This window comes from Pontibacter saemangeumensis (genome assembly GCF_039541895.1).
Lineage (GTDB): Bacteria > Bacteroidota > Bacteroidia > Cytophagales > Hymenobacteraceae > Pontibacter > Pontibacter saemangeumensis.
Map to the genome: position 1 here is coordinate 288,091 of NZ_BAABHC010000005.1, position 40,963 is coordinate 329,053.

At 50.9% G+C, this 40,963-nt stretch carries 39 protein-coding genes and 1 pseudogene (1 of these 40 cut by a window edge); 34 read left to right on the top strand and 6 right to left on the bottom strand.

Features of this window, described 5'->3' with window-relative positions; genetic code table 11:
* The 17 genes from ABD920_RS07480 to ABD920_RS07560 all read left to right on the top strand — a co-directional run.
* A protein-coding gene (locus tag ABD920_RS07480) for a four-helix bundle copper-binding protein (protein WP_345157970.1) crosses the window boundary here: on the top strand, positions 1-338 show its 3' portion. It extends 22 nt beyond the left edge of the window; only the last 338 of its 360 coding nucleotides appear in the window; its start codon lies off the left edge, out of view; it ends in the stop codon at positions 336-338.
* Between the two features lie 377 nt (positions 339-715).
* On the top strand, positions 716-1,672 hold the full coding sequence (locus ABD920_RS07485) for an IS110 family RNA-guided transposase (RefSeq protein ID WP_345157971.1): 957 nt from the start codon (positions 716-718) through the stop codon (positions 1,670-1,672).
* A 160-nt stretch (positions 1,673-1,832) separates the two neighbouring features.
* The gene (locus tag ABD920_RS07490; RefSeq protein WP_345157973.1) at positions 1,833-2,513 is read left to right on the top strand and encodes a DUF3347 domain-containing protein; all 681 of its coding nucleotides are present in this window, start codon (positions 1,833-1,835) and stop codon (positions 2,511-2,513) included.
* A gap of 249 nt (positions 2,514-2,762) precedes the next feature.
* The gene (locus ABD920_RS07495; protein ID WP_345157975.1) at positions 2,763-5,000 is read left to right on the top strand and encodes a heavy metal translocating P-type ATPase; all 2,238 of its coding nucleotides are present in this window, start codon (positions 2,763-2,765) and stop codon (positions 4,998-5,000) included.
* 122 nt (positions 5,001-5,122) lie between these two features.
* Positions 5,123-5,338, top strand: a complete 216-nt coding sequence (locus ABD920_RS07500; protein WP_345157976.1) for an SHOCT domain-containing protein — start codon at positions 5,123-5,125, stop codon at positions 5,336-5,338.
* Between the two features lie 35 nt (positions 5,339-5,373).
* On the top strand, positions 5,374-6,732 hold the full coding sequence (locus ABD920_RS07505; protein WP_345157977.1) for an MBL fold metallo-hydrolase: 1,359 nt from the start codon (positions 5,374-5,376) through the stop codon (positions 6,730-6,732).
* A 30-nt stretch (positions 6,733-6,762) separates the two neighbouring features.
* Entirely contained in the window at positions 6,763-7,065 is a 303-nt protein-coding gene (locus ABD920_RS07510) for a heavy-metal-associated domain-containing protein (RefSeq protein WP_345157979.1), read from the top strand.
* 180 nt (positions 7,066-7,245) lie between these two features.
* A complete protein-coding gene (locus ABD920_RS07515; protein ID WP_345157981.1) occupies positions 7,246-7,752 on the top strand; it encodes a hypothetical protein in 507 nt (168 codons plus the stop codon).
* 2 nt (positions 7,753-7,754) lie between these two features.
* Positions 7,755-7,943 carry a hypothetical protein gene (locus ABD920_RS07520; RefSeq protein WP_345157982.1) on the top strand — a complete coding sequence of 63 codons (189 nt, stop codon included), beginning with the start codon at positions 7,755-7,757 and terminating at the stop codon, positions 7,941-7,943.
* Between the two features lie 583 nt (positions 7,944-8,526).
* Positions 8,527-9,264, top strand: coding sequence for an SDR family NAD(P)-dependent oxidoreductase (locus ABD920_RS07525; RefSeq protein WP_345157983.1), 738 nt, complete (start codon positions 8,527-8,529; stop codon positions 9,262-9,264).
* Positions 9,265-9,364: 100 nt separating this feature from the next.
* The gene (locus ABD920_RS07530; RefSeq protein WP_345157984.1) at positions 9,365-10,567 is read left to right on the top strand and encodes a family 1 glycosylhydrolase; all 1,203 of its coding nucleotides are present in this window, start codon (positions 9,365-9,367) and stop codon (positions 10,565-10,567) included.
* Positions 10,568-10,758: 191 nt separating this feature from the next.
* Positions 10,759-11,865, top strand: coding sequence for an NAD-dependent epimerase/dehydratase family protein (locus tag ABD920_RS07535; RefSeq protein WP_345157986.1), 1,107 nt, complete (start codon positions 10,759-10,761; stop codon positions 11,863-11,865).
* Between the two features lie 27 nt (positions 11,866-11,892).
* Entirely contained in the window at positions 11,893-13,488 is a 1,596-nt protein-coding gene (locus tag ABD920_RS07540) for a vitamin K epoxide reductase family protein (protein WP_345157987.1), read from the top strand.
* A gap of 118 nt (positions 13,489-13,606) precedes the next feature.
* A complete protein-coding gene (locus ABD920_RS07545; protein WP_345157988.1) occupies positions 13,607-13,900 on the top strand; it encodes a hypothetical protein in 294 nt (97 codons plus the stop codon).
* 195 nt (positions 13,901-14,095) lie between these two features.
* The gene (locus ABD920_RS07550) at positions 14,096-14,221 is read left to right on the top strand and encodes a hypothetical protein (protein ID WP_345157989.1); all 126 of its coding nucleotides are present in this window, start codon (positions 14,096-14,098) and stop codon (positions 14,219-14,221) included.
* A 208-nt stretch (positions 14,222-14,429) separates the two neighbouring features.
* Positions 14,430-15,746, top strand: coding sequence for an amylo-alpha-1,6-glucosidase (locus ABD920_RS07555; RefSeq protein ID WP_345157991.1), 1,317 nt, complete (start codon positions 14,430-14,432; stop codon positions 15,744-15,746).
* 366 nt (positions 15,747-16,112) lie between these two features.
* Positions 16,113-17,477 carry an IS110 family RNA-guided transposase gene (locus ABD920_RS07560; RefSeq protein ID WP_345157993.1) on the top strand — a complete coding sequence of 455 codons (1,365 nt, stop codon included), beginning with the start codon at positions 16,113-16,115 and terminating at the stop codon, positions 17,475-17,477.
* 250 nt (positions 17,478-17,727) lie between these two features.
* Here ABD920_RS07560 and ABD920_RS07565 read toward each other — a convergent pair whose 3' ends face one another.
* Together ABD920_RS07565 and ABD920_RS25030 are read right to left on the bottom strand one after the other, a co-directional pair.
* Positions 17,728-18,636 (bottom strand): IS3 family transposase, encoded by a 909-nt coding sequence (locus tag ABD920_RS07565; protein WP_345158160.1) that lies wholly within the window; start codon positions 18,634-18,636, stop codon positions 17,728-17,730.
* Positions 18,633-18,806 (bottom strand): hypothetical protein, encoded by a 174-nt coding sequence (locus ABD920_RS25030; RefSeq protein WP_486357930.1) that lies wholly within the window; start codon positions 18,804-18,806, stop codon positions 18,633-18,635. The genes ABD920_RS07565 and ABD920_RS25030 overlap by 4 nt, the downstream gene beginning before the upstream one ends.
* Before the next feature lie 54 nt (positions 18,807-18,860).
* Here ABD920_RS25030 and ABD920_RS25035 point away from each other — a divergent pair, with 54 nt between their 5' ends.
* Together ABD920_RS25035 and ABD920_RS24935 are read left to right on the top strand one after the other, a co-directional pair.
* A complete protein-coding gene (locus ABD920_RS25035) occupies positions 18,861-18,989 on the top strand; it encodes a hypothetical protein (protein ID WP_486357931.1) in 129 nt (42 codons plus the stop codon).
* A gap of 187 nt (positions 18,990-19,176) precedes the next feature.
* Positions 19,177-19,338, top strand: a complete 162-nt coding sequence (locus ABD920_RS24935; protein WP_425568581.1) for a Na+/H+ antiporter NhaA — start codon at positions 19,177-19,179, stop codon at positions 19,336-19,338.
* A gap of 176 nt (positions 19,339-19,514) precedes the next feature.
* Here ABD920_RS24935 and ABD920_RS07575 read toward each other — a convergent pair whose 3' ends face one another.
* Positions 19,515-19,895, bottom strand: a complete 381-nt coding sequence (locus tag ABD920_RS07575) for a TerB family tellurite resistance protein (protein ID WP_345157998.1) — start codon at positions 19,893-19,895, stop codon at positions 19,515-19,517.
* 649 nt (positions 19,896-20,544) lie between these two features.
* Between ABD920_RS07575 and ABD920_RS07580 the strand changes: the two genes are divergently transcribed.
* Positions 20,545-21,666, top strand: coding sequence for a Fic family protein (locus ABD920_RS07580; protein WP_345158000.1), 1,122 nt, complete (start codon positions 20,545-20,547; stop codon positions 21,664-21,666).
* 430 nt (positions 21,667-22,096) lie between these two features.
* Here ABD920_RS07580 and ABD920_RS07585 read toward each other — a convergent pair whose 3' ends face one another.
* From ABD920_RS07585 to ABD920_RS07595, 3 genes are all read right to left on the bottom strand, one after another.
* Entirely contained in the window at positions 22,097-23,176 is a 1,080-nt protein-coding gene (locus tag ABD920_RS07585) for a hypothetical protein (protein ID WP_345158002.1), read from the bottom strand.
* Between the two features lie 508 nt (positions 23,177-23,684).
* Complete coding sequence (locus ABD920_RS07590) at positions 23,685-23,960, bottom strand: thioredoxin family protein (RefSeq protein WP_345158004.1); 276 nt, start codon at positions 23,958-23,960, stop codon at positions 23,685-23,687.
* Between the two features lie 70 nt (positions 23,961-24,030).
* Entirely contained in the window at positions 24,031-24,396 is a 366-nt protein-coding gene (locus tag ABD920_RS07595; RefSeq protein ID WP_345158007.1) for a metal-sensing transcriptional repressor, read from the bottom strand.
* 856 nt (positions 24,397-25,252) lie between these two features.
* Here ABD920_RS07595 and ABD920_RS07600 point away from each other — a divergent pair.
* The 14 genes and pseudogenes from ABD920_RS07600 to ABD920_RS07665 all read left to right on the top strand — a co-directional run.
* Entirely contained in the window at positions 25,253-26,872 is a 1,620-nt protein-coding gene (locus ABD920_RS07600; protein WP_345158009.1) for a vitamin K epoxide reductase family protein, read from the top strand.
* On the top strand, positions 26,862-28,184 hold the full coding sequence (locus tag ABD920_RS07605; protein ID WP_345158012.1) for an amylo-alpha-1,6-glucosidase: 1,323 nt from the start codon (positions 26,862-26,864) through the stop codon (positions 28,182-28,184). Before ABD920_RS07600 ends, ABD920_RS07605 begins: the two co-directional genes overlap by 11 nt.
* A 108-nt stretch (positions 28,185-28,292) precedes the next feature.
* Entirely contained in the window at positions 28,293-29,237 is a 945-nt protein-coding gene (locus ABD920_RS07610) for a manganese catalase family protein (protein WP_345158014.1), read from the top strand.
* 16 nt (positions 29,238-29,253) lie between these two features.
* The gene (locus ABD920_RS07615) at positions 29,254-30,072 is read left to right on the top strand and encodes a DsbA family protein (protein ID WP_345158017.1); all 819 of its coding nucleotides are present in this window, start codon (positions 29,254-29,256) and stop codon (positions 30,070-30,072) included.
* Between the two features lie 194 nt (positions 30,073-30,266).
* Positions 30,267-31,325 carry a class I fructose-bisphosphate aldolase gene (locus ABD920_RS07620; RefSeq protein WP_345158021.1) on the top strand — a complete coding sequence of 353 codons (1,059 nt, stop codon included), beginning with the start codon at positions 30,267-30,269 and terminating at the stop codon, positions 31,323-31,325.
* Between the two features lie 1,286 nt (positions 31,326-32,611).
* Positions 32,612-33,124, top strand: a complete 513-nt coding sequence (locus tag ABD920_RS07625) for a heavy metal-binding domain-containing protein (RefSeq protein WP_345158024.1) — start codon at positions 32,612-32,614, stop codon at positions 33,122-33,124.
* A 366-nt stretch (positions 33,125-33,490) separates the two neighbouring features.
* Positions 33,491-33,757 carry a DUF5676 family membrane protein gene (locus ABD920_RS07630; RefSeq protein WP_345158025.1) on the top strand — a complete coding sequence of 89 codons (267 nt, stop codon included), beginning with the start codon at positions 33,491-33,493 and terminating at the stop codon, positions 33,755-33,757.
* 11 nt (positions 33,758-33,768) lie between these two features.
* On the top strand, positions 33,769-35,034 hold the full coding sequence (locus tag ABD920_RS07635) for an MFS transporter (RefSeq protein ID WP_345158027.1): 1,266 nt from the start codon (positions 33,769-33,771) through the stop codon (positions 35,032-35,034).
* 14 nt (positions 35,035-35,048) lie between these two features.
* Complete coding sequence (locus ABD920_RS07640) at positions 35,049-36,086, top strand: type II glyceraldehyde-3-phosphate dehydrogenase (protein ID WP_345158028.1); 1,038 nt, start codon at positions 35,049-35,051, stop codon at positions 36,084-36,086.
* Positions 36,087-36,213: 127 nt separating this feature from the next.
* Positions 36,214-37,317: a site-2 protease family protein gene (locus ABD920_RS07645; protein WP_345158029.1), complete on the top strand. Its 1,104-nt coding sequence runs from the start codon at positions 36,214-36,216 to the stop codon at positions 37,315-37,317.
* Complete coding sequence (locus ABD920_RS07650; protein WP_345158031.1) at positions 37,314-37,664, top strand: DUF1622 domain-containing protein; 351 nt, start codon at positions 37,314-37,316, stop codon at positions 37,662-37,664. Before ABD920_RS07645 ends, ABD920_RS07650 begins: the two co-directional genes overlap by 4 nt.
* A 292-nt stretch (positions 37,665-37,956) precedes the next feature.
* The gene (glgP, locus tag ABD920_RS07655) at positions 37,957-39,612 is read left to right on the top strand and encodes an alpha-glucan family phosphorylase (RefSeq protein ID WP_345158033.1); all 1,656 of its coding nucleotides are present in this window, start codon (positions 37,957-37,959) and stop codon (positions 39,610-39,612) included.
* A gap of 217 nt (positions 39,613-39,829) precedes the next feature.
* On the top strand, positions 39,830-40,396 hold the full coding sequence (locus ABD920_RS07660) for a hypothetical protein (RefSeq protein ID WP_345158034.1): 567 nt from the start codon (positions 39,830-39,832) through the stop codon (positions 40,394-40,396).
* Between the two features lie 116 nt (positions 40,397-40,512).
* Positions 40,513-40,963: pseudogene (locus ABD920_RS07665) on the top strand (heavy metal translocating P-type ATPase); the annotation flags it as partial.

The window sequence follows — 40,963 nt, forward strand, 5'->3', positions numbered from 1 at the left end:
ACAGCAATCACAAAGACTTACTCCGAATTCTGGCCGCGTGCGGTGCAGAGTGCGACGTCACTTTTAACGCCAGTTTGGACAATGATAGAACCGATGAGCTGACACGTGTCATCAGGCTATGCCGGGACTGCGCCAACATATGTTACGCCACGGCAAGATTTGTGGGTTCAGACTCGGAGCACGCCAGGCACCTGGCCAGGGAGTGCGCCGAGATCTGCAGGAGTTGCGCGGAGGCATGCGAAAATAATGTGGATAAAGAACACGAGTGCAAGCCTTGCGCCAAAATCTGCCGCGCGTGCGAGGAAGCGTGCAGAAGCTTTGCAGGTGTGGAAGCTTAAACATACCCTTATAATTTAATCGGAGATAAAGGCCTGTCTGAACAGGCGGGCCTTTATCTTTCGGGTAAAGTTATATAGATCCTTTTCCTGATTACATCCTATGTTTGTAACTAATCCTGTAGGTATCTTTTTCCCTTTTGTTGATTGGGTTGAAAGTTTATCAGAAACAGAGAAAATGAGTATCTAAGCTGTAGACAAAAAGACTGGGTAGGGAATAAGATTCCTGCTTAACATGGGTTCTAAAAGCCCGCGCTTTATGACAATCCCCCTACCCGGCTTCTTCACCTTGAACAGTTCATTAGGCCCAGAGCCTGCATCAGGATGTTGAGTGCAAGAGAAGCTATCTTTCTGTCACCTGAATAACCTAAAAACATGACATGATGGAGCAAACTTACATGGGTATCGATGTGGCCAAAGACAGTTTTGTGGTCGCTACAAAACTGGATGGCAGTGTCACCACTTCCTTGCACAGCAACGACAAAAAAGGCATCAGCAGCTTCCTTAAGAGCCTATCGAACCAGACTTGGTGCATCATGGAAGCAACAGGAGTGTACAGCCTGCACTTAGCTGTAGCGCTGTATGAAAAAGGAATCAGAGTATCTGTGGTGAATCCTCTGCAGATCAAGCGCTTTGCCCAGGCCAAGCTCAGAAGCACGAAGACAGACCGGGTGGATGCTGCGCTGATTGCCGAGTACGGGGAGCGCATGCAGCCAAAGCTCTACGAGCCGCCAGCCCCCTTCATGCGGAAGCTGCAGCAACAGCGCATGCCCCTGAAGCTGCTGGTCAAGAGCAAGCGCTCTTTCTCCAACCAGTTGCATGCCCTGTCCCAACTGGAAGAAGCGGATAAAGCCGCTGTGAAGGCCTGCAAAGCAGTCTTGGCAAGCATAGAAAAGCAAATCGAGGTACTGGAGCGCCAGATGCAGCAACATGCGGAGGAGCATTGCAGAGATTTGTTTGCCCTGCTGCAGACCATTCCCGGCATCAGCACTAAGTCTGCCATTGAGCTCATTGTGGTCTCCGCCGGGTTCAAAAACTTTACCTCTGCCAGGCAGTTCAGCGCCTTTATCGGGATCTGCCCCTGTATCAATGAGTCCGGTACATCGATAAGAGGATACAGGGGGATCAGCAGGATCGGGGACAAAAACATAAGAGCCACACTGTACATGTGTTCCATGACGGCAAAGGTCTACAACAAAGCTTGCCGGGAGCTCTATGAGCGGATGGTGGCGGCAGGAAAAGCAAAGAAGGTAGCCTTGGTGGCCGTGATGAACAAGCTGATAAAGCAGGTGTTCGGAATGGTAAGATCAGGAGAGGTTTACTCAGCACAATGCTGAACGCAGCTGCTGGAATAAAAGCACAGATACACTTGCTTTTTAGCACAGTTCATAAAGCCTTATCTGAAGCCGATGGGTTTAAATTCAAAGAGAACAACTCAGAATTAATTGTGATGACAGACAGCTACTTAACAGCTACTCGATGAAAAGATAAAGCAAAATGAACAAGGTACTTGCCAAGCCAACGTCTATCGCGGTTACTGCCCTGGTACTCGTTTTTCTTTCAGCGTGTGAGGGTAAAAAGAAGGAAGTGGCAGAGAATGAAGCTGACCCGATGGAGGCTCACGGGAACATGGATATGAACTATGGGACAATTGATGACTCTATCAGGAAGAACCAGATTCCGATCACCGAATTTGTAGAAGGAGGTACTTTGGACTTTAGCCAGGAAGCCCCGGCAGCGTTTAAGCAGCAGCTCAACAGGGTTGTAGATACTTACCTTGCACTAAAAGAAAGCCTGGTGGCAGCAGATGAAAAGGAGGTGGAGCGTGCCAGTACACGCATGATGGCGGCGCTGCTTGAGGTAAACGACGGACTGTTGGCCGGGAGTGCCCATGATTTCTGGAAAGAGAAGAAGTTCTTCCTGATGGACCATGTGGAGCTTTGTAAGGAGGCCAAAACGATGGAGGGGAAAAGGGAGAACTTCGCCTTTGTCTCCGAGACAAAGATAAAGGCGGTGGATGTTTTCGGAGCAGGCCGGCAAACGCTGTACGTCCAGTACTGCCCCATGGCTAACGGCAACAAAGGGGCCTATTGGTTAAGTGAGGCAAAGGAAATCCGGAACCCTTACATGGGGCAGCAAATGCCGGCGTGCGGTGAAACAAGAGATACCTTGAACTGACCTGCTGCCATGTACATGAATCATGTGAACAGGGGCTTTTTAGCTGGTTCTCACACTAACAGTTAAACGCGAACTGTAGCGGCTGCATAAAGCCACCGCCCCGGTTTTTTAATAAGGAGGCTTCTGCGGGAGGCCGGAAGTGTACATAGAAGACCCGAATAAGTTTCTTGTGCGAGTAGAGCACATTAAGCCATCACAACACAGTACAGGCAGTTGAAAAGCAGGGTTCAAAATCGAAAGGATGAGGCAATGGAAGATGTAATCGCAAAACCAACAGTTAAAGACAGGTATGAAATAGAAGGAATGACCTGTGCCTCCTGCGCCAACAGCGTCGAGAGTATGCTGTCTCATGTGGAGGGAGTGAAGTCGGCCAGCGTGAACTTCGCCGACGCCAGCGTGCTGGTGGAGCACGAGCCGGAGGTGGCCACTCCCGAGAAGATGCAGGCGGCCGTCGCAGAGATTGGCTACAGCCTGGTAGTGCCCGATAAGGCAGATCAGGAGAGCCGTGAGGAGAGGGAGGAGAAGAAACTGCGCGATACCAGGTTTAAGTTGATTGTGGCCACGGTGCTTTCCGTGCCTGTGCTGCTGATCGCCATGGTCTTCCCGGCAATCCCTTATGCCGACTGGATCATGCTGGCGCTTACCGCCCCGGTGGTGGCTTGGAGCGGGAAGGACTTTTTCATCATTGCCTATAAAAGGGCCCGGCACCTCTCCGCCAACATGGACACGCTGATTGCCCTGGGAACGGGGGCTGCCTTCCTGTTCAGTGCCTTCAACACCTTTTTCCCGGGGTACCTCAGGAGCAGGGGCCTGGAGCCGCACGTGTACTATGAGGTGGCCGCTGTCATCGTGGCCCTGATCCTGCTGGGCAGGTACTTTGAGGAGAGGGCCAAGTCGCGCACCTCCGCCGCCATCAGGAAACTGATAAACCTCGGGGTAAAGACCGCAAGGGTCATCCGCGGGGGCACAGAGCTGGAGGTTCCGATAGGGGAGGTAGCGAAGGGGGACATTATCCTGATCAGGCCCGGAGAGAAGGTGCCGGTAGACGGAAAGATCACAGAGGGAAAGTCTGTGATAGACGAAAGCATGATCACGGGCGAGTCCATCCCCGTGGAGAAAGAGGCTGGTGATGCGGTGATCGGAGCCACGATCAACAAGACGGGCAGCTTCAGGATGGTGGCCGAGCGGGTGGGCAGCGAGACCATGCTGGCGCAGATCATAAAGCTGGTGCAGGAGGCGCAGGGGAGCAAGGCGCCTATCCAGAAGCTGGTTGACCGTATATCGTCCGTGTTCGTTCCGATCGTGATCGTGATTGCCATCCTGAGCTTTATCGCCTGGAGTGTGTGGGGGCCGGAGCCCCAGATCACCTACGCCATCATCGCGGCGGTCACCGTGCTTATCATCGCGTGCCCCTGCGCCCTTGGCCTGGCAACCCCCACCGCCATCATGGTGGGCATCGGCAAGGGGGCGGAGAACGGCATCCTGATCAAGAATGCCGAGAGCCTGGAGCTGGCGCACAAGCTCAATGCCATCGTCGTAGACAAAACAGGCACCATCACGCAGGGCAAACCGGAGGTGACCGACGTGCTCTGGGACCTTTCCCCGGAGGGAAGGCAGGAAGCCTCCTGTGTTGTGTATGCGATGGAGGCCCAGTCGGAGCACCCGCTGGCGCTGGCCGTCGTCAACCACCTGAAGCCGGAAAGCCCTGAGGCCGTTTCCCTGGACAGCTTTGACAGCGTCACAGGGAAAGGCGTGAAGGCAAGCTACAACGGCAAGCGGTACCTGGTCGGTAACAGAACGCTGCTGGATGAAAACCAGGTAGCGGTCCCTCCCTACCTGCAGATGGAGGTGGAGAAGTTAAGCCGGGAGGCCAAGACCATCATCTATGTGGGGCAGGACGAGGAAGCCGTCGCCGTCATCGCCATAGCGGACACCATCAAGGAAACCTCCAAGGCGGCCATCGCCGCCCTGCGGCAGATGGGGCTGGCCGTGCACATGCTGACAGGCGACAACCGGCAGACGGCAGAGGCCATCGGCCGGCAGGCGGGGGTGGACCATATCCAGGCGGAGGTGCTGCCCGCCGACAAAGCGGCTTATGTCAAAGCGCTTCAGGCCAGCGGCCTGAAGGTGGCCATGGTGGGTGACGGCATCAACGACTCCCCGGCCCTGGCGCAGGCAGACGTGGGCATTGCCATGGGAACGGGAACGGACGTGGCCATAGAGAGCGCCGAGATCACGCTTATCAAAGGCGATTTGGAGGATATCGTGACCGCGATCAGGCTCTCCAAAGAAACAGTGAAGACGATCCGGCAGAACCTGTTCTGGGCCTTTATCTACAACCTGGTCGGTATCCCGATCGCGGCGGGGGTGCTGTACCCTTATACGGGCTTTCTGCTGAACCCGATCTTCGCCGCCGCCGCCATGGCCTTCAGCTCCGTGTCTGTGGTAACCAACAGCCTGCGGCTGAAGGCAAAGTCCTTCAAGTAGCAATAAAGTGGCTGCACGTAAAACTGCCTTGCTTGTGCGAATGGTGTTTCCAGGAAAAACAGGCGCAGGGGAGGCAAAGGCAATAGAGTAACCATGGTATTAAACTTTTAAAGCAAGTAGATATGGACAATGAATATCACGTGATGGGCATGAACATGGTCTGGTGGATCATATGGATGGTTTTGATCTTTGCCATCTTTTTCTTCCCTACGCCACGGACAAGAGTGTACAGAGAAACCCCTTTGGACATTCTTCAAAAGAAGTATGCCAGTGGGAAGATGGCAACAGAGGAATATGAGGAGCGGAAAGCCATACTGCAAAGAGACAAAGGCAAGTAGCGGTAGAGAATGAAGTGCTTTAACCTAAGTTAGAAATGATGCGTGTTCAAAGATTTTATGACGAGGGCCTGGCGCATGCCTCCTATGCGGTGCTGAGCGACAAGCAGGTGGCGCTCGTGGACCCTGCCCGGGACCCGCAGCCTTACGTTGACTTTGCAGAGCGGCACGGGGCAAGGGTCGTGGCGGTGGTGGAGACGCACCTGCACGCGGACTTTGTGAGCGGCCACCTGGAGATTCACGGTACAACAAGCACACCCGTCTATATCAGCAAGCTGGCAGCGGCCTCCTACCCTCACATTGCCTTCGATCAGGGTGATGAAATTAAGGTGGGGAAGGTAAAGCTTCAGGCCCTCAGCACGCCCGGCCACTCCCCGGACGGCATCAGCGTTCTTGTGACGGATGAGCAGGGAGAGGCGCATGCCGTATTCACAGGGGATACCCTGTTTGTGGGGGACGTAGGCAGGCCTGACCTGCGGGAGGACTCGGCTGACTCCCGCACGAGGCGCGAGGAGTTGGCAAGGCAGCTCTACCGCTCCACGCGCGAGGTGCTGCTGCAGCTGGATAGGGACGTGAGGGTGTATCCGGCGCACGGCCCAGGCTCCCTCTGCGGGAAAAGCATCAGCAGCGACCTTTCCAGCACAATAGGGCAGGAAGCCGCACACAACTACGCCCTTCAGCCCATGTCAGAAGACGCCTTTGTCCGAGTGCTCCTGGAAGAGCAGCCCTATATCCCCAGGTACTTCAGCTACAACGTGGCTCTGAACAGAAAGGGTGCCGCAGCTTATGGTAAGAGCGTGGAGGTCGTGCCCCGGCTAAACAAGTACGCCTCGCTCCAAAACAGTGTCTTACTGGTGGATGCGCGCCCGCAGCGGCAGTTCAAGGCAGGCCACCTTCCCGGCGCTATCAACATCATGGACGGCAAGAAGTTCGAGACATGGCTGGGCTCCCTTGTGGGACCTGAAGAGGAGTTCTACCTGTTGGCCGAAAGCGAGGAGGCCCTGGAAGGCCTCATCCGGAAGGCGGCAAAGATCGGCTATGAGCAGAATATCAAAGGGGCCCTGCAGGCGCCAACCTATGGGCAGCAGCGCAGCCCTAAGATAGACCTTGATGCGTTCCGGAAGCACCCGCGTGACTTTACGATTGTGGACCTCCGCAATGCCCAGGAGGTAAAGGGTGATGAAATTTTTAAGGAGGCTGTTCACATCCCCCTGCCGGAGCTGCGTGACAGGGCAGACGAGATCGGCTCAGACAAGCCCGTGGTGGTCCACTGCGCGAGCGGCTACCGGTCAGCCATCGGGGCCAGTATCCTGGAGAAGTCTATCGGCGCCCCCGTCTATGACCTGGGGGAGGCGGTGAGGGATTTTAAAAGCCCGGCTGCTAAGGCAGCTAAATAACTAATTATGTTAAACCTAAATATGACAATCATGGAAAACGAAAAGCAAAATTATAACGGGAGCCAAACCGGCAGTATAGTAGAAGAGACCTTCCCCGTGGAGGGCATGACCTGCAGCGGGTGCGCCAATGGCGTGCAGCGGTCCCTGACAAAGCTGGAGGGTGTGAAGTCGGCGGAGGTCAGTCTTTCCGACGCGTCTGCCACTGTGGCCTATGACCCAAGTGCGGTGACACCCGAGCAGATGCAAAAGGCCGTGGAGAGTGCCGGCTTTAGGTTCGGCAAGAGCGAAGGCCCGGAGCCTGGCAAACAAAACCGTTCCGGCGGCTGCTGCTAACTAAAAGAGAGGGGCTGTGATTCCACCACCGCCCCTCTACCTGTTTAAGCAAGCGTTATAATGATTTAGACCATGCTCCTGAAAAGAAGCTGAAAACAGAACAAAGGGGAAAAGGATACCCCTGAAACAGCACTTTGAACACTAATCACACATTTTAAAACTATGATACGATTTAAAACTATGAAACGATTAGTCCAAACGACAGCCCTTTTATTTGTGATGGCCTTTGCCGCCACCGGTTGTGCGGGCCAGAGAACGGCAGGCGCCTCCACCATGCTTCAGGATGAGGAGAAGAAAGAGCAGATTTTCTCTGCCATCCTGAATGACCGGGAAATGCGGGCGGAGCTTATGAAGCGGATGATGGCCGAGGGCGATGGCTCAGGCATGATGATGCAGCACATGATGCAGGCGGCGGAGGGTGACACGGCCACCTGCCGGATAATGGGCTCCATGATGATGGAAAACCCGCACATGATGGACATGATGATGGGCTCTATGATGGACAAAGCGGAGAGCGATGATGCCGTGTGCCGCAAGATGTGCCTGATGATGATGGACAGCGACAAGATGAAAGGCATGATGCAGCAGATGCAGGGGCAGCCGTCAGGAGGGAGCAAGGCAAACGGAGGCAGTAACATGAAAACTCACCTTGACGGGAAGCACACTGAAAACAGTAAAGACAGATAGGCATGGGAAATATGATGAAATGGATATTGATAGGGTGCCTGGTGGCGGTGGCGGTGGCGCTGGTCTTTGGGCTGCCGCTGCTGGGCATAGAGGGGTACGGGGACTGGGGAACCTGGCTGCTGCTCCTGCTGGTACTGGCCTGCGTGCTGCCCATGCTGCTGATGAACCGCAAAAAAGGTGATAATGAGTAATTCAGTTATGAGAGAAGTAAAAAAGGAACCTAAAAAACTAGAAGAGAAAAATTATGAAAGGAATGGACGGTATGATGCAGGGCTGTAACGGCTGGATATGCATGATGCTCGGTGGCGTATTATTCCTTATTGCTTTGGTCTTACTGATTATATGGCTGTTCAAAAAAACACGCCGATAATTTTCAAAGAGCTTATGCACCTAAAAAATATACAAGCCTATTTTTCATCGCAATAGAGAGGAACAGCATGCCATTAATTTGAAATTGTTAAAAAAATAAGGAGAGCACACGCGGTTGATTATTAGCAAAGAGATGAAATCCTTGGAGATACTTTCAACTGGTAGATTCAAGGAAGCCTACTCTGTGTTGGTTGCCCCTTCCCATTTGCCGGCAAAAGTACAGGAACCCGCCGCTCCCGTATCAGCAGCCGAAAATAGCAGTATGGTTAAAAAGCCAGTAGGTAAGGAAAATAGTTCTTCTGTAATCCCATTTCCCCGACCAGTTTCCCTGGCAGCTGTTAAGATTACCTTGTACCGGGGATTATGTCCAATGGTATTACGCCCTAATCAGAAAAAATTAAATATATGAAAAAGATGCGCTTTGAAGATAAAATATGCCTTGTATCGGGAGGGAGCTCCGGCATAGGCAAAGCTACCAGCTTACAGCTTGCCCGGGAAGGGGGGAAAGTTGTTGTCATGAACCGGAATGAGGAAGAAGGAAAAGAAGTAGTGGCGGAAATAAAGGCTGCGGAGGGAGAAGCCATTTATATAAAAACGGATGTTGGGGTTTCCGCTGATGTCCGGGCTGCGGTACAACAGACCCTGGATACCTGGGGCAAGGTTGATGTACTCATCAATAATGCCGCCATGATGACCTTCAAGCCGGTTACCGAAATCTTAGAAGAAGAGTGGGAAAAGCTGATGGCGGTCAATCTAAGAGGTATGTTCCTATTCTGTAAGCTCTGTATCCCGCATATGCAGGGAGGTGCCATCGTAAACGTAAGTTCCGTGCATGCCCACCAAACCACGGGCCGGGTAGCTCCTTATGCCGCCAGTAAAGGAGCCATAGAAGCCTTTACCCGGGCCCTTAGCCAGGAAGTCCCTATTAAAAAATTACGAATAAACAGTGTAGCTCCCGGGGCGGTCAACACACCCATGCTTTGGTCAAACCCCAATGTACAAAATGGCACGGAAGAAACAGAAGGTGCCGTTGGAGAGCCGGAAGACTTGGCGGAGGCCATTTGTTTCCTGGCTTCCGATGAAGCGAAATTCATCAACGGGACCACCTTAGTAGTGGATGGCGGCAGGTTAGCAGCGTTATAATTTAGAGGTGCCATTCAGATTCCTCTTATACAGGCAAGCGTTCTCACCTTTTGTTTTCAAAGCTTTTAACAGGAAGAAACCTTTAGGCAATAGACACAGGATGGAAAATAGATTCATGTTCAGCACCGGTATTGAAAATAGCTATCCTACTATCCGCTTACCGGATGGAACGATGAAGCGCATCGATAGCATGGAAAAATCCGGTCATTATCAGCGGTGGAAAGAAGACTTTAACCTGGTGAAAGACATGGGCCTGGAGTTTCTGCGGTATGGTCCCCCGTATTATAAAGTCCATCTGGGTCCAAACAGATATGATTGGGCCTTTACCGATGAGACCTTTAACTATTTAAAGGAAGTGGATATTACACCCATTGTTGATCTGTGTCATTTTGGCGTACCCGACTGGATCGGAGATTTCCAGAACCCGGATTGGCCTGTTCATTTCGCTGAATATGCCCGGGCATTTGCCAGGCGGTTCCCTTACCTGCAGTTCTATACTCCGGTCAACGAGATCTTTATCGCGGCTACTTTTTCGGCGCAGTATGGCTGGTGGAACGAGCGCCTGGCCAGCGATAAAGCCTTTGTTACGGCGCTGAAAAATTTATGTAAGGCCAATGTGCTGGCCATGCAGGCCATTTTGGAGGTTCACCCCCAGGCCATTTTCATTCAAAGTGAATCATCAGAATATTTTCATGCTTGCCATCCGGCCTGTATCCCACAGGCAGAGTTCCTTAATGAAAAACGATTCCTCTCTCTGGATCTTACTTATGGTTATCCGGTAAGTGTAATTATGTATGAGTATTTACTCAAGAATGGCATGACCGAAGAAGAATACAACTGGTTTAGGGACAATAACATAAAAGCCAAATGCATCATGGGCAACGATTACTACTGGACCAATGAACACCTGGTTCATAAAGACGGAACGACCAGTGCATCCGGTGAGGTATTCGGCTATTATGTAATTACCCATCAATATTTTAGCCGCTACCGGCTTCCCATCATGCATACAGAGACTAATATGAAGGAACCTGACGCTGTAAACTGGCTGCAAAAGCAATGGGCCAATGTTTACCGCCTAAGACAGGATGGCGTGCCTATCATGGGCTTTACCTGGTACAGTTTAACTGACCAGGTGGATTGGGATACGGCTTTACGGGAAGATGCCGGCCGGGTAAATCAATTGGGATTGTATGACTTAGACAGGAAAATACGACCGGTAGGAATAGCTTATAATGAAATAGTTGAAGAATGGAAAGAGGTGTTAGCGAAAGAAAGCTATGGCGTCCACATGAATTATTAGCAGCCTGTTAAACCTGGCCACAAAATGCTAAAGCATCTTCAAAGGTCAGGGCGGTGGGATATAAAGGGCTGTGGAGTAGTCGGCCTAAGGACGTAGCCATAGCAGATTCCCAGAGTACCGGAGAGCTTACCAGCCTGTCTGTGATCGTCGCTTTACAAGAACATGCAGATGAAATTTAATACGTAGAAACTATGGAACATACCAACAGTGCAGGGGCACGAAACTCCGACAAGGAGGTCATCATCGTCACGGGAAGCAGCGGACTTATAGGCACGAGTATCATCAAGCGGATGTCAGAGAAATACCGCATCGTAGGTTTGGACAATACCGGCTACCCCTTTCCCCCCAGGGAGGCTGAGTGCGTATGCTACGACATTACCTCAGAAGGCAGCATCAGGGCGGCCATGGAGCGTGTCCGTTACGGCTATGGGGACAAGATAGCCTCCGTCATTCACCTGGCGGCCTACTACGATTTCTCGGGAAAGCCGAGCCCGCTGTACGAGAAGATAACCGTCAAAGGCACGGAGAACCTTTTGCGCGTACTGCAGGGCTTCGAGGTGGAGCAATTCGTATTCTCCAGCACCAACCTGATTTACAGGCCCACCTCACCCGGGCAAAAAATCAACGAAGACTGCCCTTTGGAGCCGAAGTGGGACTACCCCGAGTCAAAGGTGGACACCGAAAAGGTGATCCTGGAGAACAGGGGCCGCATGAAAGCGGTGCTGTTGCGCATTGCCGGGGTTTATGACGATAAAGGGCACTCCATTCCCGTCTCCCATCAGATACAGCGCATCTACGAGAAACAGTTCACCAGCCACTTTTACTCGGGCGACACCTCCCACGGCAATGTTTTTCTACACCTGGAGGACCTGGTGGACGCCCTTGAGAAGACAGTGGAGCGAAGGAGCGTCCTTCCGGATGAAGTAGCCATCAACATCGGGGAGTCGGAGACGCCAAGCTACCAGGACCTGCAGGAAAGGATCGGTTCCCTGCTGCACGGGGAGGAATGGAAGACCTATGAAGTCCCGGCACCATTGGCAAAAATCGGTGCTTACGGCATGAACCTGCTCGGGGACGCCTTTATCAAGCCCTGGATGATCGACCGGGCTGACGACCATTACGAACTGGATATTTCGCGGGCCCGCGACCTGCTTGGCTGGGAGCCCCGGCACCGGCTGCTCGACACCTTGCCCATCATTATAGGGAAACTGAACGAAGACCCCGTAGCCTGGTACCAGGAGAACGACCTAGACCTTCCTGCTACTCTGGAAAAAGAGCAGGAGCAGAAGAAAGGCTGAAAGAGCATCACATTCAAACATAAAACTATGGAAGAAAAGCACAACGGTCACGGTGGCATGGGCAAAAGGGGCGTCACGCGCCCCATGTCCGAAATGAAAATGCAGCAGCACAATGGGATGGAGGATGATGGTGAACATCAGCAGGACGAGCACAAGAGAGGGGATTACAAGCATGAGGACCAGCAGCATGAGGCGAGCTCTGGCCATGGCATGATGATGTCGGATGACATGCGGGGCAAGATGCTCCACATGCACCACATGCAGACGCTTTGGGTGTACTGGGCCCTCGTTATCTTCGGCATCTGGATGGTGATGTCCCCGCTGACCTTCGACTATGGGAGGGCGGTAGCTGAGCCGAGCGGTGGCCGTGAGGTGTGGCTGAGCCTTGAGCAGCGGATCAGCTTCATGAAGTGGAGCGACATCATCAGCGGCCTTGGTTTGATCTTTTTCGGTTGGCGCTCCCTGACCCCCAACCGCCCCTACAGCCTCTGGATCTGCTGCTTTATCGGCATCTGGTTGAGCATGGCGCCCCTGCTCTTCTGGTCTCCCTCGGAGCTGGCCTACCTGAACGGAACGCTGGTAGGTGCCCTGGTGATTGCCCTGACCGTTCTCATACCCGGCATGCCCAACATGATCAAGTTTATGAAGATGGGTTCTGAGGTGCCGCCGGGCTGGAGCTACAACCCCTCCAGCTGGCCGCAGCGCTGGATCATGATCGTGCTGGCCTTCGTCGGCTGGATGGCCTCCCGCTACATGGGCGCCTTTCAGCTGGGCTACATTGACCACGCCTGGGACCCCTTCTTCGGCAACAGCACACGTGAGGTGCTCAACTCCGACATGTCGCACGCATGGCCTGTGTCTGATGCGGCCTTGGGTTCCCTAGCCTACACCCTTGAGTTCCTGATGGGCTACATGGGTGGACCATCCCGCTGGCGCACCATGCCCTGGATGGTGCTGTTCTTCAGCATCCTGGTTATTCCCCTGGGGTTCGTGAGCATTTTCCTGGTCATCTCGCAGCCTCTGGCCGTGGGCGCCTGGTGTACCCTGTGTTTGGTAACCGCCGCTGTCATGCTGCCCATGATACCGCTGCAGCTGGATGAGGTAACCGCTATGGGCCAGCACATGGTGCAGGCGAAACGGAGGGGAGATAACCTGTGGGAGGTTTTCTGGAAGGGAGGCAAGCCTTTCGAGCAAAACAAGGATGAGCGCTCGCCGGAGATGATGGAGCTCCCGCAGAAGCCGGGAAAAGTGTTTATGGCCTCCATCTGGGGGATGAGCTTTCCCTGGGCTTTGGTGCTCTCCACTGCTATTGGCCTGTGGCTGATGTTTGCCCCAGCCGTCTTTGGCGTGAGCATCGAGTCCAGAGCGGCCGACATTAGCCACCTGGGAGGGGCCCTGATAGTAGTAGTGGCCGTCACCTGCATGGGAGAGGTCCTAAGGGCAGGGCGCTACCTGAATGTGCCGCTCGGCCTGGCAGTGGCCGTCTGGCCATGGTTTCTGCCCGACAGTACCCTTGCCCTCAACGTCAGCAGCGCAGTGGCAGGGCTTGCCGTAGCGGCGCTCTCCATACCGCGCGGGACTGTAAAGGAGAAGTACGGCTTATGGGACAAGTATGTGAAATAGAAAAAGCTGAACCACGAAGAGAAAAACCGCAACCACCCAACCCTTAAGAACAGGCGGCCTGGTGCTTACCCTATTCCTTAGCCTAACAACGCTCCTTGGCTGCGGTAAGGGAGAGGATATGATGCATGGCGGGATGCTGGGCAGGGAGGACATGATGGACCCGGAGGCGCAACAGGACATGATGGACATCCGCCAGCTGCTGATGCAGCACGAGAAGATATCGCGGAGGGTGGAGAACCTGGAGAACGGGGTCAAAACCAGAACTGTATCTGATGGCCCTCAGATTGCAGCGGCCATTCGTACGCACGTGCGCCAGATGAATGACAGGATGAAGGAAAACAAGCCTATCCGCCAGATGGAGCCTGTTTTCCGGGAGCTTTTGAGAATGCCGATAAAGTTAAGCTTCAAATAGAGGATATTAATAATGGTGTAGTCGTTACAGAAACGTCCAACGACCCCCAGGTCGTCCTGCTGATACAGCAGCATGCCAACAGGGCGGTAAGCGAGTTTGTGAAGTACGGGAGGGAAAGAGCCATGCAACCAACACCGCTACCGGATGGGTACAAAGAATAACTTACAGGATCTTACACTTATAAACCTTTTACCTATGATGCATGGAATGATGGATGACTGCTGCGGTGGCATGGCCATTTTAATGTGGATGGGCATGTTTTTGCTTTCTATCCTGCTGGGCTTGCTCTTTGTCTGGCTGGTGAAGCAAATCAGAAAGTAAGGGCAAAGGTAAGTACGGCAGGCGCTGGTCCACACACCTGATAGACCTAAACAAGAGGCACTTGTCCAGTGATTCTGCCAGGACTCCAGAACCTCTCTGGGAGACGGAGGACGTTAACAGAGCCTTAAGGTTATTTACGCCATGCTGTAGCTCAATTTTTAAACAGCGCCTTTCAAGTAATAAAGAATCGATATAACCTGAATCTTCAATGACTGACCAGGAGATCCGGCAAAAAGCAAAAGAGCTGCTGGATAAGAATACGATAAGTGGCTATTCAGAGGCATATGATGTAGAGTTCCACTACATGAAGCCCGGCAGGGCCAGGTATCCCTTCCAGTACTTCTGGGACACCTGCTTCCATGTGTACACCATGACTGCCCTGGGTAACCAGCAGATGGCGAAACGGTGCATGCAGAGCCTGTTTGCCATGCAGCGGGAAGACGGGTTTGTGGGGCACATGCTGTTTTGGAGCCGGTTCACCCCAACAAGGCTGACCGACATCTTTCAGAGCAGGCCCTCTGTCAAAGATTTCTTCCGCCCGCACATGAGCGCCCTCCTGCAGCCTCCGATAGCAGCCCAGGCTGTGCTTAGGATCTACACATATGACAAAGACATCAGCTTCCTGCAGCAGATGCTCCCCAAGCTGAAGCTGTATTATGACTGGCTGGCAACAAACCGGGACTTTGACGGGGACGGCCTGCTTTCCATTGTCAGTTATTTTGAAGCGGGCATGGACTGGAAACCCTCCTACGACCAAGTGCTCGGGTTCTCTCCTGGGAGAGCAAGTGCCCAACACTTCGTGAAGGTAGTTTATGTTGACCTGAAAAATTACTTGCACAACTACGACTTAAAGAAGATTTACCAGGCGAATAACTTTCTGGTAAAGGATGCCGGGTTTAACACCATCTACGTGCAGAACCTGCAGGCCATGGCGGAGATATGCAGGCTTGTGGGTGATCCTGACGCTGTCCGATATGAGAAGAGGGCCTCCAGAGCCATACAGAGCATTCTGGATATCATGTATGATGAGGAGGATGAAGCATTTTATGATGTACAGGGTAAGAGCAATAAGAAGCTGAAAGTACTGACCCCCACTGTTTTCTTTCCCGCCATCATCAAGGGAGTTCCGGATGAAATTGGCAGGAGGGTAGTTGAGCGCCACTTTTTTAACAAAGAGGAGTTTGCGTCCCCGTTTCCGATTCCCTCTGTCGCCATGAACCATCCTTCCTTTAACCCGAAGGAGTCTATTTACATCTGGCGCGGCCCGACCTGGGTGGTATATAACTGGTTCCTGCATCACTTCCTGATGGAGAAAGGCTTTAAGGACGCTGCCACTAACCTTGTCCAAAGTACAAAGGAGCTTATCCGAAAAGGCGGGTTCCGGGAGTACTACAACCCTTTCACGGGCGAGGGCTACGGGGCTCATGATTTTACCTGGTCCGGGCTTGTGGTGGACATGATGAACATGGAAGAGGGGCTTTCCCCGGAGGCGGTGATTGCCTCCTCCAAAGAAAGCTTTACTTAAGCAGTCAGTTGTCTTTTTTGCTTCTCGCATGAACATATTTTAACTATTGTAAATATGGACAGTGACTCGTCCTGATAAAGTTGACAGTTGGTCTCGTCCTAGAATCAACGGATAGCGCGGGCACTATTGAATAAGCATGACAACTGAAGCTCCTGAAGCACGGTATATCTGTATCGGCTTCAGAAAAAGCCCCTTACTTTAATGGTACTGGAAAAGTCCTTCCTGAAATCTGGGCTGGAATGCATAGGCCTTTGCACAGGCATTTGGTGAATGAACTGGTGATCTCCTCGGAGAATCCCGTACAGAAAAAATCTTATACTAGTGAATGCATTCCCTGGAGCTATTTATCACCAATAGAGAAACGTCATGGGAAAAGCACTGCCACTTCAAATCGTTAACCCTCACGCCGCCGGCATAGACGTGGGATCCCGCAGCCATTTCGTTGCCACAGACCAAGTCAGGGAGAATGTCCGTTCGTTTGGGATTTGCACCAAAGACCATGAGGAGCTTATTCTGCACTTGCGCAGTTCAGGTATCACATCAGTTGCCATGGAAAGCACCGGGACCTATTGGCAGACCCTTTTCAACGCGCTCCAGAAAGCCGGATTTGAAGTGCTGCTTGTCGGGGGAAGCCAGACAAAGCACGTGCAGGGGCGCAAGACCGATGTGCTTGACTGCATGTGGATCCAGAAGCTGCATTCCCTGGGTCTGTTGTCGGGCAGCTTTCTGCTGAGCGACACGCTCCAGGAGCTGCGCACCTATTATTACCACAGGCAGCATCTGGTGGAGCAGATCCCCAGGTACACGCACAAAATGCAAAAGGCACTGCGCCTGATGAACATCAGGCTGGACGTGGCCATCCGCGACATCACCGGTAAATCAGGACTGGCGATAATAGAGGCTATTCTGGCGGGGAGCCGGGACCCGCAGCACCTTGCCTCGCTGGTGGACGTGAGGATGAAAAAGACCAAGCAGCAGATCGCCGAGGCGCTCCACGGCTCCTGGCGGGAAGAGCTGCTGTTTGAGTTGAAGTCTTGCCTGCACTTCTACAGGCTCTATGAAGAAGCCCTCAGGGAGTGTGACCAGGTGATTGAGAGTTCTCTGATGAAGCATGCGCCGCAGGCCTCAATATCCGAACTCGAAGAGAAGGCCTTGAGGCAAAGCAAGAAAAAGAGCAGCAAGAATACACCCGGGTTCAATATCCCCAGGATAGCCTACCAATACTTCAAAACAGACCTTCTTGCTATCTCCGGTATCAGTTACGGCACCGTTCTCTGTTTGCTGACGACGATGGGAAAAGACCTGCACAGGTTCCCAACCGCCAAGAGCTTCGCCAGTTGGCTGCGCCTGGTCCCAAACAACAAGGTAAGCGGCGGGCGTGTGATCAGCAGCCGCACACCATCGGGTAAATCCTGTTTGGCGATAGCCCTTCGCCAGGCTGCCAATTCCATCGGAAACCAAAAGGATCATGAACTCACCCCGTTTTTCAAGAGGATTGCCTTCAAGAAAGGGAGAATAGCTGCTATCACGGCAACAGCAAGAAAGCTGGCTGTCATTATCTGGAATATGGTCACCAAGGCGGAACCTTACAAGAAAAACGAGATAAAGGAAAGCAACGAAAAAAGCAGACGGACAGGATTAAGGCAGGTGGAAAGGCGCATCAATGCGCTTAAACTGAGTCAGAGCGAACTTGAAAAGCTTTTCTCAAGAACCTCTTTTTTAGCCACTTAAAATGAAGTTGTACAGAAAAGTTGACGATTTTAGATGAATGATGAAATCAATAAGTTAATACCGGCTATAGCTTGTCAAATGTGTTCATTTACTCTTCGATGGTATAGTATAAGTACGGAATTAGCTTGACGCTAGCGCTACTTCTTTTTCATTTGGTACTACTACTACTACTACTACTACTACTACTACTGCAGCTGTGGACTTGTGGTTAACTCTGCAGGAGTTATCCATAAATCCACAGCTTGTTGGCTCATATGCCATCAACTTCTCTGACCGATGACTTCCTCTTCCACTGCCTCACCAAAGGCTCTTCCACCTGGTGAGCCTGTGATGGTGTTAGGTAATTACAGCTCATGTGAGGGCGAAGGGTATTGTAGTTGCTGATACCCTTTTCCACGGCTAACAAAGCCTCCATATGAGACTTAAACACCTGATTGAGCTTGAGCTCATGCTTGAGGATGCCGTTCACCCTTTCGGCGATCTGGTTCTCGTACGCCTCCCCACTGTCTGTCATGCTGATGGCAATGCCAGCTGCCTTTAGCCTCTTGACATACTCAAAGCTGCAGTACTGCACGCCCCGGTCAGAGTGGTGAATAAGCCCGTTCCCTTGCTTACTTCGCTTGGCAAGCGCCATTTCCAAGGCGCTCAGGCAGCCTTCCGTGCTCAGGAACTGATGCAGGCAGAAACCCACGATCTTCTTTGAATAGGCATCGGTGATCAGAGACAGGTAGTTGAAGTCAAAGCCCACATAGATATAGGTCATGTCACAGACCCAGACCTGCTCAGTTTCCAGGACGGGGAGCTGCTTTACCAGATTAGGATACTTCCTCAGAAGATGATTAGAGTGCGTGGTCTTAGGCACAGATCTTTTATGCCGGATGAGCAGATGGTGTGCCCGGAGCAGCTCATGCAGCCGGTCCCTGCCCATGGCAATGCCGCTTTTATGCAGGGGCTCCCGCAGCAGCAGATAGAGCTTCTTGGTCCCCAGCCCGGGGATCTCCCTTCTGAGGGCAGTGACCAGGTCCAATGCCAGCATGGACTGTGCAGCACGCTGGTCCAGAAATATCCTCCGCTGATGAAACGCTTGACGGCTTTTACCAAACAATCGGCAAAGGTTACCGACACTCACCTTTGCTGTTCCCTTATGCTGCAGGGTCAGGACCGTTTGGTACCAGGCTTTTTTCGGATCGGAATCTTCAGGTCCTTTTCGGCCACCTCTATCATCGTGTGCAGGGCCAGGATCATAAGGTTAGCCTCTTCCAGGGCTTTCTCCAACTGCTTGTTCCGCTGCTTCAGGGCTTCCAGGTTTTGCTTTTGCTTCTCACTCATAGGTGGTAAAGATATAAGCCCTTGCTCAATCTTACGCTGATAGTCTGCAACCCAATGATGAATAGTTTTGACACTGTGTATGCCAAGTTCCTGCATGATTTGCTTGGCTTCTTCGCCGCCAAAGAGCACCCGAAAGGCAGCGCTCTCCTTTACTTCTTCGCTATACTGATAGCGGTTGAGTAGTTCTTGAATGTGGTCTTCCATAGGGATAGTTTGTTTGATAAACTGTCAACCTATATCAGGAGAAGACCGAGTATTTGTAGGTTTGATAGCCGGTAAATTGATCGGCGTCCTGTTATTTACCTGGGGACTGGTAAAATCCAGCGTTGTTAGCCTTCCTGAGGCTGTTACCTGAACGCATATTGTAGGAATAGCTTTAATAGCCGGCGTGGGCTTCACCATGTCTCTCTTTATTGCCGCACTCGCTTTTGAAAAGCCCCACATGATTGACCAGGCTAAATACGGGATACTGATGGCATCTGTCGTCTCGGGCACCCTTGGTGTGCTTGTCCTAAAAAGAACCAAAACTTAGCAGTACATGGAGTGCGTTAAAAGCCGTAGGGAAAGCCCTCATAAAATTTACGAAAGGTACTTTATGTACTGATGACCTCGCTGGCGGGGCCGTAAAACACTGCTTCTCCTCCATAGCAGGAGGAAAGAAAAGTTTATGTAGGAGCGTGACAAGCGATGGTATGAGACGCATCTACTTTACTTCTTTCTCCACTGGTCGATGAAGTCATCCAGTATTCCTTTGCCGAAGCCGATGCGGCGGGTGTACTCCAGGCACAGGTTGTATTCGCTCTCCTCTATTTCACCGTCTTGCACCATCATCATGACCAGGGCCTGCAGTTCTGTGCTTTTTTGCAAGCCTTCTTCCGGGACTATGAAAGTGAGCGATGACATGTTTTCGGTAATGAGGCGCGTATCTTCCTCCGACAAGCCTAGTTGATCTCCTATGTCAAGCAGGAATTCGCTTTCCTGCTTATCGAGATTCCTATCGGCCACAGCCACTAAAACCAGGTTCTGAAGAAAGGCGAGTTTCTTTTGTTTTGTGTTGAACACGCTATCAAATATTTTACTGTCCTTCATCTGCTGTAGTTTAGTTTGTTCTCAATAGGCATACCCCATATTATTCAATTAGGTTTAGAGCGGTCTTAACATGGGGAGCTAAACTGAGTGAGCTTGATAATTATATACACAGTTACATTAGGTGAAAAAGAAATAACACTTTTCCATAAACAGCAAGATTAGCAGAAGAGAGATCTCTTGACTAGGTAAAACTACACTTTTTCGCTTTCCCCCTTTTACAGCAGATTTCCTAGGACGACAAATCCATGCACAAGCTTCCATATGCATTTTGTGTGTAATATGTCACTATTGGTACACATAACTTATCCACAAAATAAGCCCTTTTTTCTCCCTTTTGTTATTCAATTTTATGTCTGCCTCTATCGTATGTTACCAATATTACAAAAGGGATGAGATGGAGCGATAAACAACAAAAAAACAAGGTTTTCTTGAAAAACACAGTTGTCGTAAAATAGCCAGTATGGTTTTGAATGTGCCATGGCTTAACTACGCATATTTTAAAGTTTATCCCAAATACCTCTTTTACCTTGAGGTCAAAAACCAGAGCAAACATTAAAGATGCATGAATCTTAATGCCTACTTAGATTATCTTCTTAACTTTAAGGTCAGAATCAGAGTAAACATTAAAAAACCTTATAAATAAGGTCTGATGGCGTATACCATAAATCCTGACCGGGCAGCTCCCTGGAATAGCCTACCGGAACTACCGGTAGAAGAGGGGCTTTACAGAACAGTAGAGGTCTATGAGCAACTGGCCAATGCCAAGGCTGCCTTGGGGAGGCTGCAGGGCCGCAGCGCGGTAATTCCCAACCAAGGCCTGCTTATCAATACCATCAGTCTGCAGGAAGCAAAAGCCTCCAGTGCCATAGAGAACATTTTTACGACAGACGATGAGTTGTACAAGGCGTACAGTGAGCAGAAAGCCGAAGCTGCCGCAGGACCGTCCAAGGAAGTGTTGCGCTACCGCGAAGCGCTCTGGCATGGGTACGACTATATAAAAGAGAAATCAGCCTTTGATCTGGAGTACTTTAAATTGGTGTACCGGCAGATCAAGCAAATGGCTGATGGCATACGCCCGCCATCGGCCCTGATCTACATCAAGCAGGGGGGAAGCGGGCCAAGTGCCGGCAAGCCGGTATACACCCCCCCAAGAGGCAAGGGCATTGTGGAGGAAAAGCTTAGCAACCTGCTGCACTTTATGAATGACGACGAGGCTTATCCGGTGGACCCAGTGCTGAAGATGGCGATTGGGCATTTTCAGTTTGAGGCGATCCACCCCTTCAGAGACGGCAACGGAAGGACGGGGCGGGTCTTCAATATTCACTACCTGACTAAAAAGGGCCTGCTCGATTACCCGATTCTCTTCCTGAGCAGGTACATTGCGGACCACAAGGACGATTACTATGCCTGCCTGGCAGGGGTGTCCCAGCGGGGGGACTGGAAGTCATGGTTGCTGTACATGCTCAAGGCCGTGGAGGTGACCTCCTCCATCACCTACAGCAAGATCAATGACATTATAGCCGCGAAGGACGCTATACTGCACGCTATTGCCGCAGATACTGAAATCACCCGTCCGGAACAGCTGGTTAACGTGATTTTCACCCAGCCCCTCACCAAGGTGAAGCACTTTACAGATTCAGGCACATATGTGGAGAACACTGCCAGAAAATACCTCAACCAGTTAGCGGCTATGGGTATATTGGAGAGAAGAACGATGCAGGGGCACCACTATTACCTGAATCTCGAGCTATACCGAATCCTTGGCGAGTAGGCTAAACCGTAGCATACAGATGACGTGGGCTTCCTAAGGCAGCTCCAGCGGCTCAAAACCATCGGCTCCATTGTGGTATGGCGGATACGCACCAGGAAGATGCTGCCTGGCGAGAAAGGCACTCACCAGGATCATGAATAAGTATTTTTCTAATTCTGAGCACGAAAAGAAAGCTGCCTACCATTGAAAGACTGGGGGGCGGGCTCCACAACAAAGGTGGCCACAAAAGAGATGGACCTTCTGTGTTAGGTTAGCAGTCACTCCGTAACGCCGATGTCAGCCCTAAGCAGCAGCGTCCACCACGCTACAAAACCATCCCAAGCAATAAATGAGGATAGATTAGTTGGGGGCAAAGCAGCCATTTTTGTAGTTTACGGCGACGGCGTTACAGTACAAGGCCGCTACAGAAGTGGTAAAGAAGAGCTATTCATTAAATCTTTTTGAAAAGAATCTCGCCATCCTTTTCCCAGACGCACAGTATCTTCCTGTCTGCCAACTCTGCAGTCTGTAGGGCAGTGCCTTCTCCAACCGTAGTATAATTATCCGCAGTTAATACCTGTACCTTAAGTTCAGTACCATCCCGCCAGGAAAGCACAGGGGTGGTCTTGCCGCTTATGCTGCAGTTACGGCCTTTGCCTATCTGAACCTCTTTCTCGCCTGGCTGGGCGTAGAATATGGCCCCGTCCCTTTGCCACGCGGTATGAACCGCAGATTTATCATCAATTGTTACGCCACCTCCGTCCATCGGGCAGCCCTGAAGCTTCCAGGTGCGTTCTCCCAGTTTCTCAGGCTGAGAGAACGTGAGTCCTTTGTCGTCTGAGCTTGCCAGATACGGGTCCCTGGAGCCGTTGAGCCAATTCCTGAACATCAGATTCACCTGCGCGTCCTCCACGGCAACGCTTGGCCTGCAGCACTCGCAAACGGTTGAGTCGGGGGACTGGTAGACTACACTGTTTTTTGTCCAGGCGTTGGCATCGCCTGATATGGAGGAAAGCACAATTTTGTTTTTCTTATCCTGCCTGACGTCCAGCCACACAGCGTAGAAGTTGTCTTTCTTGTCAGCTGCGATGCTCATCAGGCCTTCAGGCGCTGAGCCGGGCAAGTCGTTCACTGCTGTTGCTTCTGCCCATTTATCCGTGCCATGGTCCAGCTTGAAGGAATGTATGTTTCCCTTCTTGTCCATAGCCGTGATAAAGGAGTGCCCCGATGAGCTTGCAATCTGCGGCCCTCTTGTCATACCCAGGTGCATACCACCCACTACTCCGACCGTTACAGGTTCCGAAAAGGTGACGCCGTTGTCACGGGATGTGGCGCATAAGATTTTATCCCCCTGCCCGTAAACCACCCTGGTTACTCCTTCAGTGTCCACTGCAATCTGTGGCTGATGCCCGGTAGCAATAGATGTGGTGGCAGTAGGCCCCGTAGCAACTGTGCTCTTTGGAGCCTCAGAGCAGGAAACGCTCAAGATCAGGAATAACGCAGAGGTTAGTAACTTGAACAGTGTCTTCATACTGCTTGCGGCTTTACTGTATGATGTGGGTATTCTACCGATAAAAAACACGAGGCAGATTATGCTTCTTAAGGCTGGCGACTTCGTGGGAAACAGAATAGAATGAGCTAATATAGCGATGAAGGCCGACAATAAGCCAAACAATATCAGAAACTGTGAAAAGCCAGCCACACCTAGAGCTGGTTGTTCCGGTTCTTAGTCACTGTTCACAAGAAAACAACAGAGCGGCTTCGTTCTGGCCGCTCTGTTCATGTACTGCTACCTCTTCTTGCAGCAGGGAGGCACTTCCGCCTTTACTGCTGTCTCTGCCTTCACAAGCGGGCATTCGGATGTACCCTTCAGCGGGCATTCTTGCGGCTGACTGCTTGCGAATGCGAAGAACGAACCCCCTGTGAGCATCATGGTCGCGGTGGCGACTCCTAAAAATCTGCGTTTCATATTTTTTGACTGTTGCTTTACCGGGTATGGCGACAAAGCAAGTTTACATGGCAACCACACCTTGCCGCATTTATTGCTGTTGCCCTACACCTGCGTTAAGGAGCTGCTCGCGGCTGACCCCTCTTCCTGAACAGCAGGAAAGTAACTCCCCGTTGACCGCTACCGCTGGGAGGGAGGTGATTTTGTATTCCCTCACCTTATCCACGCATATTTCCGTGTCGCATTGTTCTGAAAGGCTATAAACGGTAACATCACAGGAATCACAGGCCAATGACTGCACCATTTCCACTACCGGCTCACAGACAGGACAGCCCGCTGTGAACACCTCTATTTTTCTCTTTGTCATCTTTTAATCTTTTAATTGAATGAACTGGCACTAAGCTACTATAGGGGGGCAGGGGGTGCGCAAGTAATTTCTACCCTTTCTCCTGATTTTTTTTCATCTGGTCATAGACAGCCTGTATCTCCTTCATTTTTTTGGTCAGCTCGTCAAGACCAAGGTGCGGGAACTGATTCCTTAGCCTCTCAATGGTATGTTCCTGCCCACAGTCGCCTGGGCAGGCTTCCATTGTTTCTGAAAGCTTCACAGCCAGTGACTTCCTGAAAGCCTCGTCCAGCAGCAGCAGCTCCGCGTTCTCCAGCGCCTTGCCTGTTGCTTTAAACTGCAAAAGGATTTGCTCTGGGTCTCTATCGTTGTCAAGCATTTTTATGATGCCGTCGAGCTGTCCCTTTATCGTGTTCAGTCTCGTCTTTACATCCCTTATCAAGTCCTTCTGTAGCATCTTGTGTCAATTTTTTGAAAAGTAATGCCAGGCAGGGGGTGGTGTCCAAATTTTAAGAAAAAAGTTTAGCGAGAGGAGAATGTAGTTAGGAAGCCATAAGAGCCCCTGTAGCCGCTTACAGCTGCTACAGTATCAGGGCAGTACAGGTAGTGCACTGGAATGTCTCTGTGAAAGTCGTGTACTTTTGAGCCATTTTCCGAACAGTAGCGCTGCTCCCACAGCCATGGCAGTTAAAAGGATTTCTTTCCGATACAGGCTTACGCACTGCTGTGGGCTAAAGTAGGTAGCCTGATCCCTAAAAGTACCATGGGTGCCATGGTCTGAAGGTAAAGGCTCCGAAGGGCTGTGCTTTCTGTAAATCTGACTGTAATCTGCTGATGTTACGCCTGCTGCAAATGATGGGTTGAGGTGTATCGGTTCAGATATAACATAAGAACTTCAGGGCAGGGTGATTCACCTAAATCACACCATGTGGCTAAAGTACTTCTCCTTTAGCCTGGATAGGCCTATATGTAGAGGCGTTACATAATGTAAATGGCAACTCCTTCATCTTTTATTACATAGAAATATATAAAAACAGTTACAGAATATATAAAACCTAACTAAAGGATGCTCTGTAAAACTGGAACAGGACAAGCAAAGCATGGACTTCGTGCTCATTAATCACTAACGCAGTTCCTTTTTAAGTGGCTGCCACAATAAAGTTGTTAATAGCCCCCGCTTAGCTAGTAAAGGCTTAATTACCCTACCCTTTCGTCACCCTTACCAAGGGCTAATAACCCTGTTTTCTTTGCGACAGCTCTGCTTTCAGTTCTCTGAAGCCACACTTTACTTATGCATAACAGCTATTAGAAAAATGGATAAAGGACAACACGATCAACAAGAAAACGGCAAGCATCAGGGTGGCATGGGCAAAAGGGGCGTCACGCGCCCCATGTCTGAAATGCAGCACCACAAGGGAATGGGGGATGACGGGGCACATCAGCAGGAGGAACAGGGTGAGCACCAGCGAGGCGATTATGGCCACGGTGGGCAGCGGCACCAAAAGGGCGGTGACCACAGCATGATGATGTCGGATGACATGCGCCGGCAGATGCTGCACATGCACCACATGCAGACGCTTTGGGTATACTGGGCGCTCGTGCTGCTGGGCGTCTGGATGGTGATGTCGCCGCTGACCTTCGACTATGGGAGGGCGGTGGCCGAGCCCAGCGGCGGACGCGAAGTGTGGCTGAGCCTTGAGCAGCGCATCAGCTTCATGAAGTGGAGCGACATCATCAGCGGCCTTGGTTTGATCTTTTTCGGCTGGCGCTCTCTAACTCCAAATCGCCCTTATAGCCTCTGGATCTGTTGCTTTATCGGTATTTGGCTTAGTATGGCGCCCCTGCTCTTCTGGTCGCCATCAGAGCTGGCTTACCTGAACGGTACGCTGGTGGGAGCTCTGGTCATTGCCCTGACCGTTCTCATACCCGGCATGCCCAACATGATCATGTTTATGAAGATGGGCTCTGAGACACCGCCGGGCTGGAGCTACAACCCCTCCAGCTGGCCGCAGCGCTGGATCATGATCGTGCTGGCTTTCATCGGCTGGGTGGCCTCCCGCTACATGGGTGCCTTCCAGCTCGGCTACATTGACCATGCCTGGGACCCTTTTTTCGGGAACAGCACCAGGCAGGTGCTCAACTCCGACATGTCGCACGCCTGGCCGGTGTCAGATGCGGCCTTTGGTTCCCTGGCCTACACGCTGGAGTTCCTGATGGGCTTTATGGGCAGCCCGTCGCGCTGGCGCACCATGCCCTGGATGGTGCTCTTCTTCAGCATCCTGGTGATCCCCCTGGGGTTCGTGAGCATTTTCCTGGTCATCTCGCAGCCTTTGTCCGTGGGCGCCTGGTGTACCCTGTGCCTGGCAACCGCCGCTGTGATGCTGCCCATGATCCCGCTGCAGCTGGATGAGGTGACGGCCATGGGCCAGCACATGGTGCAGGCAAAGCGCCGGGGAGACAACCTATGGGAGGTGTTCTGGAAGGGAGGCAAGCCTTTTGAGCAGAATCAGGATGAGCGCTCGCCGGAGCTGGTGGAGTTTCCGCAGAAGCCAGGAAAGGTTTTTATGGCCTCCATCTGGGGGATGAGCTTTCCCTGGACGCTGGCGGTGTCCACGCTCATCGGCCTGGGGCTGATGTTTGCCCCAGGTGTGCTGGACATACCTATCAAAGCCACGGCAGCCGACATCAACCACTTGGGAGGGGCCCTTATCGCGGTGGTGGCCGTGACCTGCATGGGAGAGGTTGTCAGGGCGGGGCGCTACCTGAACGTGCCCCTGGGCCTGGCCGTGGCCATCTGGCCCTGGTTTGTGGCGGACAGCACCCTGGCCCTGAACATCATCAGCACTGCGTCAGGGCTTGCCGTGGCCGCGCTATCCCTACCGCGCGGTGTTATAACCGAAAAGTATGGCTTGTGGGACAAATATGTTAAATAGGAAAGTTCAGACAGGAGAAGAGCAGGTGCTCTCTGACGAGGAGCTAAAGACGGGCGTACGGGAGGTCCTCTACAAAAACATGATCAGTGAGCGGAAGGCTGGCTTTAACTACCATTTCACGAAGCCTTCCCCGGGTACTTATCCCTTCCAATACTTCTGGGACACCTGCTTTCATGTTTTCATGCTGAGTGCTTTCGGTGAAGAGAAGATGGCCAAGGAGCACCTCCGAAGCCTCTTTGCGATGCAGCGCCCGGACGGGTTCGTGGGCCACATGAACTATTGGAAGCGCCTGTGGCCCGCCCGTGTCACCGACCTCCTGCAGCTCAGGCCCCGCGACGTGCTGCGGCTCTACAAGCCGCATATGTCCGCCTTGGTGCAGCCTCCCATTGTTGCGCAGGCCGTGCTGCGGGTTTACCGCGATTCAAAAGATGAAGCTTTCTTAACAGAAATGCTGCCAAAACTCAAGAAGTTTTACCGGTGGCTGGCTGAAAACAGGGATTTTGAGGGGGAGGGGCTCCTTTCCATCATCTCTCCCTTTGAGTCGGGAATGGATTGGAAGGCAAGCTATGATCCTTTGCTCCGGTTTGATAGAGGCAAGGCAGGCCCGCTGCTGTTCTGGAAGGTGCTGCAGGTCGACGCGCACAACTTCCTGAAAGGGTATAACCTGCGACGCATCTACGAGAGCAACAAATTTATCGTGAAAGATGCTGCTCTCAACACCATATACGCGCAGAACCTGGAGGCCATGGCAGACTTGTGCCGGCTGGCAGGAGATGAAGACGGTCCGGGTTTTATGGACCAGGCAAGGCAGACGGAGCAGAGTATACTCCGTCACATGTACGACGAAAGGGACGCTGTTTTCTATGACCTCTACGGGCACCAGTTCAAAAAACTGAGAGTGCGCACTGGCACCATCTTTTTCCCGGTAGTGCTCAAGAGCGTACCGGAGGAGGTGTGCAGGCAAGTGCTGGAGAGACACCTGCTGCAGAAGGACGGCTTTCATGTGCCTTATCCAGTTCCCTCGCTGGCCATAGACGAGCCTGCTTTCAACCCAGATGGCTCCCTCTACATCTGGCGCGGCCCCACCTGGGTGGTGTTCAACTGGTTCATGCAGGGGTATCTGCTGGAGAAAGGTTACAGGCAGGAGGCACAGGAGCTGCTGCTGAGTGTGAAGCGGCTCATTACCCAAAGCGGCTTCAGGGAGTATTACAATCCCTTCACAGGAGAGGGGCACGGCGCAGAGGAATTTACATGGTCCGGGTTGGTGGTGGATATGATCAACAGGCAGCAGGAAGGAGAGGATGGCACTTAAGGGAAGAGGAAGCTTCCTTGAATCTGCGATATCTAAAACCCTAGTGCTATTACCACTCGTTTACATAAGCTTCAATTATATTGTTCCACTATTTAAATATGAAGACAAATGTTTCACCACGTAAAAGAATTACAGTTTAACGCGCGCGTCTCGAAGCCCGACCCTAAGTTCGCCAGCCTGCTGCTAGAGCAGTTCGGTGGCGCAAACGGTGAGCTGAAAGCGGCCATGCAGTATTTTGTGCAAGCCTTTCCCGCCCGCCAGCCCTACCCGGACAAATACGACATGCTCATGGACATCGCCACCGAGGAGTTCAGCCACCTGGAGATTGTCGGGGCCACCATCCAAATGCTGCTCGGCAACATCAACGGGGAGTTGAAGAAGGCGGCGGACGAGTCGGAGATCATGCAGCTGCTCAAGGGCAAGGCCGAAAAGGAGTCCTTCATCCACGAGGCCATGGTCAACCCGCAGTTCTTCGGGCTGAGCGGGGGCGGCCCCACCCTCACCAACAGCCAGGGTGTGCCCTGGAACGCGGCCTACGTGACAGCCAACGGCGACCTGACGGTGGACCTGCGATCCAACATCGCGGCAGAGGGACGGGCCAAGATCGTGTACGAGTACCTGCTGCAGTTCACCGACGACCCCTATGTGAAGGAGACGCTCAGGTTCCTGATGACGCGCGAGGTGGCCCACGCCCAGATGTTCGAGGCCGCGCTGGCCACCATCAAGCCGAACTTCCCGCCTGGGGTGCAGCAGGGGGACCCGCGCTACAGCAACATGTACTTCAACATGTCCAACGGGGCGGAGGTGCGTGGCCCCTGGAATGAGGGCCTGAGTCCTGAGCTGAAGGAGGAGTGGCAGTACGTGCAGGACCCGCTGAGCCACGTGATCCAGACCAACGGCATGCTGGACCAGCAGCCGAAGGGCACCGACATCACTGTGGACCAGGCCGAGCAAGCCGGCAAGGAGCTCGGGAAAGAGCGAAGCGGGCACATCTCGGCTTCCGTTCCAAAAGGCGAAAACCAGTGGAGCACGTATCCGCAGCAGAACCTGTAGCGTAACCTGCTCCTATATGGCAGAAGTAAAAGCAACAGAAACTAAATTAGCAAAAACAGAGGAGGGGTCGGTGGAGATTCAGTTCTACACCGACCCTCTTTGCTGCTGGAGCTGGGCCTTCGAGCCCCAGTGGCGCCGGCTGCGCTACGAGTACGGCGGCAAGATAAAGTGGCGCTACCGCATGGGCGGCCTCATCCCCAACTGGGGCAGCTACAGCGATCCGCTGCACGGCGTGACCAAGCCCATCCAGATGGGCCCAGTCTGGATGGAGGCGAAGTATCTCTCGGGCATGCCTATCGCCGACAGGGTGTGGTTCGACAGCCCTCCGGCCTCCTCCTACCCCGCCTGCATGGCCGTGAAATGTGCCGGCCTACAGTCAGCGGATGCAGCAGAGGCATACCTGCGCCGGGTGAGGGAGGCCATCATGCTGCACGGCCGGGACATCTCTAAAACGGAGGTGCTGCTGGGGGTGGCTGAGGCGCTTGCGCAGGAAAAGCCTGGTTTGCTTGACCACCCCCGGTTTGAACAGGAACTGCACGGCGAGGCCGCCCGGGAAGCCTTTGAGCAGGACCTGATGCAGGTGCGCTACCACCGGATTACCCGTTATCCCGCCCTTACCATCACTAAACCAGGTCAGGCGGGCTTGCTCATTGTAGGGTACAGGCCTTATGAGGCGTTGGTGAGCACACTGAAGAAGGTGGCACCGGAACTGGAGCCAGCACGGCACTTGAAGGACGAGGAGGAATACAGGGAGTTCTGGAGCGGAGCTACAGAAAGAGAAATAGAGGAGGCGCTAAGCAAAGGAAACCAGGTGCGTCCTGTGCCTGCTACTTAAGCAAGTATCTGGCGTAGCATTATCAACATTAGCTTATAAAAGAGACAGGCAGCCCCTCCTTCCGTGTTGCTTGAAGTGCCGATACGGGAAAGACTATGTTAGAAGGGGCAGCCAATAGGTTGTTGTACTTAAGCAAACTTCGCGAAGGCGAGGAAGAAGCAGGAAAATTTACTTTAATTTTTAATCAAACGTTTATGTCACAGCAAAACATATTAGACTTGTTACGGGATGAGGCGGAGGACCTGTTGAACTTTACCTCTTCCACTGTATCCAAGGATCTACTGCATGTTCCGGGACCGGATTTTTTGGAGCGCGTGTTCCTCCCATCCAACAGAAGCATTCCGGTGATCAGGAGTCTGGCCACGCTGTTTAACCATGGCCGCCTGGCAGGCACTGGCTATTTGTCAATTCTGCCTATAGACCAGGGGGTTGAGCATACGGCTGGTTTTTCTTTTGCTCCAAACCCCATCTACTTTGACCCGGAGAACATCGTAATGCTGGCAATAGAAGGAGGATGCAACGCTGTCGCTACTACCTTTGGCAACTTGGCAATGGTCGCTCGCAAATACGCCCACAAGATTCCCTTTGTGGTGAAGATAAACCACAACGAGCTCTTGACTTACCCTACCAAACACGACCAGATCATGTTCGGATCCGTGGAAGAAGCGTGGAACCTGGGGGCTGTTGCCGTTGGGGCAACCATCTATTTTGGCTCAGAGCAATCAAACCGGCAGATCATTGAAGTTGCCGAGGCCTTTGAGAAAGCGCATGAGCTGGGCATGGCCACCATTCTGTGGTGTTACACCCGAAACGAAGCCTTCAAGACAAAAGAGCAGGATTACCATGTGGCAGCGGATATCACCGGTCAGGCCAACCATCTTGGGGTAACTATTCAGGCAGACATCATCAAGCAGAAGATGCCGGAGAACAATGGAGGGTTCAAGGCTTTAAGTTTCTCAAAGTGGCATCCGGACATGTACGGCAAGCTGGCTTCAGAACATCCTATTGATCTGTGCAGATACCAGGTGATGAACTGCTACATGGGACGCGCGGGGCTCATAAACTCCGGCGGTGAATCGCAGGGGGAGACGGACCTGCAGCAGTCGGTCAGGACAGCGGTCATCAACAAAAGAGCCGGTGGCATGGGCCTGATACTGGGCAGGAGGGCGTTCCAGCGCCCTATGCAGGAAGGGGTTGAGCTGCTGCACCTGGTGCAGGATGTATACCTGGATGAGCAGATAAGCCTGGCATAAGCTTTTACAGCCTTCCGGCAGAAAATAGCAATAGGCGATAGAAGCAGGTATGGTGCAGCGGCTCTATCTGTAAAAAGGATTAACAGGGAAGAGAGCCGTGGCAGGCACTCGCCTGACAAAGTTCAAGTTATCCGAGGCATGCATCTCTAACATTAGTGAATCCTTTATGTACTGTTAGACTTCAAGCTATGGAAAGATTAGGCTTAGTGCTGTGTGCATTTCTGCTGTTGCTGTGTGTGTCCTGCAATTCAGGAACTACTTCTGAAAATAAAGGTCACGCAAATAGCGCCTCATCTATGCAACCTGTCAATTCTGTAGGCCTGCAGCTGGTAATCTCTGATCTGGTATCACCTGTTTTCCTCACGCTACCACCCAACGACGACAGGCTGTTTGTGGCGGATCAAATCGTGGCGTTAAGAGTTGTGAAAGAAGGCAGGCTACCTCTTCTTTGTCTGGACATAGTACCATGAAAAGCCTGACGGTGCCATTTTTGTGGCTGACATGACGGGGGAGCAGTGCCCCTGGAACTACAGAAAGCTGCACTTCCATGATATGCCGAACGGATTTAACATACAAGTTAGTTTACTTTAAACCCACGGAGTTTCTACGACTCATCTAGTCGCAGTAAAGTGTTTGGGACAGGGAGGCGCTGATAGTTTCTTTGCTTTAAAAGGGTAGTTCTCTGCGCTCACTCAAGAGAAACTTTTTTACTTTTTCTACTCAATAACTTGTTGCAAGTCCATTAGGTTCTTTATAGGCAGCTTTAGAACGTTCATGCCGTAACTCATTACGGATCATTCTATTTTTATGCCTTAAAAATTATGTAATTATTTTATTAAAATATATAAAACATAAAGATATGCTCCGGGTATAAAAAGTGTACGGATACCATTGCACAGTTTAAATAACCCAATCTATACAGCTGTAGCAAAATGATTATCATAGATATAATTTGCTATGCAACAGTCTAATATTCTAAGTACTTAATAGCCAAAAGTAGATACTTGGTTGCTTCGTCCTTGTGAGGATAGAAGTACTCCTTCAAGTTGCTACACTCGCACAACTTAAACCTTAGTATCCTTCCGAATTTTGCCAGCCTGCGTGCTCAACCATATTAAATGCAGGTAGAGCAGCATCTATCGTACAGCCTGTGCCACTAGGTTTAGCTGAAAGATGATTAATGTCATAAATATTTGTTACTCAAGTCATTATTAACCTGAGTAACAAGCTCTAAGTTTACTAAGTATTTCAGATAAGAGACAAAGCGCACTAAAACTATCATTAACATGAAAAACTTATTTTTAGGTATTCTATTGACAATGGCTGTTGCTCAGGTCTACGCACAAGGTGCAGGGCAGGAAAACACTGGCAACACCCGGGAAAAGAAAGCCACATTTGTATGCCCTGACCACCCAAAGGAGCAGGGTATCTCAGCAGGAGAATGCCGTGAATGCGGTAAAACCTTAGTCCAGGTTAGTTCTAAAAACTACAAAGGGCACAAAGTTGAAGAGACGAAGACAGTTTATAGCTGTTCAAAGCACCCTACCGTGCAACAGGATGAAGCGGGACAATGTCCCGTATGCGGTGTAGCCCTAAAGGAGGTCCCTATAAATAACTATAAAGGCCATGTGACAGGGAAGGAAATCATTTACACCTGCTCACATCATCCAGAGGTGCTGAGTGAAGGTCCAGGTGCTTGCCCTGCCTGTAAAAAGCCTCTTACTGAAAGAAAAGCTGATGCACCCGTAGAGAAGAAAAACAAGAATTATAAAAAGCATATAATGACAAAGAGGCAATAGCGTAAATGTTAGTAAAGCAACTGAAGGTGTCAAACCCTTCAGCCAATGATAAGTGGCAAAGAGTGTTAGAAAACATACTTAAAGCCGTAAATCAAATAGGTGCTGATTTATCATTTAGCAAGTAAATCTTTTGTAAAAAACGAAAAATTATGAAAAATCACTGGATATGGATGATCGTAGGCTGTCTTTTGCCTTTACTGCTAATCTTTTTGGCACCAGTCTTTGGGATGGGTGGTAATATACCGCTTTTCGTTTTCATTCTGGTCATGTTCGCCTGCCATTTGCTGATGCCGATGCACGGAGGGCACAGCCATAGACAAACCAGCGCTGACAAACGCACAGAAACCCCCAAACCGAACCGGAATCATGAACAGCATCAACATTAAGAAGTTCGGCTTGGCCTGCGGACTGACGGGAGCAATAGTATACCTGGGATGTATTCTGGTAATGGCCACTATGGGGCATGAGGGGACTATAATGTTCTTCAATAACCTGCTTCATGGGCTGGATGTTTCATCTATTATCAGGATGGACATTCCTTTCTGGGAGGCGGTTGTTGGAGTCATTGAGACATTTGTTATTGCGTGGCTTTTGGGAGCCAGCATTGCAGCCATCTATAATATTAGTCTCTGAAGCTCCTTAACATGACGCATATACCGTGGATGAGAACAGTTATGCTAAATAAAGAATTTGGTATTTTGCTTCTGGCGTTGTTGGTGGTGATGACAGGATATGGAGCGTTGCTGCCTGTCTTACCGTTTTTTGTCGAGCGGCTGGCACTAGCAGAGGGGTTGAGCGAAAACAGTGTTCTTCTTCACTTCGGCATACTAACAGCTATATATCCAGCCACCATTGTATTTACAGCACCCTTTTGGGGGCATGTCTCAGACAAGGTAGGGCATAAACCATTGATTGTTATTGGATTGGCTGGCTTTGTTCTAATGCAGTTGCTGACTGGCTTAAGTACAACCTTGTTCATGCTCTATGTGGCAAGAATTGTGGGCAGCTTGTTCTCCTCTTTCCTGGTACTGGTGATAAACGCTTACATCAGCGATATCACAGCTGAAAAGGAACGAAGCCAAGCTATGGCCTGGTCTGGAACTGCCGTGAGCGTGGGGGTAGTCGTTGGGCCAGGCATCAGCGGAGTGCTGGCAAAGAACGATCTGCATTTGTCTTGGCGTATGGGGCATTTCCTTATGGATCGCTACAGTGTCTCTTTTTTTGCCCTTGCAGCGCTTGGTATGGTTGTCCTGATAGTCTCACTGCTTGGCCTCAAGTGGGTTAAGAAAAGTATTGCCAGCGAGCCCGGTAAGGTTAAAGTTAGAATTTTTAGAAGAGACAGATGGAAACAACTAACCGTTTTACTGACGCTTTCGCTTACCATTCAGCTTGCTATCACTATGTTTGAAACCACTTTCTCTTTGTATGCCAGGGGCGTAAGCAATTACCCGGCTGCTTTCATAGGTGTTGGGCTGTTGGTTTGCGGCGGCGTCATGGCTGTTTTCCAGCCATTAGTCGTTAACTGGGGAAACAGGTTAATCCCTCATGTTTCGGCGCAGATCTTATACGGCTTTCTAACAGCCGGGACAGCCCTGATGTTGCTGGCTGTAACGCAGGAATCAGCACTTATTCTTCTGACTATCGGTCTGTTTGCTTTAGGGGCTTCTTTGGCTATACCTAACCTGCTGGCTGCTGTTTCTCTTAAAGGAGGAAACTCCCCAGGGCAGGTACTGGGGATACAGTCTGCTTTCAACGGTGTTGGGCAGATAATCGGCCCGCTTGCAGGAACAGGCCTGTATGCAGTCGCTGAACCTGCCCCATTTATTACGGGAGGAATGCTGTTGCTTACTGCTTCTTTGTTGCAAGTCAAAGTAATTCTTAAAACTAAGTCACTTTTGAATAAAACCTAAAAACACCTGAACTTATGAAAGACAAAGTAAAAGTAGCGATTAATGGATATGGGGTCATTGGCAAGCGTGTTGCTGATGCTGTCCAATTGCAGGACGACATGGAGCTTGCTGGGGTCTGTGACGTGGTTTCTGATTGGCGTATTAAGATGGCAGCGCACAAAAATTATCCTGTATTTGCCTTTGACAGTGCATCCCAAGACCAAATGAGCAAGGGAGGCATTCAGGTGGAGGGAACGCTTGAGGACCTCTTGGGTAAGTGTGATATAGTGGTAGACTGCACACCGAAAAAAATTGCTTCCCAAAACATAGAGAAGTACAAGGCAGCGGGGCTAAAGTTTATTGTGCAGGGAGGTGAAAAGCACGAGACAACCGGCCATTCCTTTAGTGCGGAGAACAACTATGATACGGCTCTGGGTCTGGATGCCACAAGAGTGGTGTCCTGCAACACCACCTCCATCGTCAGAACCCTGACCTCTCTGAAAAGAGCAGGTCTTTTGAAGAAAGCGCGGGGTACGTTGCTGCGCAGGGCAACAGACCCCTGGGAAAGTCACCTCAACGGAATTATCAACACGCTTGTGCCGGAACCGGAGATACCCAGTCACCAGGGGCCGGACGCGCAAAGCGTAGACCCGGAACTGGACGTGATAACCGCAGCAGTAAAAGTGCCCGAAACCCTGAGCCACCTGCATTACTGGAATGTGCAGTTAACCAGAGAAGCCACCAGGGAGGAAGTTCTGGAAGCCTTTGGTAACTCCTCCAGGATTGCCCTGATCGACTACCAGGACGGCTTGTCGGCGAACAACGCGGTCAAGGAGCTGATGCTGTCTTTGAACCGACCTTACGGTGACATGTATGAGGTGGCTGTCTGGCAGGATATGCTAAAAGTCGTGGGGGATGAGTTGTTCTACGCCTACCTGGTCGATAACCAAGCCATTGTCATTCCGGAAACCATTGACGCGATCAGGGCCCTGACAGGCATAGAAGAGAACGCGCAAGCCTCCATACAAAAGACAAACGCTGCTCTGGGGGTTCAGAAGGGTACTTTCATTTAAAGTAGGATTTGAAAATTTTGAATAAATGTATTCAGCGACCTGTACGGTGCCTGTCAGGTGGTACGTCATGACAGCTAGCGCCCCAACATTGGTAAATATTAGAGCCAAAGCTTGAAAGCAAGAAACTATGAGTAGAAAATGGTCATTATACCTCGGCGGGTTATCTGGGATTAAAGTGTATGTTCACTGGAGCTTCTGGATCATTATTCCATGGATCTTTCTGATGCACTTTAACATGGGGCAAGGTGCGGAAGGATTGTGGGGTGTTCTGTTCGTGCTTGCCCTATTCGGCTGTGTGGTGCTGCATGAGTTTGGCCATGCACTCACAGCAAAAAAGTTCAGCATTTTAACAAGAGACATAACCATTTACCCTATCGGTGGGGTAGCCAGCCTGGAGGCTATACCCGAAAAGCCGAGCCAGGAACTGCTGGTTGCCCTGGCAGGCCCTCTTGTAAATTTAGGGATAGCAGCCTTTCTTTGGGTTTACTTACAGGCTGCCGGACAATGGCCGGACATCCCAGCCCTACAGGCTGCCGCACAGGATGCGCACATGCTGAGCCTGCCTTTCGGCTTTAACCTGTTTGTTGCAAATATTGTGTTGGCCGTTTTTAACCTTGTACCTGCCTTTCCCATGGACGGGGGCCGCGTACTGCGCGCCTTACTAGCTTTTAGAATGAGCCGTGCCAGGGCAACACGAATAGCTGCAACTGTAGGGCAGCTTCTGGCTATAGCCTTTGTGTTCATCGGCTTTTTCTACAACTTCTGGCTGGTTTTCATCGGCTTGTTCGTCTACCTGGGGGCAGGTGGTGAAGCCGCCTTTGAAGCTGCCAATTCGGCACTGGGGCAGCGTGTAGTAAATGACGTATTCATGCGCCGGTACAGCTGCCTTCGCCCGGATGAGACGCTGCAGAAAGCAGTTGATTTGCTGCTCAACGGCCAGGACAAAGAGTTCCTGGTGGTTGACGGTGAGAAAGTGCTTGGGGTGCTCACCCGGAAGGACCTGATCAGGGGGCTGGCAGAAAGAGGGAGTACATCTCTGGTTTCCAGCATCATGCACAAAGACTATGTGACGTTCAGTCCCCAGATGCCCTTGCAGGGTGTGTATCAAAAGATGCAAGGTAGCGGCTACACCTATGGTCCTGTGCTGGACAAAGGAGTGTTAATAGGTCCCCTAGACAGGGCGAACATAGAAGAACTGTTGATGGTCAAAGCTGCCTCAGGCAAAGGATGATGAGGCTGGAGGTTTTGAACACGGTGGCGGTGGCGATCAGCGTGGCGGGGAGTGGTGTCATTATGTATGGTGCGCTCTTGACCCTTTTCCGCTTCATAAAAACGGAAATTCGCTTCTTTCATGACGCTGCTGCTGTTATGGTGAGGCAAGAGCGTAACCGGTCCCGGCTTTCAGCTTACCTGTTGCTCGGGCTTGATTTTATGCTGGCGGCTGATATCATCCACACCATCCACGACCCCAGCCTGAATGAGCTCTATGTTTTGGGGCTGATCGTAGCTATCCGGTCCGTGATCAGCTTCTTTCTCATGAAGGAGATAAAAGAATCAGTAAGTATCCATGCAAGTTGAGCAATTGATTTTCATGCTATACCCGTACGGGCGCGACTGGTGGGGATGGGCTCTTCATAACCTTTGCCATCATAGCAGCGCTTTTAAAAATGTTTTCAATGTGAAATACCTAACCGGAGAAACCTAACCAGGCACAAGGCCTTTTAACGCAGGCTACTCCACAGTGTACCGTCCGGTCGGCTATTTATGTACTGGCTGACGTTGAGTAAGGATTGCCCGGTAAAACCATATTTTTCAGGCTTATGAGACCTGAGTGCCTGTTCAAGCAAACTCTTCCCCCAAAAAAACAGCTATGACTGATTATCAAAAGAACCTCCATCCTTACGTTTATTCGGCTGCTTACCAGAAGCGCGTGGCCTACTTTTCGATGGAATACGCTATTGTACAATGCCTCAAAACGTATTCCGGAGGCTTAGGCTTCCTGGCAGGCTCGCATATGCGAAGTGCCTACCATCTGAAGCAGAACGTGGTCGGGATAGGCATTCTGTGGAAGTACGGCTACTATGATCAGGTGCATAAGTCAGACCAGACAATGAGCGTCTTGTTTCTGGAGAAGATATATTCCTTTCTGCAGAAGACAGACATACAGTTTGAGATTAACATAAACCATTCCCCTGTTCAGGTGGGCGTGTATTACCTTCCCCCAAATGCTTTTGATACTGCCCCCATTTTTTTTCTAACTACGAACCTGCCCGATAACGATTACCTGGCTCAAACCATTACCCATAAGCTTTATGACTCGAATCAGGAAGCCAAAATTGCGGCCAGTATTCTACTTGGGGCAGGAGGGCATAAATTGCTGGAGATTTTAGATCTCGCCCCGGATATATACCACCTCAACGAGGCGCACGCGCTGCCACTTGCATTCTCTTTATTTCATAAGTACGGGCAGGCTGAGGAGGTCAGGAAACGAATGGTATTTACCACACACACACCCGAAGCTGCCGGAAATGAGAAAACGGACATCCGGCTACTGGACAAAATGGGCTACTTTTCCTACCTGCCATTGAATGAGGTACGACAAATCACGGGTATAAAAGAGGATACCTTTGACCACACGCTGGCTGCGTTGCGCTTAGCCCGAAAGGCAAATGCTGTTTCTCGAATGCACGGAAAAGTAATTGGGAAGCTATGGGGAAATTTCCAGAGTATTTGCCCTATTACCTATATCACCAATGCACAAAGCTATTCCTACTGGGCGGACCAGTATATGTATGAGTACCTCCAGCAAGGAGACGACGAAAAGCTCTTTCTAAGGAAGCGACAACTTAAAAAACAGCTTTTTGAAGAGGTGGCCGACCAAACCGGTGATCTGCTGGATGAAAATGTCTTTACCATCGTGTGGGCCCGGCGTTTTGCAGCATACAAGCGGGCTGATCTGATAATGAATGATATGATTCGCTTCGAACGTATGTTAACTGACTCCGAAAAACCTGTTCAAGTAATATGGGCTGGGAAGCCGTATCCGACAGACTATGCTGCTGTTTCTGTGTTCGACCGGTTGGTACATCATAGTAAAAAGTATCACCACTGCTCTGTACTGGTGGGTTATGAGCTAAAACTGTCAAAGCTACTGAAACAAGGGGCAGACCTGTGGCTAAGTAACCCGCTGGTATCGCATGAGGCGTCAGGCACAAGCGGGATGTCCGCCGTTATGAACGGTGCAGTATTGCTTTCTACTGCCGATGGTTGGGTGCCGGAATTCATCCGGCATGGCAGCAATGGGTTTATGGTGCCTGCAGTAGACCCGTCTCTGCCGCTCCACGAACAAAACCAGTTGGATGCTAAGTGCATTTTAGACAAGCTCCAATATGACATCCTTCCACTATACTATAAGCAACAAGACAGGTGGTTGACGATCATAAAAAACAGCATGCGAGACATCCTGCCATTCTTTGACTCAGATCGCTTGGCAAAGGAGTATTATGAAAAATTATATAACAGTTAAAGACGCAGTACAGGCTGCTGCCATTAATTATAAGGGTCACTAATGCACATCGAACATCATCAGTTCGTGTGCTATAGAATTTAATGACTAATTATGTTTAGAATTACCCGTTACATACTGTGTATGCTTTTGCTCTTACACTTTTTGCAGGCCCGGGGGCAGCAAAAGGATATGCTTATTGAACAAATTGCAGGTCGAGAGATAACCAGAAACAGCTATGATAAAAAAAAAACAGCTCATTAACAAGCAGGTCTTTAAGATCAGCGAACTGCAACGTGAGCAGAAGAAGCTTACGGTGCAGGTAGAAATAGAGATGTACAACCGTGAGCTAAAATTAGAAGGTAAATACTCTACTCTATACCAGTGTATTCCCAGCCAATCAGATGTTTTAGTCAACGTGTTCCCTTTCACCGATCTAGAGGAAAAGAAAGTGGCAGTTGATGTCAGCTCTTCTGACTTTAAGTCATTGTATCTCATAGAAAAGGGTACAAGTTTAAAAGACATCTACATAAAAATGAGCATTGAATCTGGGGCTTTGAGCTTCTTGGGTTCTAAGAATCTCATTTCATACACCAGCCGCAAGAAGACGGCTGACCGAGGCTTCCTGAAATTAACCGGGCACATCACCATAGAGGCGTATTTATTAGGAATAAAGTTGAAAACCCTTCATTATGAAGCAACAGAACATCTGAGTCGAGATGGCCAGCTTTTAAATCAAACGTTTAAAGAACCCAATGGAAGTTATTTTGAGATGCGCTACACAAACAAAAGGAGGGATGAGTAGCATAGAGAATGACTAACATAGAAAATGTGATCTTTATCTCTTCGATATGCAAAAGACAGCCTCCTGTAGGAAGCAGCCTTAGAGATTGAAATATTCAACGCTTAAGCCTTAATGTTATGGAAAATCACCAACGTCATAAAATAGAAGAACAGAAGATACAGGATGAATTAGCAGAGAAAACGGTGCACGGCCACAACAAGGCCTCCCAACATGAACATATGGGACACGGCGCTAAGCCTGCACACGGAGAAATGGGGCATGATCATCATCAAATGATGATAGAAGACTTCAAACGAAGGTTTTGGATAACGCTTCTCATCACCATTCCTGTCCTGATCTTCTCACCTATGATTCAGGGTTTCTTTGGATATGAGTGGCTGCTGCCCGGCAACGCTTATGTTCTGTTTGCCCTTTCCTCCATAATTTACTTCTACGGAGGCTGGCCTTTTCTCAAGGGATTTGCGGATGAGATGAAAAAAGGGAGTCCGGGCATGATGACACTGATATCCATGGCTATTTCGGTGGCTTATTTCTACAGCACGGCTACCGTGTTCGGGCTGGAGGGGA

Excerpts from the sequence above, each read along its gene's own strand:
- ABD920_RS07555 (WP_345157991.1), top strand. The coding sequence starts at position 14,430 with ATGACTGACCAGGAGATCCGGCAAAAAGCAAAAGAGCTGCTGGATAAG.
- ABD920_RS07605 (WP_345158012.1), top strand. The coding sequence starts at position 26,862 with ATGTTAAATAGGAAAGTTCAGACAGGAGAAGAGCAGGTGCTCTCTGAC.
- ABD920_RS07660 (WP_345158034.1), top strand. The coding sequence starts at position 39,830 with ATGATAAAAAAAAAACAGCTCATTAACAAGCAGGTCTTTAAGATCAGC.
- ABD920_RS07535 (WP_345157986.1), top strand. The coding sequence starts at position 10,759 with ATGGAACATACCAACAGTGCAGGGGCACGAAACTCCGACAAGGAGGTC.
- ABD920_RS07650 (WP_345158031.1), top strand. The coding sequence starts at position 37,314 with ATGATGAGGCTGGAGGTTTTGAACACGGTGGCGGTGGCGATCAGCGTG.
- ABD920_RS07520 (WP_345157982.1), top strand. The coding sequence starts at position 7,755 with ATGGGAAATATGATGAAATGGATATTGATAGGGTGCCTGGTGGCGGTG.
- ABD920_RS07590 (WP_345158004.1), bottom strand. The coding sequence starts at position 23,960 with ATGACAAAGAGAAAAATAGAGGTGTTCACAGCGGGCTGTCCTGTCTGT.
- ABD920_RS07610 (WP_345158014.1), top strand. The coding sequence starts at position 28,293 with ATGTTTCACCACGTAAAAGAATTACAGTTTAACGCGCGCGTCTCGAAG.
- ABD920_RS07640 (WP_345158028.1), top strand. The coding sequence starts at position 35,049 with ATGAAAGACAAAGTAAAAGTAGCGATTAATGGATATGGGGTCATTGGC.
- ABD920_RS07540 (WP_345157987.1), top strand. The coding sequence starts at position 11,893 with ATGGAAGAAAAGCACAACGGTCACGGTGGCATGGGCAAAAGGGGCGTC.
- ABD920_RS07645 (WP_345158029.1), top strand. The coding sequence starts at position 36,214 with ATGAGTAGAAAATGGTCATTATACCTCGGCGGGTTATCTGGGATTAAA.
- ABD920_RS07595 (WP_345158007.1), bottom strand. The coding sequence starts at position 24,396 with ATGCTACAGAAGGACTTGATAAGGGATGTAAAGACGAGACTGAACACG.
- ABD920_RS07505 (WP_345157977.1), top strand. The coding sequence starts at position 5,374 with ATGATGCGTGTTCAAAGATTTTATGACGAGGGCCTGGCGCATGCCTCC.
- ABD920_RS07515 (WP_345157981.1), top strand. The coding sequence starts at position 7,246 with ATGAAACGATTAGTCCAAACGACAGCCCTTTTATTTGTGATGGCCTTT.
- ABD920_RS07635 (WP_345158027.1), top strand. The coding sequence starts at position 33,769 with ATGACGCATATACCGTGGATGAGAACAGTTATGCTAAATAAAGAATTT.
- ABD920_RS07620 (WP_345158021.1), top strand. The coding sequence starts at position 30,267 with ATGTCACAGCAAAACATATTAGACTTGTTACGGGATGAGGCGGAGGAC.
- ABD920_RS07600 (WP_345158009.1), top strand. The coding sequence starts at position 25,253 with ATGGATAAAGGACAACACGATCAACAAGAAAACGGCAAGCATCAGGGT.
- ABD920_RS07510 (WP_345157979.1), top strand. The coding sequence starts at position 6,763 with ATGGAAAACGAAAAGCAAAATTATAACGGGAGCCAAACCGGCAGTATA.
- ABD920_RS07560 (WP_345157993.1), top strand. The coding sequence starts at position 16,113 with ATGGGAAAAGCACTGCCACTTCAAATCGTTAACCCTCACGCCGCCGGC.
- ABD920_RS07525 (WP_345157983.1), top strand. The coding sequence starts at position 8,527 with ATGAAAAAGATGCGCTTTGAAGATAAAATATGCCTTGTATCGGGAGGG.
- ABD920_RS25030 (WP_486357930.1), bottom strand. The coding sequence starts at position 18,806 with ATGAGTGAGAAGCAAAAGCAAAACCTGGAAGCCCTGAAGCAGCGGAAC.
- ABD920_RS07500 (WP_345157976.1), top strand. The coding sequence starts at position 5,123 with ATGGACAATGAATATCACGTGATGGGCATGAACATGGTCTGGTGGATC.
- glgP (WP_345158033.1), top strand. The coding sequence starts at position 37,957 with ATGACTGATTATCAAAAGAACCTCCATCCTTACGTTTATTCGGCTGCT.
- ABD920_RS07545 (WP_345157988.1), top strand. The coding sequence starts at position 13,607 with ATGATGCATGGCGGGATGCTGGGCAGGGAGGACATGATGGACCCGGAG.
- ABD920_RS07630 (WP_345158025.1), top strand. The coding sequence starts at position 33,491 with ATGAACAGCATCAACATTAAGAAGTTCGGCTTGGCCTGCGGACTGACG.
- ABD920_RS07575 (WP_345157998.1), bottom strand. The coding sequence starts at position 19,895 with ATGAAGGACAGTAAAATATTTGATAGCGTGTTCAACACAAAACAAAAG.
- ABD920_RS07625 (WP_345158024.1), top strand. The coding sequence starts at position 32,612 with ATGAAAAACTTATTTTTAGGTATTCTATTGACAATGGCTGTTGCTCAG.
- ABD920_RS07530 (WP_345157984.1), top strand. The coding sequence starts at position 9,365 with ATGGAAAATAGATTCATGTTCAGCACCGGTATTGAAAATAGCTATCCT.
- ABD920_RS07550 (WP_345157989.1), top strand. The coding sequence starts at position 14,096 with ATGATGCATGGAATGATGGATGACTGCTGCGGTGGCATGGCCATTTTA.
- ABD920_RS07490 (WP_345157973.1), top strand. The coding sequence starts at position 1,833 with ATGAACAAGGTACTTGCCAAGCCAACGTCTATCGCGGTTACTGCCCTG.
- ABD920_RS07580 (WP_345158000.1), top strand. The coding sequence starts at position 20,545 with ATGGCGTATACCATAAATCCTGACCGGGCAGCTCCCTGGAATAGCCTA.
- ABD920_RS25035 (WP_486357931.1), top strand. The coding sequence starts at position 18,861 with ATGATGAATAGTTTTGACACTGTGTATGCCAAGTTCCTGCATGATTTG.
- ABD920_RS07585 (WP_345158002.1), bottom strand. The coding sequence starts at position 23,176 with ATGAAGACACTGTTCAAGTTACTAACCTCTGCGTTATTCCTGATCTTG.
- ABD920_RS07485 (WP_345157971.1), top strand. The coding sequence starts at position 716 with ATGATGGAGCAAACTTACATGGGTATCGATGTGGCCAAAGACAGTTTT.
- ABD920_RS07615 (WP_345158017.1), top strand. The coding sequence starts at position 29,254 with ATGGCAGAAGTAAAAGCAACAGAAACTAAATTAGCAAAAACAGAGGAG.
- ABD920_RS07495 (WP_345157975.1), top strand. The coding sequence starts at position 2,763 with ATGGAAGATGTAATCGCAAAACCAACAGTTAAAGACAGGTATGAAATA.